The sequence below is a fragment of the Cellulomonas sp. P2_F12 genome (assembly GCF_056403775.1).
On record NZ_JBFUEV010000007.1, the window covers coordinates 114998 to 171275 of the forward strand.

Consider the following 56278-nt stretch of genomic DNA (forward strand, 5'->3'; position numbering starts at 1 on the left):
CTGGTCATGCCGCCAAACCTAGTGCGCGGGTCAGAGGTTGGCACGGGAGGGTTCGGGTGGGAATGGCTCGGGGCCCCGTGCCGTTGTGCCCACCATGAGCTGCGCCACCGAGACGCGACCCACGACGTCGACCACGACCGGCTGGGCGATCGGTGTCCCCGTAGACACCATTCCGACCCAGCGTGCCGCGCGGATGCAGGACGCCGGGGTGAATGTGGCGTCCCCCACGCCGGTCGGTGGGGCACAGCCTGCGGGGCTAGGCTCGACCGCGATGAGCGAGGACACGAACCGCGCGCCCGAGTCCGAGGACGACGCGGCACGGACCGAGAGGTTCGAGGCCGAGGCACTGGTCTACCTGGACCAGCTGTACGGCGCTGCCCTGCGGATGACGCGCAACCCGGCCGACGCCGAGGACCTGGTGCAGGAGACGTTCGCCAAGGCGTTCGCCGCGTTCCACCAGTACCGCCCGGGCACCAACCTCAAGGCGTGGCTTTACCGCATCCTCACCAACACGTACATCAACTCGTACCGCAAGAAGCAGCGCGAGCCCCAGCAGTCCCGGTCCGAGGAGATCGAGGACTGGCAGCTGGCCCGCGCCGAGTCGCACACGTCGAGGGGTCTGCGGTCCGCCGAGGCCGAGGCGCTCGACCACCTCCCGGACTCCGACATCAAGGACGCGCTCCAGCGCCTGCCGGAGGAGTTCCGGATCGCGGTGTACCTCGCCGACGTCGAGGGCTTCGCGTACAAGGAGATCGCCGAGATCATGGGGACACCGATCGGGACGGTGATGTCCCGGTTGCACCGCGGTCGCGCGCAGCTGCGCGAGATGCTGTCGGACTACGCGCGGGGGCGTGGTCTGGTCGCGGTGGCCCCGACCGCACCGGAGGGCGAACGATGAGCGAGTGGCAGGACGAGGCAGCGCTGGCGGCGACGCTGTCGGCAGGCACGTGCGGGAACAACTGTGCGGACGCGCTGGACCGGCTGTGGGAGTACCTGGACGCGGAGCTCGGGGCACCCGACGCCGAGACGGTCAGGGCCCACCTCGCCGAGTGCCAGGGGTGCCTCGAGGAGTACGACGTCGACGTCGTCGTGAAGACTCTGGTCAAGCGCGGCTGCCAGGAGGCGGCGCCGGACAGCCTGCGCATCCGTATCCACGAGCAGCTCACCGTGATGCGCGTGACGCTCGACTGACACCGACCCCGGAGACGACGGAAGGCCCGGTGCAGCAGCTGCTGCACTGGGCCTTCTCGCGTATTTGGCTACTGTCCGACGCTCAGGCGTTGGGACGGTTGCCGTGGTTCGCGGCGCTGCCCTTGCGGGAACGGCGCTTGCGGCCTCGCTTGCTCATGGGATCTTCCTTCGTCGACGTACGGGGGTCGGCGCCCGTGCTGCGCGCCGGACTCGTCCCATGGTCCCACATCTCGCGGGCGCTCAAGTCACGGGGCCTGCTGTCCGATGACTACGGGGTGAGCCAGCCGACACAGTCCGTGATCCCGTTCCTGCACGCCCTCGCGAGCACGGGCGGCTCCGACCTGCACTGCAAGGTCGGGTCCGCGCCCCGCGTGCGCGTCGATGGCCGGCTGCGCAAGCTCCAGGTGCCCGACCTCACGCCGGCAGACACCGAGCGGATGCTCGAGGAGGTCCTCCCCGACGACCTGGTGGACAAGTTCCGCGAGAACCACGAGGCCGACTTCGCGTACTCCGTGTCGGGCGTCGGTCGGTTCCGCGTCAACGCCTACCAGGCCCGCGGCACCTACGGCATGGTCTTCCGCCGCGTCTCCGTCGGCGCCCAGGCGCTCGCCGAGCTGGCGCTGCCCGAGGTCATCGGCGAGCTCGCCCTCGAGCCCCGCGGCCTCGTGCTGGTCACCGGCCCGACCGGCTCGGGCAAGACGACGACGCTGGCGTCGATGGTCGACCTGATCAACACGCTGCGCGAGGTCAACATCGTCACGATCGAGGACCCGATCGAGATCCTGCACCAGGACAAGAAGTCGATCGTGTCCCAGCGCGAGGTGCGCCAGGACACCGCGGACTTCACGGTCGCCCTGCGTGCCGCCATGCGGCAGGACCCCGACGTGATCCTCGTCGGTGAGATGCGTGACGTCGAGACGGTCCGCGCGGCGCTGTCCGCGGCCGAGACCGGTCACCTCGTCCTGTCGACGCTGCACACCATCGACGCCGCCGAGACCATCAACCGCATCATCGACTTCTTCCCGCCGCACGAGCAGAAGCAGGTCCGCATCGCGCTGGCCCAGGCCCTGCGCGGCATCGTGTCGCAGCGCCTCGTCCGGCTGGCCAACGGCACCGGTCGTCGCCCGGCCATCGAGGTCATGGTCAACACCGGCCGCACGCGCGACGCGATCCTGGACCCCGAGGACGCCCCGCCCCTGATCGACCTGATCAAGGAGGGCGACTTCTACAAGATGCAGACGTTCGACCAGCACCTGTTCCAGCTGGTCCGCGACGACATCATCACGTACGAGGAGGCACTGTCCGCCTCGACCAGCCCGCACGACCTCACGGTCGAGCTGCGGCAGGCCGGTCTCGTGTCCTGACGACCCTCCAGGTGGAGAGCCCGTGACCCTCGGTCGCGGGCTCTTCGCTTGCCCTGTGTCGTGCGCCGGCACGCGATATGACGCGTTGGGCTTGCCTCCTCGCGTAACGCGATATAACGTGTCTGACGGAACGAGATATATCGCGAATGGAGAGCGTCATGGCAAGCGAGTCCTGGGTCGTCGCCGGCCCGCAGATCATCGAGATCGAGAAGATCACCAGCCTGCGCGTCCAGCTGGTCGCGGGCCGGGTCGACGTCGTCGCGCACGACGGCGCGGGCGCCCGCATCGAGGTGCACGACGTCGACGGCCGCCCGCTGGAGGTCAGCCTGTCCGACGGGGAGCTCCGCGTGGGCTACCAGTTCACGCTGGGCGGCTGGGACGGGTTCCTCGAGAAGTTCCGGAACTTCCGCGGCAAGGACCGCGCCGACGTGCACATCGCGGTGCCGCGCGACGTCCTGGCGAAGGTGGGCACGGTGACGGCCGACGGGCTGCTGGCGGGGATCCAGGAGGACGCCTCGGTGTCCACGGTCTCCGGCACGCTGATCACCGACGGCACCCGCGGCCGCCTCGGGGCCAAGACGGTCTCCGGCGAGATCGTCGTGCGCGACCACCACGGCGACCTGCAGCTCCACTCCGTCTCGGGCGAGCTGGCGGCCTCGGGCGAGCTGAGCCTGGTGCAGGCCAACTCCGTCTCGGGCTCGGTGACGCTCGACGTGACCTCCGGGACCTCCAGCGTCACGGCGACGACCGTGTCGGGCGACGTGACCGTGCGCCTGCCCGCCGGCAAGGGTGTCCAGGTCAAGGGCCAGTCGGTCTCCGGCCGCCTGGTCGTCGACGGCGAGGAGTACAAGGGGAGCTCGCCGGGCCACCGCAAGGTCGACCTGCGCACCGGGGACGGCGCCTGCTTCGTCTCCGCGAACACCGTGTCGGGGCACCTCACCGTGCTGCGCGGCACGGGGACCGGGGTCGCGTGATGATGGCGCCCGTCTTCGCGCACGGTCAGCTGCGCCTGTACCTGCTGTCGCTGCTCGAGAGCGGCCCGAAGCACGGCTACGAGCTGATCACCGCGCTGTCCGACCGGTTCGGCGGGACCTACCGCCCGAGCCCCGGGACCGTGTACCCGCGGCTGGCCCGCCTCGAGGAGGAGGGCCTGGTCATGCGCGTCGACGAGGAGCGCAAGAGCACCTACGCGCTGACCGAGGCCGGCTACGCCGAGCTCGAGGCGCGGCGGGGGGACCTCGCCCACCTCGAGGAGGGCATCGCCGAGTCCGTCCGCGAGCGGGCCGCGCAGGTCCGCGACGACGTCAGCGGCTCGATGCGCGGTCTGCGCGCCGACCTGGCGGCCGCGGCCCAGCAGGCACGCGCGTCCGCGGTGCCGCACACGGCGGGGGTCTCGGACGACCCCCGGGTGACGTCGCACGTGCGGTACATGGACGCGGAGGCGATGGTCCACCGGTTCCGCGACGAGATCCGCACCGAGCTGCGCAAGGCCGACGCGCGCGGCAGCGTCGAGCAGCTCACGCTCGACACGTTGCGGACGGTGCTCGACTCGGCGCTGACCGCCGTGCGGGGCACCCTGCGATGACCCTCTGGGTCCGGTGGCTGTCAGGCGGAGTCGTCGGGCAGCCCGAGCCAGGCGTGCCAGCCGGTGTGCAGCACCAGCCACGCCATCAGGCCGTACCCGGCCTGGCCTGGCAGGATCCCGTCGCCGGCGGCGAGGTCGCCCAGCCACTGGTCGTGGGCGGCCAGCGGCGTGTAGGTGTCGACGAACGGCACCCGGCGCCGGGTGGCCACGTCCGCGAACGCTGCTGACAGGTCCGCCAGCTTCTCGCTGTCGGCCGTCTCCCCGGGTGGGGGGCCGACGACGAACGCGGGGATGCGACGCTGCTCGGCGACGTCGAGGATGTTCGCCAGGTTGAGCCGGCTGCGCGCGAGCGACAGGCCGGCGGCGACGTCGGCACGGCCCAGCGCGACCACGAGGCGGTTGTCGGCCTCGGGGGAGAAGCGGCGGCTGACCTCCTCGTCCCAGCGGGCGCCGAGCGCCGTGCTGGTCTCGCCGGGCACCGCCAGCGTGAGCACGGTCAGCGGGTCCGGTGTGGGCGTGCGGGCCGTCACGCGTCCCACCCAGCCCAGACCCTTCGGGTCACCCGCGCCGGCCACCAGCTCGTCGCCGACCACCGCCAGCCTCAGCGGCAGCTCACCCACGTGCCTCACCTCTCGCCGTGCGACCCGTCCCGCGGACGGCCGTCGCCGCACAGTCTCTCAGTGTGCGGCGACGGGGGCCCGTTCATCGGCGGGCCTGTCGCGAGCGGCTCGCGGCGGTGGCGGGCCGGTCAGCCGGCGGTGCGGAACGGGTGGCTCGGCAGGTCGGACGTGGCGTCCGACCAGTCCGAGTGGGAGGCGGGCGGCTGGGCGGAGCCGAGGCCGTCGCGGCGCAGCGTGACGACCAGACGGGCGACCAGCCAGGCCGCTCCGGCGAGTGCGAGGACGATCCAGAAGGTGGTCATGGCAGAAAGTCTGCGCCCGTGGATAACGCGCCACGAGTGGCAGAACTGACGCCTACCGTTGACATTCCGCCACGCCGTGCCGATGCTGGGCGCATGCTCCGTTCCGTCGCCGCCATCGCCCTGCCGAACGTCGCGCCCTTCGAGCTGGGGGTCGCCTGCGAGGTCTTCGGCATCGATCGCCGGGACACCGGCGGCCCGTCCTTCGACTTCACGCTGTGCGGGATCGAGCCGGGCGTGGTGCCGACGAAGGGGGCGGGCTACTCGATCATCGTCGAGCACGGCCTGGAGGCCACCAAGGACGTCGACCTGGTCATCGTGCCCGCCTACGGCGACACCGGCGACGTGCCCGAGGTCGTGCTCGACGCGCTGCGGGACGCCCACGCGCGCGGCGCCTGGGTGCTCAGCATCTGCAGCGGCTCGTTCGCCCTCGGGCAGGCGGGGCTGCTGGACGGCCGCGAGTGCACCACCCACTGGATGTACACCGACGAGATGGCGCGGCAGTTCCCGGCCGCCCGGCTCAACCCCGCCGTCCTGTACGTCGACGACGACCACGTGATCACCAGCGCCGGCACCGCCGCCGGCATCGACGCCTGCCTGCACCTGGTCCGCCGCGAGCTCGGCGCCGCAGCGGCCTCGGCCGTCGCCCGCCGCATGGTCGTCCCGCCGCACCGGGACGGGGGACAGGCCCAGTACGTCGACACGCCGCTGCCGTGCGACGCCGACACGCTCGCCCCGCTGCTCGCCTGGATGGTGGAGAACCTCGAGGAGGAGATGAGCGTCCCCGACCTCGCCGCCCGGGCGTTCGTGTCCGAGCGGACGTTCGCCCGCCGGTTCCGCGCCGAGACCGGGACCACGCCGGCCGCCTGGGTTACCCGGCAGCGCGTGGTCCGCGCCCAGGAGATGCTCGAGCGGTCCGACGCGAGCATCGAGGAGATCGCCCGGCTCTGCGGGTTCGGCACCGCGGCCGTGCTCCGGCACCACTTCGCGCGGACGCTCGGCACCAGCCCGCAGGCGTACCGCCGGACGTTCGCGCCGGTCGCCGTCGGCTGACACACGAGCGAGGCCCGCACCCCGAGGGGGGTGCGGGCCTCGATCAGCGGTTCGTCAGCGCTGGAAGGCGGTCTCGACGAGAGTCGCCTGCTGCGCCTGGTGCTTCTTCGCGGACCCGGCGGCCGGCGACGCCGACTCCTTGCGCGAGACCACCCGGAGCGTGCGGCCGAGCAGCTGCGGCAGGTGCATGGACAGGAACGTCCACGGCCCCTGGTTGCGCGGCTCGTCCTGCACCCACACCAGCTCGGCGCCGTCGAACGGCGCCAGCGCCGCGCGGGCGGCGTCGCCGTCGAGCGGGTAGAGCTGCTCGATCCGGACGATGGCGGTCTGCTCGTCGCCGGTCTTCACGCGGTGGGCCAGCAGGTCCCAGTAGACCTTGCCCGAGCAGAGCAGCACGCGGGTGACCTGCCCGGCCTTGGCGGCGGCGAGGTCGTCGCCGATCACCGGACGGAACGTGCCGGAGGTGAACTCGCTGACGTCCGACGACGCGGCCTTGAGGCGCAGCATCGACTTCGGCGTGAACACCACCAGCGGACGGCGCGGGCGGGCGTACGCCTGACGGCGCAGCAGGTGGAAGTGCGACGCGGGCGTCGACGGCTGCGCGATCGTCATGTTCTCCTCGGCCGCGAGCTGCAGGAACCGCTCGATGCGGGCCGACGAGTGGTCGGGCCCCTGGCCCTCGTACCCGTGCGGCAGGAGGAGCACGACGGAGGACCGCTGGGCCCACTTCTGCTCGGCGGACGAGATGAACTCGTCGATGATCGTCTGCGCGCCGTTGACGAAGTCGCCGAACTGCGCCTCCCACAGCACGAGGGCGTCCGGGCGCTCGACCGAGTACCCGTACTCGAACCCGAGGGCCGCGTACTCCGAGAGCGACGAGTCGTAGACCCAGAACTTGGCCTGGTCCTGCGACAGGTACAGCAGCGGCGTCCACTCGGCACCGGTCTCGCGGTCGTGCATGACGGCGTGGCGCTGCACGAAGGTGCCGCGGCGCGAGTCCTGCCCGGCGAGCCGGACGGGCGTGCCCTCGACCAGCAGCGACCCGAACGCCAGCAGCTCGCCGTAGCCCCAGTCGATGCCGCCCTCGCGGGTCATCGCCTCGCGCTTGGCCAGCAGCTGCGCCAGCTTTGGGTGCACCGTGAAGCCCTCGGGCGGACGCACGTGGGCGCGACCGATGCGCTCGAGCGTGCCGGCGTCGACGGCGGTCTTCCAGCCGACCATGACGCCCGCGTCCTCGAGCTGCGACTCCGGGCGCTCGAGCCCCTTGACGGCCTCCGCCTCGGGCGGGGTCGGCGCGTAGCCGTCCTCCCGCGTCTCGGCGAACACGCGCTCCAGCTGCGACTGGTAGTCCTGCAGCGCCTGCTCGGCGTCGGAGATCGTGAGGTCCCCGCGCGCCACGAGCGTCTCGGTGTAGAGCTTGCGGACCGAGCGCTTGGCCTCGATGAGGTTGTACATCAGCGGCTGCGTCATCGAGGGGTCGTCGCCCTCGTTGTGACCGCGGCGGCGGTAGCAGACCATGTCGATGATGACGTCGCGGTCGAACTGCTCGCGGTACTCGAACGCCAGCTCGGCCACCCGCACGCACGCCTCCGGGTCGTCCCCGTTGACGTGGAAGATCGGCACCTGCAGGCCCTTGGCCACGTCGGTCGCGTACTGCGACGAGCGCGACGACGAGGGGCCCGTGGTGAACCCGACCTGGTTGTTGATGATCACGTGGATGGTGCCGCCGGTGCGGTACCCGCGCAGCTGCGCCAGGTTGAGCGTCTCGAACACGACGCCCTGCCCGGCGAAGGCCGCGTCGCCGTGGATGAGGATCGGCAGGACGGAGAAGCCGTCGCCGCCCAGGTCGATGCGGTCCTGCTTGGCGCGGACGATGCCCTCGAGCACCGGGTCCACCGCCTCGAGGTGCGACGGGTTGGCCGCCAGGTACACCGCGGTCGTCGCGCCGGACTCGGCGGTGAACGTGCCCTCCGTGCCCAGGTGGTACTTGACGTCGCCCGAGCCCTGGACCGACTTCGGGTCCTGGTTGCCCTCGAACTCGCGGAAGATCTGCCCGTAGGACTTGCCCGCGATGTTGGCCAGGATGTTCAGCCGGCCACGGTGGGCCATGCCGATGCCGACCTCGTCGAGACCGTTGTTCGCCGCCTTGGACAGGATGGCGTCGAGCAGGGCGATGACCGACTCGCCGCCCTCGAGCGAGAACCGCTTCTGGCCGACGTACTTGGTCTGCAGGAAGGTCTCGAAGGCCTCCGCCGCGTTGAGGCGGCGAAGGATCCGCAGCTGGTCCTCGCGCGGCGTCTTGGCGTAGCCCGACTCGAGACGCTCCTGCAGCCAGCGGCGCTGCCGCGGGTCCTGCAGGTGCATGTACTCGCTGCCGACCGTGCGGCAGTAGGAGTCGCGCAGCAGGCCGAGCACCTCGCGGAGCTTGGCGCGGGGCTTGCCGCCGAACCCGCCGGTGGGGAACGTGCGGTCGAGGTCCCAGAGCGTCAGGCCGTGCGTCTGCACGTCCAGGTCGGGGTGCTTGCGCTGGCGGTAGGCCAGCGGGTCGGTGTCGGCCATGAGGTGGCCGCGCGACCGGTAGGAGTGGATCAGCTCGGCGATGCGGGCCGGCTTGATGGCCTCGGCGTCGGGGTCGTTGGACTCGCGGACCCAGCGCACGGGCTCGTAGGGGACCCGCAGCGCGGCGAACACGCGGTCGTAGAACCCGTCCTCGCCCAGCAGCTTGCGGCCGATGATCCGCAGGAAGTCGCCGGACTGGGCGCCCTGGATGATCCGGTGGTCGTACGTCGAGGTGAGCGTGAGCACCTTGGACACGCCCATCTTGTTGAGCGCCTCCTCGGACGTGCCCGCGAACTCCGCCGGGTAGTCCATGGCGCCGACGCCGATGATCGTGCCCTGCCCCTGCATCAGGCGCGGGACCGAGTGGACGGTGCCGATGGTGCCCGGGTTGGTCAGCGAGATCGTCGTGCCGGCGAAGTCGTCGACCGTGAGCTTGTTGCCGCGGGCGCGCCGCACCACGTCCTCGTACGCGGCCCAGAAGCCGGCGAAGTCGAGGGTCTCGGACTTCTTGATCGACGGGACCATCAGCTGACGGGTGCCGTCCGGCTTGGCCAGGTCGATCGCGATGCCGACGTTGACGTGCGCGGGCGTCAGGACGCTCGGCTTGTCCTCGGCCAGCGTGTACGACGTGTTCATCGCCGGCATCTCGGCCAGCGCCTCGACCAGCGCGAAGCCGATGAGGTGCGTGAACGAGATCTTGCCGCCGCGACCACGGGCGAGGTGGTTGTTGATGACGATGCGGTTGTCGACCATCAGCTTGGCCGGGATGGCGCGCACCGAGGTGGCCGTCGGGACCTCGAGCGAGGCCTCCATGTTGGTCACCACGCGCGCGGCCGGGCCACGCAGCTTCTGGATGTCGTCGGCCGCCTCGGCCTCGTCGGCGAGCGACGCGCGCTGGGCGACCTGCGCGTACGGGGCGGTCGCGGGCTGGGCGGTGGCGATCGGGGACGTCACGGCCGGCGGCTCGACGAACGGCGCTGCCTGGGCCGGCGGGAGTGCGGCGGGCGCGGCCGGAGGAGCCGGAGGGGCCGGGGGTGCCGCGGCGGCGGCCGGTGCCGGGACCACGGGTGTCGGCTTCGTCGTCGGGACGCCGTTGGTCGGCGCGGGCGCCGGGGTCGAGCCGTTGGTCGAGGCCTCGTCGGGCTTGTAGCCCTCGAAGAAGTCCCACCACGCCGGGTCGACGGTGTTCTTGTCCTGGAGGTACTGCTCGTACAGCTCGTCCACGAGCCACTCGTTGGCACCGAAAACGGCGCGCGTCGAGTCAGGATCCGCCATCTGGGTCACGCTGGGTCGCCCACTTCCGCTGCGGTTCGTGACCGCGTCTCTGCTAGTCGACTGCTACTTCTGTTGATGACAACACTACGGCCTGAACGCGCGCGGGCCCGCCTCTGGAGGCCCCTGCGCGACGGATCAGCAGGCGTCTTCACCTCGTCGCCACACCCGGGTCAACGGGGGGCAACGTGCCAGTTCCGCACGCCTCAAGGTGAGGTTGTCGGCACCCCTGGCAGGTCATGCTTCTGCACATCCGTCCAGCACGGGTGCGCGGGCTCAGGTGATGTCCCGCCGGAAGGTCGTCACGCGCCCGATCGCGGCCAGCCCGACGCCGTACGCGACCAGCACGAGGGCGCCCTGCCACCACTCCAGCAACGTGCCGACGCCGGACTCCGAGTAGAAGCTGCCGCCCGAGATCGCCTCGCCCGCGGCGCCCGGAAGGTAGGCGGCGACGCCGTGCCCCCAGCTGGTCAGGGACAGGACGAACCGCAGGACCGGCTCGACGAACTGCGTGAACGCCAGGACGACGACGATGACCGCGACCTGGTTGGTCAGCACCGAGCCGAACCCGACGCCGACCACGGCCCACAGGGCGAGCGCCAGGGCTGACAGCGCGATGGTGCGCCACGTCGAGGCGTCGTCGAGGAACGTCGGCTTGCCCAGCAGCGTGAGGACCGTCGCGCCCGCGCCGACCGCGGCGAGCGTGCCGACCAGGCCGTAGACGAGGCCGAGCCCGGCGGCGGCGAGCAGCTTGGCGGACAGCAGCACGGTGCGGCGCGGCTCGGCGAGCAGGGTGGGGGTGATGGTCTGGTGGCGGAACTCCGCGGCGACGGCCAGCGCGCCCACCACCAGGGGGAACACGTACCCGAACGTCACGGCGATCGTGTAGACGGCCCGCACGACCGCGTCGGGGGCGGTGTCGACGACGCCGCCGGTGTCGCTCGTCGTGCCGGACAGCCCGCCGGGCTGGGAGATGCCCCAGCCGAGCACGGCGGCCAGGAACGCCATGTAGACGGCCATGGCGATCAGCAGCAGCCACCACAGTCGGGTGGTGACCAGCTTGCGGTACTCGGTGACCAGGGCGGCGCGCATCAGGCCACCTCGCCGTGGCCGACGAGCTCCAGGAACAGGCCCTCGAGCCCCGGGTCCTGGCCGGCCAGCTCGTGCAGCTCCAGGCCCGCGCCGAACGCGGCGGCGCCGACGGTCGCGGCGTCGACGTCGAGCAGCTCCGCGACCCGCTGGTCGGCCGTCGGCGTCCGGGTCCAGCCGCTCCGCTCGACCAGCGTCGCGAGCCCGGCGGCGTCGGGGGAGACGACGCGGACGCGGGTCCGGGCGATGCCGGCCAGCTCGGCCAGCGAGGACGCGTGCGCCAGCTTTCCCCGGGCGATGATCACGACGTCGTCGACCGTCTGCTCCACCTCGGACAGCACGTGGCTGGACACCAGGACGGTCCGGCCCTCGGCGGCCAGTGCGCGCAGGAAGCCCCGTAGCCAGCGGATGCCCTCCGGGTCGAGCCCGTTGGCGGGCTCGTCGAGCAGCAGCACGCGGGGGTCTCCCAGCAGGGTGGTGGCCAGCGCAAGCCGTTGCCGCATGCCGAGGGAGAAGCCGCCGACCCGCCGGTCCGCCGCCGCGGAGAGGCCGACCAGCTCGAGCACCTGGCCGGCGCGCTCGTCGGGGACGCCGACCTGCGGTGTGTAGAGGCGCAGGTGGTCCAGCGCGGTGCGGCCCGGGTGGAAGCTCGAGGCCTCCAGCGCGGCGCCGACCGTCCGCAGCGGACGCCGGATCTGCCCGTAGGTCCGGCCGCCGATCGTGGCGGCGCCCGACGTCGGGCGGACGAGCCCGAGGAGCATGCGCAGCGTGGTGGTCTTGCCCGCGCCGTTGGGTCCGAGGAACCCGGTCACCCGGCCCGGCGTCACCTCGAACGAGAGGTCGTCCACGGCGCGTACGGACCCGAACGACTTGGAGAGGTGCTCGACGAGGATCGTGCCGTCGGTCGTCATGCTCCGACCCTAGTGTTCTACCGGGAGTAGAACAATGTGTCAGGCGATGTGCGGGCTGGTCGCCGGGAGGGTCACCCGCATGGTGCAGCCGACCTCGGTGTCCGCGACCTCGATCCGACCGCCGTGCAGCTCGACCGCCCACTGGACGATCGCCAGGCCCAGCCCGGTCCCGCCGGTGGAGACCTGCCCGGTGTGCGCCGGGTTGTTGCCGCGGACGAACCGCTCGAACACGTGCGCCCGCTGGTCCTGCGCGATGCCCGGTCCGTGGTCGACCACGTCGATCCGCACGTCCGAGCCCACGCGCGACGCCTCGAGCCGGACCTCGTCGTCGTCGGGGGAGTGCCGGACCGCGTTGTGCAGCAGGTTGGCGACGACCTGGTGCAGGCGGTCCGGGTCGGCGGGGACCGTGAGGTCCGGAGGGTCGACCACCACGGGGAACCGCAGCCGCTTGGTGGCCCCGACCAGCATCGCGCCCTCGGCCGCCTCCTCGAGGAAGTCCTGCAGCCGCACGTCCGCGACCTGCAGGGGGACGTCGCCGGCCTCCAGTCGGGACAGGTCGAGCAGGTACGTCACCAGGCGGCCCAGCCGCTCGGTCTGCGCGAGGGCCGCCTGCATGGTCGCGGGGTCCGCCTCGGTCACGCCGTCGACGATGTTCTCCAGCTGGGCCTGCAGCGCGGTGACGGGGGTGCGCAGCTCGTGCGAGACGTTGGCGACGAGCTCGCGGCGGAACGTGTCGGCCTGCTCGAGGTCATCGGCCATCGTGTTGAACGCGACCGCCAGCTGGCCGACCTCGTCGAGGCTCGTCGCGCGCACGCGCCGGCTGTAGTCGCCGTTCGCCATCCGACCAGCGGCGTACGTCATCTCCCGCAGCGGCGACGTCATCCCGCGGGCGAGCAGCTGGGTCACGATGAGCGAGGCGATGATCGCGATCGGCAGCGTCCGGGACGGGCCGAGGTGGTTGTAGAGGCCGAACCAGGTGATGAACGCGGCGAGCGTGACGGTCGCGGCCACCAGCACGCCGAGCTTGATCTTGATCGAGCGGAAGCGGTCGAGCGGTCGGACGTCGGGGATCCGCGAGCGTGCGAACTCGCCGCGGACGTGCCGGGGTGCGTTCACGCGCCCTCGGGGACCGTGGCCCCGTCGCCCGTGCCGTCGTTCGGCTCGAACGCGTAGCCGACGCCGTGCACCGTGCGGATGAGGTCGGGGCCGAGCTTGCGGCGCAGCGCCTTGATGTGGGAGTCGACCGTGCGGGTGCCGCTGGCGTCGACCCAGTCCCACACCTCGGCGAGCAGGCGCTCCCGCGTGAGCACCGTGCGGGGCGTCGCGGCGAGCGCGAGCAGCAGGTCGAACTCCGTGGGCGTCAGGTGCACCTCGGTGTCGCCGCGCAGGACGCGACGCTGGGCGCGGTCCACGGTGACGTCGCCCAGGACCAGCGGCGGGTCTGGCTGCTCGGCGGCGGCCATCTCGGCCGCCCGGGTGGCGCGCTCGGTGCGGCGCAGCAGCGCCTTGGTGCGGGCGACGAGCTCGCGCATCGAGAACGGCTTCGTCATGTAGTCGTCGGCACCCACGCCGAGCCCGATGAGCATGTCGGTCTCGTCGTCCCGGGCCGTCAGCATGAGCACCGGCACCGGCCGCTCGGCCTGGATCCGCCGGCACACCTCGAGCCCGTCGATCCCCGGCAGCATCACGTCGAGCACCACGACGTCCGGTCGCAGCCGCGACGCCGCGCTGACGCCGGACAGGCCGTCGCCCGCGGACTCCACCGTCCAGCCCTCCGCCGAGAGCCGGTGCACGATCGCCTGCGCGATCGCCGGTTCGTCCTCCACCACCAGGACCGTGGTGCCGGCTGCTCCGCCGGCCGCCGTCGTCGGCCCACCGCTCACGTTCACCATGCCGCCAGCGTGGCACAGGCCCGCACCTTCGACCCCCCGATGACGCTCGGGAGTGTGGATGCGCCGGGTGGTGTCGCCCTCGCGCCCGTATGATCGGGGCCACCATGAGCAGCTCAAGTCGCTGCCGGCGTCACTCCCGGGCCGACGAGCCCGGGGGAGACCATGCCGGCCACCACTTCCTCTCTCCTCTCTACTATTCTGCCCACTCGAGCGCCGACCTCCGGGTCGGCGTTCGTCGTGCGCCCGTCGGTGCCGCGTGCTGACCGAGTGGCTCCTGGTCGGGCTGGGCGTGCTGCTCACGCTCGGCACCGCGGTGTTCGTCGCCAGCGAGTTCTCGCTGGTCACGCTCGACCCCGGCCTGGTCGAGGGGCAGGCCGCGCCTGACGACCGGCGCAGCCAGTCCGTGCTCAAGGCGCTGCGACGGCTGTCCACCGAGCTCTCCGGCGCCCAGCTGGGCATCACCCTGACCACGGTCCTGCTCGGGTACACCACGCAACCGGCCGTCGTCCGGCTGCTGCGGATCCCGCTGGAGGACTCCGCGCTGGGCCGGGCCATCGGCGGCATCGTCGCCGCGCTGCTCGCGATCATCCTGGTCAACGGCTTCTCCATGGTCGTCGGCGAGCTCATCCCGAAGAACCTGGCCATCAGCCGCCCGCTGCCCACCGCCCGCATGGTCGCCCCGCTGCAGCGCGGGTTCACCAGCGCACTGCACCCGCTGATCGTCGTGTTCAACGGCAGCGCCAACGCCCTGCTGCGCAGCGTCGGCGTGGAGCCGCGCGAGGAGCTCTCCGGCGGTCGGTCGCCGCAGGAGCTGGCCGCGCTGGTGCGTCGCTCGGCCGAGGTGGGCACGCTCGACGAGTCGACGGCCACACTGCTCACCAACTCGATCGAGTTCAGCGAGCTCACCGCCGTCGACGTGATGACGGACCGCCTCCGGCTCGTCGTGGTGCGGCGCGAGGAGTCGGCGGCCGACGTCGTCGACCTGTCCCGCCGGACCGGGCACTCCCGCTTCCCGGTGATCGGCGACTCGAGCGACGACATCGTCGGGCTGGTGCATCTGCGCCGCGCTATCGCCGTGCCGTACGAGCGGCGCGCCGAGGTCCCCGCGGCCGCCCTCATGGTCGAGGCGCCGCGCGTGCCCGAGACCGTGCACCTGGGTCCGCTGCTGGTCGAGCTGCGCGAGCAGGGCCTGCAGATGGCGGTCGTGGTCGACGAGTACGGCGGCACCTCCGGGGTCGTCACGCTCGAGGACGTCGTCGAGGAGCTGGTGGGGGACGTGGCCGACGAGCACGACCGGCGGCGCGCCTCCACCGCGCGGTCCGCCGACGGCTCGTGGCTGCTGCCCGGGGTCCTGCGGCCCGACGAGCTGGCCGAGATCACGGGTCTGCACGTCCCCGCCGACGGCCCCTACGAGACCCTGGGCGGCCTGCTCATGTTCGTGCTCGGCCGCATCCCGGCCGACGGCGACGAGATCGTCGTCGACGGGGTCCGGCTCCAGGTCGACGCGATGGCCGGTCGGCGCGTGGAGCGGGTGCGCGTGTGCGCGGTCGCCGACGACGACGACGAGGAGGCCGAGTCATGAGCTCCGGCCTCGCCCTGACCCTCGCGGCGCTGCTGCTCGCCGCCAACGCCTTCTTCGTCGGCGCGGAGTTCGCCATCATCTCGTCCCGCCGCAGCGCGATCGAGCCGCTCGCCGCGGCGGGCGACCGGCGCGCCACGACAGTCCTGTGGGCCATGGAGCACGTCTCGCTCATGCTCGCGTGCGCGCAGCTGGGCATCACCGTGTGCTCGACCAGCCTCGGTGTCGTGGCCGAGCCGGCCATCGCGCACCTGATCGCCGGTCCCCTCGACGCGCTCGGCGTCAGCGAGGACCTCACGCACCCGATCTCGTTCGTCGTCGCGCTCGCGATCGTCGTGTACCTGCACGTGGTGCTCGGCGAGATGGTGCCCAAGAACCTCGCCGTGGCCGGCCCCGACCGGGCCGTGCTGATGTTCGGCCCACCGCTCGTCTGGATCGCCCGCGTCGTCCGGCCCGTCATCACCGCGCTGAACTGGCTGGCCAACCACGCGCTGCGTCTGTTCGGCGTCGAGCCCAAGGACGAGGTCTCGTCGGCGTTCACCGCCCAGGAGGTCCAGTCGATCGTCGAGCGGTCCCAGGCGGAAGGGCTGCTCGAGGACGACCAGGGCCTGCTCGCGGGCGCGATCGAGTTCTCGGACCTCACCGCGCACGACGTGATGATCGCCTCCGCCCAGCTGGTGGCCGTCAACCCCGGCAGCACCCCCGAGGACGTCGAGCGACTGGTTGCCCGCACCGGGTTCTCCCGGTTCCCGGTGCTCGACGCGTCGGGGGCGTTCACGGGGTACCTGCACCTGAAGGACGTGCTCTACGCCGACGAGGCCACCCGGTCCGTGCCCGTGCCCGCCTGGCGCGTGCGGGCCCTGGCCGTTGTCGGGCCGCAGGACGAGATCGAGGACGCGCTCGCGGCCATGCAGCGCTCGGGGGCCCACCTCGCGCGGGTCGACGAGGGCGACGGCACCGTCGGCGTGGTCTTCCTCGAGGACATCCTCGAGGAGCTCGTCGGCGAGGTCCGCGACGCCATGCAGCGCGGGCAGATGTCCTGATCACTGGACCAGTTGTGCGGATGGCGTGCGCGGGTTCGGCGTGTCGCCCCGCGTGTCGCCCGGAATGTCCGATCCGCGGACTGGACGGTCGTCCAGGGACTTGGAAGCGTGTCCGCCAGCCGTTATGGTTTCGTGACCGCAGTCGCCGGGTAGCGCTCACCGTGCGCCCGACGACGACGTCGCGGCAGATCAGACGCGTGAACGGACAGGAGGTGTCGTGGGTTCGCACAGCGAGGAGCCCGTCACGGGCCTCCCGACACGCCGCAGCCTCCGTGAGGCCGAGCGGCGTTCCGCTGCCGAGGCCGTGCCGACGCCGGCCCCCGCGAACGCCCCGCGCACCGATCCCGACTCCCCGACGGCGCTGCACCACGTGCCGTCCTGGGCGCACCACGCACCCGCCGCGCCTGTCCGGGCCGCCGCGCCTCGTGCTGCGGCGCCGGTTCAGGCGCAGCAGCCTCGTTCCGCCTGGTCCGCTCCCGCGCAGCCCGCGGCCCCCGCCGCTCCCGTTGCCCAGCCGGTCGCAGTCGTCGCGCAGCCGACCGCTCGTGTGGTCCAGCCGGTCGCGGCCGTCGCGCAGCCGCCCGCTCCTGTTGTCGAGCCGGTCACTTCCGTCTCTGAGTTGATCGCGCCTGTCGTCGAGCCGGCCTCGGTCGCTGCGGCCGAGCGGCCGGTTCCCGACGTCGCACCCGTCGCCGACGAGGTCCCGGAGCTCGCGGCCGTCGTCCACGGCACGGTCCGTCGTCGGCGCCCCACCCGCGCGGCCGCCCGGCTCGGGGTGCTCGGCGTCCTCGCCGGCATCACGGTCGTCATCCCGGTCAGCCAGGGCATCATCCCCGGCCCGGTGGCGTTCGGCTCCGACGCCCTCGCGGACTCGACCTTGCCGACCACGGTCTCCGCACTGGCCGGCACCCCGATGTCCGCGCTGCCGCCCACGTCGCTGGTCTCGGCGGACGGCGCCTTGCAGGCCCGCAGCCTCTCGGCGTCCAGCCGCACCGAGGAGCGGTCGCTACTCCCGGGCTGCGACGGCTCCGTGCGTCCGGCCGGCGAGAACGGCCTGCTCAAGGTCGCCGACCTCTGCACCCTGTGGGACAACCACACCCAGCTGCGCGCCGACGCGGCCGTGTCGCTCGCCGAGTTCAACCAGGCCTTCGCGGCGCGGTTCGGCGGCGACCTGTGCCTGGCCTCCGGCTACCGCACGCTCGCCGAGCAGCGGGCCGTGAAGGCCCAGAAGGGCGGCCTCGCCGCCGCGCCCGGCAAGAGCAACCACGGCTGGGGCCTCGCCGTCGACCTCTGCCAGGACCAGACGTCCGGCGTGAAGTGGCGCTGGATCACCGAGAACGGCCCCACCTACGGCTGGCAGAACCCCGCCTGGGCACAGCCCGGCGGCAGCGGGCCGCACGAGAAGTGGCACTGGGAGTACGCCAAGGGCGTCCAGCAGGACGGCGAGTACTACGACGGCTGACCGCCGCCGTCCCCGCCCCTGAGCAGCGCCTCAGATCAGCGCCTCAGATCAGCGTCAGGCCCCAGGTCGTCGTGTGGCTCGCGCCAGGCGCCAGGTGCACCAGGTCGTCCCCCGTGCGGAACGCGTCCGCGATGCACGTCATCGGCTCCGCCGCGACGCCCCGACGCGCGATACCGACGACCGTGTCGCCCGTGCACACCTGCCAGGCCCGGGCCGTCCCGTCCGCCCAGAGCGCGACAGTCCGCCCGTCCGGGCAGCCCAGCCGGATCCACGACAGGCCGTCCGCGTCCCGGGCCAGGTCGGTCCAGGCGTCGTCGAGGTCGAGACCCTCGAGCCTCCGCGCGGAGCGCAGGTCGAACCCGCCCGTCACCGGCTCCAAGCCCGTCGGCAGCAGCCGATCGTCGATCGTCACGTGCTGTGCGGCGTCGACCTGCAGGGTGCAGTCGTCGACCTGGCCGTCGCCCGGCGACAGCCACGGGTGGAAGCCGATGCCGTACGGCGCGGTCGTCGTCCCCAGGTTCGTGGCCTCGGCCGTGACCCGCAGCCCCGCGTCCGTGAGCGCGTACGTGACCCGCAGCCGCACCGGCCAGGGGTAGCCATGCGTCGGGACCACGACGTGCTCGAGCGTGACGGCGGCCTGCTCGGCGACGACGGTCGCGAACGTGGTGTGGGCGACCAGCCCGTGCAGCGCGGTCCGTCGCGCGTGCTCCGTGAGCGGGACCTCGTACGACACGCCGTCGTAGCTGTAGTCGCCGTCGCGCAGCCGGTTGGGCCACGGCGCGAGGACGGCACCGGAGAACGCCGGCGCGATCTGCGACTCGTCGAACGGGAGCACGAGGTCCCGACCGTCCACCGTGTACTCGCGCAGGCTCGCACCCACCGCGGCGACGACGGCCCGTTGGTCGCCCAGCTCGAGGACATGCTGGCGGCCGGTGGGCAGGGGAGCGGTGATCGTCGTGGACACGCTCACACGCTAGCGGGCCGGACCCACGACCCGCGGGAGCGGGTCATGTGTCCGGCCTGTGACGTCAGCGATCCTGCAGCGAACTCGCGCGACGACGGGCCACGACGAGCAGGGCAGCTCCGCCGGCGATCGCCAGGGCGCCGAGGGCGCTCACGGCGGCCACGGGGACACCGGTCGAGGCGAGCTCGGCCGTGTCCGACGGCTCCGCGGCGAGCACCTCGCTGATGAGCTCGGGCTCGGTCGCGTCCGGCAGGACCGCGTCGGTCGGGTCGGTCGGCGTGATGACCGGGTCGGTCGGCGTGAGCGGGTCGGTCGGGTCGACCGGGGTGAGCGGGTCGGTCGGGTCGACCGGGGTGAGCGGGTCGGTCGGGTCGACCGGGGTGAGCGGGTCGACTGGGTCGATCGGGTCCGTGGGGTCGACCGGGTCAGTGGGCTCGGTCGGGTCGACCGGGGTCACCGGGTCGGTCGGGTCGACCGGGGTGACCGGGTCGGTCGGGTCGACCGGGGTGACCGGGTCGGTCGGGTCGGTCGGGTCGACGGGAGTGACCGGGTCGGTCGGGTCCGTCGGGTCGACCGGGGTCACCGGGTCCGTCGGGTCAGTGGGTGTCACCGGGTCCGTCGGGGTGCAGACCGGCGCCTGGCCACCCTCTCCGAAGTGCTCGTTGTACAGGCTCACCTGGACCCACGTGATGCAGTACCCGCCGGGGAACGAGGCCTTGAACAGCGGGTGGTCCGTCCACGGGTAGTAGCTCTGGCCGACGTAGCGCGCCTGGGGCCACTGGTTGTTGTGCGGGACCTCCTGGTGGACGCCGAACGACTTCTCGCCGCTGCCGTCGAGCTGGGTGACCTTGTAGTTGATGTGCCCGTTCTCCTCGAACGTCGTGCCGGCGGGCAGCTGGAGGCCAGCGGCGGTGACGGTGTACGGAGTCGGGTCGTCGGAGCCCGCGGCGTGCGCGGCGGTCGGGAGCAGGACGAGGGCGGCGGTGAGCAGGGTGGCGCCGAGCGCGCGGAAACGCATGGAGATCGATCCTTCGGGGAGTCAGGGTGCACCGGCGTCGGTGCGGGGACGGGCGTTCAGGGGCCGTCAGGCCCCGTGAGTGGGCCCGACCCGGGAGGCGCCTCGGCGCTGGAATGTCGTCACGTCGCCCGCCTCCTTCCTGCTTGGTTGAATGCTCAATTGTCTCGAGCAAGCGGCTGACGACGTGGGACCGAGGTCCCGGACGGGTCCCTCCGACGGGTGAACCGCGTCTCATCTGTGGACAGCGGGGTGTGCCACCGCCGGGCCGTCCCCTAGGGTTCCGGCCAGCGTGCAATCGGACATGACGGATGAACCGGGCACCCATGACACGACGAGGAGAGCGCCCGTGGACGGTGTGGCGATCCTCGAGACGGAGGTCCGCGAGCTCATTCGGAGGCGCGGCATCGACCCCGTCCGGGACCGGCCGAGCATCGTGTCGCTGGTCACCGACGTCATCGCGGACTACGACGAGCGTTCGGTCGTCGGCGCGGTGCCGCCGCTTGTCGACGCGGCGGCCGCGCACAAGGCGGTCGTCGACGCGGTCGCGGGGCTCGGCCCGCTGCAGAAGTACCTGGACGATCCCGAGGTCGAAGAAATATGGCTGAACTCGCCCACGCAGGTCTTCGTGGCCCGCCGCGGCGAGTCCGAGCTGACGACGACCATCCTCACCGACGGCCAGGTCCGCGACCTCGTCGAGAAGATGCTCAAGGTCTCGGGGCGTCGTCTCGACCTGTCGAGCCCGTTCGTCGACGCCAGCCTGCCGGGCGGGGAACGCCTGCACGCGGTCATTCCCGACGTCACGCGGCAGCACTGGTCGGTGAACATCCGCAAGTACGTGGTCCGCGCCACCAGCCTCGACGACGTCGTCGCGCTGGGCACCCTGACGCCGCACGCGGCCGCGTTCCTGCACGCGGCGGTCCGGGCCGGGCTCAACGTGCTCGTGTCGGGCGGTACCCAGGCCGGCAAGACCACGATGCTGAACGCCCTGGCCGGTGCGATCCCTGCCCGGGAACGCGTGATCACGTGCGAGGAGGTCTTCGAGCTGCGGCTCGTCGCACGTGACTGGGTGGCGATGCAGTGCCGCCAGCCGAGTCTCGAGGGAACCGGGGAGATCCCGCTGCGGCGCCTCGTCAAGGAGGCGTTGCGGATGCGCCCGAGCCGGCTGCTCGTCGGCGAGGTGCGCGAGGCGGAGGCCCTCGACCTGCTGATCGCCCTGAACGCGGGCGTGCCGGCGATGTGCACCATCCACGCGAACTCGGCCCGGGAGGCATTGACCAAGCTCTGCACGCTGCCTCTGCTGGCGGGCGAGAACGTGTCCGACCGGTTCGTGATCCCGACCGTGGCCTCGGCCGTGGACCTCGTGGTGCATCTCGACCTCGACGGTTCCGGGCGTCGGCTCGTGCGCGAGATCGTCGCCGTGCCCGGGCGGGTGGAGCAGGGGATCGTCGAGACCGCCGACGTCTTCCACACCCGCGGCGGGCACCTCGTGCGTGCCGACGGCTTCCCGCCGCACGCGGAGCGGTTCGCCCGCTCCGGCACCGACCTGGCCGCTCTGTTGCGCGGGCGCGGCTGATGGGCGTCGTGGTCGGGCTCCTGCTCGGCGCCGGCCTCGCGTGCATCTGGTGGTCGTTCTGGGCCGAGCCGCGCCGTGGCGGAGGCGCGAAAGCTGCCGGCTGGTACGCCCAGACGCAGGACACGCTCGTCCAGGCGGGGGCGGGCGGCGTGACGCCCGGGGGTCTCGTCGCGGCCAGCGTCGTCGTCGGGCTGGTCGTGCTGCTGGTGGGCGTCGCCGTGACGCGCATCCCGTCGATCGCGCTGTGCTTCGCGGTGTTCGCCGCGCTCGCGCCGTGGGCCGTGGTGCGCGGGCGTGCGCGACGCCGCCGGGCGCGCCTGCGGCAGCTCTGGCCGGAGGTGGTCGACCACCTGGGCTCGGGCATCCGCGCCGGGCTGGCGCTGCCCGAGGCCGTCGCGCAGATCGGTGAGCGCGGACCGGTCGAGCTGAGGCCCGCCTTCACGGCTTTCGCCGAGGACTACCGCGCGACCGGGCGGTTCGGCGAGTGCCCGGACGCCCTCAAGGCCCGGCTGGCGGACCCGGTCGCGGACCGCATCGTCGAGGCGCTGCGGCTGACCCGGGACGTCGGCGGCACCGACCTCGGACGGCTGCTGCGCACGCTGTCGACGTTCCTGCGCGAGGACGTCCGCACCCGCGGCGAGCTCGAGGCGCGGCAGAGCTGGACCGTCTACGCCGCACGGCTGGCGGTCGCGGCACCGTGGGTCGTGCTCGCGCTGCTCTCGACACGCCCCGAGGCGGCGAGCGCGTACGACACCCCGGCCGGGTTCGCGGTGCTCGTCGTCGGCGGCGCCTGCACGGCCGTCGCCTACCTGGCCATGCTCCGCATCGCGCGGCTTCCCGACGACCCTCGGGTGCTGCGATGAGCCCCGGGATGGTCGGCGCGCTGATCGGATTGCTGGGCGGGCTGGGCCTCGCGCTCGTCGTGTTCCGGCTGCGCTCCCGGCGCATCGACCTCGATCAGCGGCTCGCGCCGTACCTCCGCCCGCAGGCCACCGCGTCCGGGCTGCTGCGGGCGCCGAGCGTGCGCGGCCCGTTCGCGACGCTCGAGCGGCTCGTCGCGCCCGTGATGGGCGACGCCGTCCGCCTGGTCACGCGCCTCGGCTCACCGACCACCGAGCTGCGGCGACGACTGTCGCGCGCCGGCCGCAGCGAGACGGCGGAACAGTTCCGGGCAGGGCAGGTGGTCTGGGGCGTGCTCGGGCTTGCGGCGGGCCTCGCGCTCGCTCTGCTGCTGGCGGCGACCCGTGGGTCCGGGGTGGTGGCGCTCGTCGTGCTGGTCGCCGTCTGCGGGCTGCTGGGTGTGCTGGCCCGCGACTGGATGCTGACGCGCGAGCTGGGCGCCCGCGAGTCGCGGATGCTCGCCGAGCTGCCCACGATCGCGGAGCTGCTCGCGCTGGCCGTCGGCGCCGGCGAAGGGGCGGTCGGCGCGCTGGAGCGTGTCGTGCGCACGACGCACGGGGAGCTGACGGCGGAGCTGGCCCGGACGCTGTCCGACGCCCGGGCGGGCGCGCCGCTGACGGTCGCGCTCGACAACCTCGCCGGCCGGACCGGGCTGCCGGCGCTCGCGCGCTTCGCCGAGGGTGTCGCCGTCGCCGTCGAGCGGGGGACACCGCTGGCGGACGTGCTCCGGGCGCAGGCGCAGGACGTCCGCGAGGAGGGTCGTCGGGCGCTCATGGAGACCGGTGGCCGCAAGGAAGTGCTGATGATGGTGCCGGTCACCATCGAAAGAACGCTCTCTTCAGCGCCTTGCGCTACGCCGGAGCGTCTGCCCCCAACTCTGCTCGAACCAGGGCGGTGACCTTCTTGCTATGAACAAGCGCATTGGCGCGTTCGTCCGCCGCGACTTCGTCCACCGGCGGCAGCGGGTTTGGCGGAGTTGCCATCGCGGCGTCGATCGCGGCGTGGGTGGCGAACATTGCCTTAAAGAAGTAGTCGAGCGCTGCCTCGGCCTCGACCGCAATTTCGGTGGTGCCGATCGCACGAATCGATGCACAAAGGTTCCCGACGTCGTCGGAGGCAATATCCCAGGCCTCTGTCTGCTTTTCCGCCATTTCGAAACTCATCGGCGCGTACTCGTACGAGCCTCCGGCGTTTTTGCCGCCGTCGCGCGTGTACCATTTGAATTGGTATATTGCGGTGTCGGCGCGTTCCAACGCGTTTAGCAGGTTGAAATAGGCCGTAGACTTCGTGTCACGCCGCCATACGGTGTCGCTGTGCGCTACCGCGTGGTTGTGTCGTTCCGTCTCAGCACTGATGATGGCTCGCGCGTTTTTGTTTGCTCCGATGATTACGCCGATAACCGCAGCGGCGGCGACGACGAGCGACCCGATGAACCCCAGGAGCGTCGGACCCCATACGTCCAACCAGGTGCCCGGATCGCTGTGCAGATACACATCGATTGGCGACGGCACGGGATCAGGAGTTGCAACAAACCACATGGCCGGAGGCTACTGGCATCAGCCATCCTCGTTCGGGTGAAGTAGTCGCATCGGCACCGTTCTACGCGGGGTGACCGGGCGTGCGTCTGCTACCTCTCCCGTCCGACGCATGGACTCAACGGCTCGCATCCGCACACACGCCGAGCCGCGCGGGATGACGACGCTCGTGCCTATGCGGTTCGGCACCGTGACGGCCGAGACGTACGGCGGCCGCGTCGTGACGGTGCCTGTCGCGGTCGTCTCGCGAGCTCCCGCGCCGCCTGCAGCGGCGGCCTGGCTGTGCGTGCGACAGACCGTCGGTCCTGAGCAGAACTGGCTCGCCTGGGTGCCTGCAGACTGCGTGCGAGCGATCCAGCGGTGACGGCGCGACCCTGCGCCTGTGAATTCAGTCGACCCAACCGTGCCCGACGAGTTTCGGCGTGGGAGTTGATCTCGGCTCTACGGGCTCCCATCCTGAGCGCCGCCACCATCTGCCGCCGGAGTCGCGAAACACAACCCGTCCTAGCACGTTCGGTTCGCCCGGGTGAGCGGGATTCGAGCAGTACAACTCGACGACGCCGTGACTGCGCGGCTCCACAAACCCGAGCGGGACTCGAAAGTTCCAAGGTGCCCCGTCCCCTGGGTTGAACCCTTGCACCCACACCGGCCCGATGAGTTCGTCACTGCCGTTATGCACGGCGATGGTCACCAGGACGAATGGCGATTCAGAGAAGTGCAAAACCGTGCCGTCGACAGCCTCGACGTGGCCGAGCTTGACGTCGCCATGGCCAACCTGTGCGCCTTGATCGAGAAGTGGGAACGACTTCATAGCCTCGTATGCCGTGACCCCCAACACCTTGCAGTAGACCAATCGCGCCTGTGCCCAGTTGCGAGCCTTCACGTCACGCGCGTACGCGATCGCTGCGATGGCAAATGCAGCAGTCGTACCGATCGCGGCGAACCAGTCCGGCCATGTTCCAGGCGTGATCGCGCTGATGAACCCAGACACGTCGACGGTCACGGGACCGACCGTAGTGCGAGCGGAGCACGTCACGTGGCGACTCTCCCGGGCGCGCGGGCTGCGAATCCGCCTGCTGCCATTCTGAGCGTCCTCCAGAGCTTCCCGCGCCACTGACGTCAGGACGGCCCTGCGAGGACGGCCACGACGCGCACGCGAGGCACGGCAGGTGCGATCGTTCGGAGTAGCGTCTGGCTCGCCGCCATTCGTCGCCGAGCGACCACGAGTCGAGGGAGACCGCGTGTCTGAGCCCAGCGAAGCGCCGACGCCGGACGACGTCGCACCGCTGACGAGCTTCGCCGAGATTCTCTTGCGAGCTGCAGTCTCCGCGATCCCCGGGTTCGGCGGACCCCTAGAGATCATCCTCACGGGACTGCGCGAACGGCAGGCAGCAAACGCGACGGAGCTGATGTCTGGCGTCGTCGAGGCGATAGGACAAGAGCGACTCTTGAGTCGAGTCCACGACGATCCGTTCTTCGCCGCTCTGTTCTCCAGAGCGGTGAACGCGAGCATCCGCACGGGGATGTCGTCGAAGCGTCAGCTTCTGGTTGCGGCAGTGACACAGGTAGCGCTCGACGATGCAAAGCTCGATGAGTCACAGATGATCGTCGATGCACTCGACACACTTGACGTGCCTCAGGCGATCGCGCTTGCGCGCCTCGCAGACGAGTGGGCGGCGGTGCAGATCGTGCCGACCAACTCGTCGCAATGGGGAAGTAGTGATGTGTGGAAGTCGCTGGCGGAGCCGATCCGAGCCAGCTTGGTGCGGATGGGGGCTGCCACTCCGTCCCCCAGCACGTACACGCGGGTGCATGAGGTTCCGGCAAAACGGAGCGAAGGAATCAGCGACTGGGGGCTGACGCTGATCCAGCACCTGCGTGCGGCTGGTTTTGATGACGAGAGGCCGACCTCCGCCTGAGGACGTCTGGTATGCGACTTGCGGTCGCGAATGCGGCCCCTGCCCAGGCGTTCAGCGCCGTCGCCGCGCCTGGCCGTACCGCCTGCCAGCCCAGACGCCGAACGACGGACGCACCTCGCGAGCGACATCGCGGCACAGCTCGACGACCGGACACGAACGGCAGCGACGGCAGGCCTCGGCGATCTCGGCCGCCGTGCTGCGCGGCGAGATCCAGGCAGGATCGCCGCTCGTGCACGGCGCACCAGCTGCCAGCGCCGCCGACGTCAGGACCGCGACCGCTGACGCCGAGCCAGCACCAGGCCGCGCCGACCGAGCCGTCAGGACCGTCACGACGACCAGCGCCTCGGCACGGACCAGCCGAGCTCGTCGGCCAGGCGCGCCAGTTCGGCCGGGATCGTCTCGACGTCCGACAGCTCGACGGCGCGCCGCCAGAGGTCGGCGGCCTCGCCTGTCCGAGACTGCGCGAGCAGCGTGCGCAGCTCCCAGGACCACCAGGGTTCGCCGTCGAGCCGCGCCGGTCCGGTCGTGTGCTCGGCGGCCTGCGTAGCGGCCTGCGCAGCCTGGCGAGCACGCTCACGAGCGACCAGACGCGACCATTCCGCACGCTTGCGGCAGCGCTGCGAGCAGTAGCGCGCCTCAGGCCTGCGACCGACGAGGACGACGTCGCAGCGAGGCTCGACGCAGACACGCTCGGCCAGCTCTGGCACGAGCTGCAGACGCCGATCGAGGCGATTCGACCCCGATCCGGTCGATCGCGTCCCGATCGTCTCGATTGCGCTCGGGTCGCCGTCCTGGCCTGCGAGTGCGGCAGGCGTACCGCGGGGTGAACTGGCCGCCTCAGGAAGAAAACCCGCCCCCTCGACGTGCGATCCTTCGGACGTGGCACAGCACCTGCGTATTGAGCGCGCACTCGGGACCGGTGGAGCGGTGACTCTCTGGCTCGCCGGTCTGGTGTCGCTGTTCGGGTTCTTCAGTACCGTCGCGTTCGTCATCGGCGCAGGCATCGCGGTCATCGGTGCCCTCCTTCTTTGGTTCGAGCGCATCGTGGCGAGGCGGAACATGACGGCGCGACTCGGGTACGACTGGCACCGAGACTCAAGCGGATCTCCCGGACGCGATCGAGGGTGATCTCGCTCGCGTGCGAAGAGAACCGGGAGGTTGGCTGCGACACTTTGGTCGTGAACCGCGAGCCGAATCTCGGACGGCACGCTGCCGACAACAGCGCCGCGATGTTGCGGACCGAGGTGCGGCGAGCGTTCGTCGGATTCGTCCTCTACGGGCTGCGCAGGGTGTCGGCTGTCGCTGCGCTCCTGGCGTGCGCATCGCTTGCTGGCGGCGTCGGCTACCTGATCGCACCGCTCATCGGCCAGCCGAGGGACGCCGGATTCTGGGGCGGCGTCACGATCGTCACCGGTCTGCTCGTGGTCGCGACCGTGGTCTGTGTGATCGGCTACGAGCGCGGCTCGCGGCGATTTCGTTGGATGGAGCGCGTCTACGCGTACGTGTCCTGAGCGCATCGTGTCGACCTCGACGAGCTAACGGTGCGCTCGCATGACGGCGTCGAGCTCGGCAGCGTGCTGCTCGGCGTACAGCTCGGCGCGCTGTCGTCGAGCGAGCGCCTCGAAGTATTCGCGCCGTGCGTCGTCCTCGCGTGCCAGGTGCCAGAGCCGCTCGTCCTCGTCGTCGAGGCGTTGCTGCCAGGTCCGGCCGTCGGCGAGCTGCGGTGTCGGTGCGGGTGCTGGCTCGACGTCGTCGGCCTGGTCTAGCTGTCGCCAGCGCTGGCCTGCCTCGACGAGCTGGTCGGCCTCGTGCAGCGCCAGCGCGGCCTCGGCCTGCCGGTCGATCCGCTGGCGAGCTGCGACCCCTGTGCCTCGTGCGGCGGCCTCGGCCTCGGCCAGCGCCGACGTCGTGACCGAGCTCGGTCCTGGTCGCGGTGCTCGGATGCTGAGCACCTTCGATCCTGGGATGCCTGCCAGGTCGACGACGGACACCTCGCGCAGCTTCGCGCCGCGACGACGCACAGCGGCCAGGCCGTTCCTGCGCTGCGGCGGCGACCACTGGTCGAGCTCAGGATCGGGAACGAACCCGACGCTGACGTCGGCGGCCAGGCCTGAGGCGACGATCGCGCGCAGCTCGTCGAGCTTGGCCGCGCCGCCGACGAGCTGGCCGCTGGCGTGCAGGCCGTCAGGCGCGGACCAGAACCGGTCGAGCCAGCCGATCGGCCGCGACCGGTCGTGATAGGTCAGCAGCCGCACGCGCGTCGTCGGCGTGACGACGCTGTCGGCGTCCCAGGCCTCGCGATAGGCGACGAGCTCGCCGGTCGGGATGCGCTCGACGAACGGCGATTCGCCGTACCGGACGGCCAGTACCTCGATCGACTTACCGTCGGCGTCGACCTCGACGGGTGCCTCGGCGGTGACGGTCACGGCTCGACGTCCTCGCGCTTGGCTACCGCCTGGCCGAACCGATCGACCACGACGCGCGGTCCTGCGCTGGTGGTGAGCTGGCCGCCGTCGGCGACGCGCCGCACGCGCAGCTCTGGCTCGTCCTCGACTCTGCGCCTGGTCGCCTCGCCTGCGGCAGCTCGTCGAGCTCGCTCGCGTGCTGGTTCGAGGTCGACGTCGCCGTCGCGGACGTAGCCGCGCAGGTACGCCTCGGCCTTGGGAATCGCGATCGTGCTCGGCATGGGGGTCGCCTCTCGCTGGCGGGGTGCATGCGGTCGGTCGAAATCCCGACTGATCCAGTACAGATTACGTCGGCTCGTCGTCGGGGTCGCTGGTGATCTGCTCGACGGCGTCGGCGACGAGCGCCTCGACGGCTCGGCAGCTCTCGTCGGTGTGGTTGTACTCGCCGTCGACGAGGCGGCCTGGTCGAGTCTCGGCGCAGGACGAGGACGACGGTCGGACAGGTGCACGTCGCGAGGTTCTGGTCGACGAGGTCGCGCCAGTCCTCGAAGCTGCGGCCGTCGTCGAGGTCAGTCATCGGGGTATCGGTCCTCTCAGGGTGGGTGAAGAAAGAGAGGCGAGTGAAGTGTTCTCGGTCCTGCCGGCTGTCTTCACTTTCTTCTAAATCTTCAGGGGGTATAGACAGACTCACCGCGCGTCTGTGTGGTTCACAGGCGCGTAAACGCCTCTGTACGGCTTGACGATGCGACCGGCCTTCTCGGCGCGTTCGAGGTGCTGGTGCACGGCCTTGACCGGCAGGCCGAGCTCGTCGGCGACCGACTGCGCACGGATGCCGTCAGGGTTCGCCGCGACCAGCTCGACGACCGCTGCGCTCGTCTCGCCGAGGCCGATCGTGGCGCGGACCTTGGCTGCAGCTGCGGCGGCGTCGGCGATCGAGTCGTTCAGCAGCGACCAGCTGCCGTCGATCGTCTCGACGATGTACTCGGCCTCGATGACGTCGCGGCCGGTCACTTTGAGCAGGCCTTGCGCCTCGTTACGTGGCCTCGTGAGCAGGATGACGAAATCCGCCGCACCAGCGAGGCCGTGCGTACCGGAGATGCTCGCGACGAAATCGTCGCTGGCCGCTTTCCGGTCGTGGTGCACGACGATCAGGCAGCTGCCGGGGTGCGCGTCGGTCAGCGCTTTGAGCTGTCCGGCGATGCGGTAGTCGCGCGAGTACGTCGTCTCTCCCGCCATGGCTGGCGGCATGACCTTGCCGAGCGTGTCGAGGATGACCAGGCCGCTCGGATGCTCGGTCAGCCAGAGCGCGATCAGGATCAGCAGCATGTTCGGGTCGACGTTGCCGACGACGTAGTCGAACCTGCGCGGGATCGGCTGGCCGCACATCAGGCGGCGGCATCGTTCCTGCAGGCGTCGCTCGCCGTCCTCTAGCGCCAGGTACAGCACAGGCCTGGCCTCGCCGACGGCGATCGCGCCGAGAGCGACCCCGCCGTCGGCGCAGGCGAGCGCGATGCCGAGCATCAGGAAGCTCTTGCCTGCTTTCGGTGCTCCGGCGACGATCCCCATGCCCTCAGGGACGATGCCGGGAACGGCGAACCTCAGCGGCTCGAACGCACGCCTGTCGAGGTCGCCACCGTGCCTGACGAGGTCGAGCGGACTCGGCGGTGTCGAGACGCGACCCAGCGTCTCGGCGGTCGCTCGCGGCACACCCTGCGCGATCAGCTCGTCGACCGTGAACGGTCCGCCGCCGCTCACGCCGCGACTCCGGCGAGCGCGAGCGGACTAGGATGCAGCCGCTCGTCGAGCTCCCAGCGTTGCCAGCCCTCGTCGTCGTGCCGACGCGACCACTCGGCGCGCAGCTCCGGCAGCGTCAGGCTGTACGGCAGGCCACGCTCGAAGGTCTGCGCGGGATCGGGATACGCGCTCGACCCGTCGACCAGCTGGCGGTATGCCGTCGCGTACTGGCGGTGTCGGTCGAGGTGCTGGTGATCCGCGCGAGTGTGCAGCGGTCGATCGTCGATGGTCCGGCGCGGCGGGAACGTCGTCATGTACGCGCTCACGGCTCGACACCGTCCGTCGACACGACGCCTCGCGACGGTTCACGATGGACACGACGACGTCCTGCCTGGTCCGCAGTCGTGGTCGCTGGTGAGGTTCGCAGTAGGTCGGGTCGGTCGCCGCCGCGCGGCCGACCCGTTCTGCGTCCGGGCGGCGACGCGTCGTCCGTCGGGTCGCTGCGGCGCAGCAGTAGAGCGAGCTGGGTGCGCTGTGCCTCGGTCAGCGGCGGCGCGGCCTCGACGACGCGTCGCACGTCGTCTCGCCAGCCAGGCGCGCGCCGGTCGAGCTCGGCAGCAGCGGCGAGCCGGTCGGTGCTCACCGTGTGCCGCCGAGGATCTCGTCGACGACAGCATGAACCTGGTCGCGGTGCTCGGGACCGAGCGATCGGCGCGCGCCGAGCTCTCGGCGCAGCGCGAGGCGTAGGCCTGCGAGGTCCGACTCGATTTCGAGGCGTCGGTACTCGGCGGCCGTGATGGTGTCGCCTGCGCCTCGGCGGTTCGCACGAGCCCAGGCGAGGATGTGCGCTCGCTCGTTCTCAGAGGGTGGGGTCGTGGTGCTGGTCATGGGAGCGGCTCCCCTGCGGTGTGCAGGTGGCTACCCGAGCGCTCGGTACGAGGCCTCGACGATCGAGGTATTCCTCGCGCGCTCGTGTAGTTCGGAGCTCTACATACCCGCCGGGCCTACGCCGCCGACGCGAGCGTCCTGCTCCCCAGGACCCGCTGCGTTCTGTCCCCGCGTCCGGCGTCGAACCGGACCCGCCAGCCGTCGAACTGGTCGGGGTGGTGCTCTGATTCAGACTCTACGTCTGCGATAGGCGGCAGTCACTAGGGGAGGGGTTCTAGCTCGTCGTGCTGAGCCATTCGCGACGAACGCGTGCCGGGTCGAACGCTGTGCCAGGCCTCGTCGACTCGATGGTGACGGTCATCAGCGCGCGGATCACGGCGCGCTGAACGTCGAGGGTCGCGGCGTCCCAGTTCGCGGCGACGTCGCCGTTGACCAGCTCGCGCAGAGCAGGGTCGGCAGGCCGTGCGGCCTCGGCGGTGCGCTCGGCCTCGGCGATCTGCGGTCGCAGTCGCGCGGTGATCCTGGCGAGCTGTTCGCCGTCGATCACGCCGTCGGCGTACTGGTCGGCCGCCTGGTCGAGCCGAACGCGCAGCGCGGCCGCGCGTTCGAACGCGGCCGTCAGAGCCACCTGGTCGCCGCCGAGCAGGTCGGGACCGTCAGGCTGCGACAGCCGCTCGATGATCGTCTCGACGACCACGACGTCGACGTCGTCGAGGCGGCGGCGTACGCCGAAACACGACGCGCAGTAGTAGGACAGTGTCGGGGTGTTCCCGGTCCGGTTCACCCGCATGACGCCGCCGCAGCGACCGCAGGTCGCGACGCCGGACAGGAGGTAGCGGTTCGGCGTGCCGCGCGTTGTCACCCGCGCAGGGTCGAGCAGCAGCGCGCGCACGCGATCGTGCGTGTCGTCGTCGAGGATCGGCTGCCAGGCACCAGCGCCGACGACGACCTTGCGGTGCACGAGGCGACCCGCGTTGCGCTCGCGCAGCATGATCTGCCGCAGCATCACCGAATCCCAGGCGAGCGCGCGCGGCGATGGGATGCCGCGCTCGTTCAGGTCCTTGACGATCGACCGCATCGATTCACGAGCGAGCACGCGTGCAGCGACCTCGCGGATGATCGCCGCCTGAGCGGGGTCGACGATGTCGTTCCCGTCGACGCGGGACCAGCCATAGGCGACCTTGCCGTGCGGCTTGCCTTGCTCGGCGCGCTGGTCGAACGCGCGGCGCGTGCGCTCGCTCGTGCGCTCGGCCTCGGCACCGTCCCAGGCGGCGATCGTCAGCGCGACAGCTCGACCGTCGGCGGTCGTGAAATCGGTCGTGCCGCTGGCGACGGTGCGGATCGCGACGCCTGTCGTCTCGGCGAGCGAGATCAGGTCCACCCATTCGGCCGGTCGGCGCGACAGGCGGCTGTTCGAGTAGGCGAGGACGGTGCCGACGCCGCCTGCACGGACCTGGTCGACCATGGCCGCGTACCTCGGCCGAGGCTTGCGGCTGCGCGTGCTCGCGCCTGTGTCGTTCTCGATGTACACGGCGGCGACGGCCAGGCCGAGCCGTTCGGCGAGCTGGCGGCAGTCCTGCTCCTGCCGCTCGACGCCGAGCTCGCGACCCTCGGAGTCGTTCGAGATCCGCGCGTAGATCACGGCGGTGTCGGTCCTGGTGAGCGTCCTAGCGGTCGTCATGGTGACAACAGTACGCCTATCCGATGTTGTCCCCGGTCGTCTTCCTCATCTTGCCGGTCACCGTCGTCTTCGCCGTCTTCCCCAGCATGGTCGTCCTGCAGGTCGGCCTGTGACGGGTTTGGGTACGTGGCTCGGCACCGCAGCGGTGCCCGACGAAGGGACGAGGACCGATGACGACTGGCAGCCGCGAGAGCACGATCGGCCAGGAGCAGGGGGCGGACGACCAGCCGTCGTCTCGCACGTCTGCGCTGCTGTGGGGCTCGCTGGTGTGGGGCTCGACCGCGTGGAGCGGCGTCCGGCACCGGCTCGCGGGGCGCGACCCCGAGCGTGGCGACGTGCCTGGGTGGGTGCTCGTCACCTTGATGACCGCGGGGCTGGTGACCGCGTTGTGGATCATCGCGGGCGACGCGCTGGCGCGGGTGTTCGAGGACGCCATCGACAGCGTCAAGGCCCCCTGACCGACGAGACGGGGTCGGCGATCGTCGACTTCGCGCTCGTCGGCGGTCTGCTCACCGTGCTGTTCGTCGCGGTGCTCCAGCTGACGGTCGTGCTGCACGTGCGGAACACGCTCGTCGACTCGGCGTCCGAGGGCGCGCGCTACGGGGCGTTGGTCGGGCACGACCCGGACGACGGTGCCGACCGGTCGCGCGACCTCATCGCCCAGTCGTTGTCCATCGCGTACGCCCAGGACGTCAGCGCCGGCCGGACCACGCTCGACGGTCTGGATGTCGTCGAGGTCCAGGTGCGGGCGCCCCTGCCGCTGGTCGGACTGGTCGGCCCGGCGGGGACGCTCACTGTCCGCGGGCACGCGCTGGTCGAGGTCCCGTGACGGGGCGGTTCTTCGCCGACGACGAGGGCAGCTCGGTCGTCGAGTTCCTCGGGCTCTCGCTGGTCCTGCTGGTGCCCCTCGTCTACCTGGTGCTGGTCCTGGGCCGCGTCGAGGCCGCCACGTTCGCCGCCGAAGGTGCGGCGAGGGAGGCGGCGCGCACGTTCGTCGTCGCCGACGGTGCCGACGAGGGCGCGTCGCGGGCCATCGCCGCGGCAGGGATCGCGCTGCGCGACCAGGGGTTCGACGACGACCCGGCCGACGCGCTCACCCTCGCGTGCTCCACGACGCCGTGCCTCGCCCCCGGCAGCGACGTGTCCGCCCGCATCGACGTGCGGGTACCGCTGCCGTTCGTGCCGGGCTTCGTCCGCGACGTCGTCCCGCTGGAGCTGCCCGTCAGCGCCGAGCGTGTGGCGCCGGTCGATACGTACCGGGCGAGCCGATGAGGCACCCGCGAGCCGAGTCGGACGACGGGCAGGTCATGATCCTGACCATCGGCTTCGTCGTCGTCGCGATCCTGCTGATCACCGTCGTGGTCTCGGCCGCCGGCGTGCACCTCGAGCGCAAACGGCTGCTCGCGCTCGCGGACGTGCTGGCCCTCGAGGCCGCCGACGCCGTCGGGGACGACCGGTACTTCGCGCCCGGCGCGGGCGACGGTGACCCGGGCACCGCCGGGCTGCCGCTGACCGACACCGCCGTGCGGGCGGCCGTCGACGGGTACCTGCTGGACAACCCCGAGGCGGTCGCCGGCTGGGACCAGTTCGCCGTGCTGTCGGCCACAACCCCGGACGGGCGGTCGGCGGAGGTCCACGTCGGCGCGGTGGTCCGGCCCGTCCTGATGAGCTGGGTGCTGGCGCCGTGGTCCGACGGGATCGCGCTCGAGGCGGAGTCGACGGCCCGGGGGTCGTGACGGAACAGGCCCGCAGAGCCGACGGTCAGCCGTGTCGAGTGGGATGCGGGCGCGGGTCGGGGAACGCCGCGGAGCTCACGAGGTACCGGCGTGGCGGGTCCTGGGTCAGCTGCTCGGAACCGAGCAGGACGTGCGCCACCATCTCGGCACGGTTGGAGACGGCGAGCTTCGCGAAGATCCGGCGCATGTGTGTCGAGACGGTCCAGACGCTGATGTCGAGCGCGCTCGCCATGGCCTGGTTCGTCCGGCCGGCCGCGACCATCCGGGCGATCTGCCGCTCGCGTGGGCTCAGGCTCACCATGAGGGTCTCGGCGTGCTCGGTGAGCTGGCAGCGGACGTTGCCGATGACGACGTCGAGGAGCACACCGTCCGGCGGGTCCTGTCGAAGGACGCCGGCGCGGATGTCCGCGGCGAGCAGCTCGAGCGCCGCCGCCAGTGGCTCCCGCGAGTCCGCGTCGGACTCGGGGTCGTCGTCGTCGCGGTCCCCGGAGCTCACGGCCCGCTCGGGAGTGCCCAGAAGGTCGTCCGACACGACTGTCATGCGCCGCAACGGTTCGTCGTGCATCACCATCTCGCCTGCCCCCTGTCCTGGGACTTCGCCAGATGGCTGCGACCCCGCAGTACCCCAGGCGAGCGTCCGGTCTGTCTGCTGGTCGGATTCCCGTGTGCCGTTATGGGATGGTGCGACATGATATCGGCGGTTTGTGACTGTCGGCGAGCATCGCGAGCAGGCACACGCAGAGATCGATGCCTCGGGTCCAGTCGGCCACGTCGAGGTGCTCGTCGGGCCCGTGAGCGCCGTCGTCGACCGGGGCCAGGCCCAGGAGGATCGGGTTGTGGCCGAAGGTGGCCGCGAGGGTCGGGACCGCCGCGATGCTGCCTCCCGACACGACGGCTTCCGGGTCGACGCCGAACGCGGCATTGCTCGCGCGGCGCACGGCCAGCGCCGCGGCTCGCGTCGGAACGAGGACCGGCCCCCGGTTGCTTGCCAGCACGGTGACGTCGGTGGTGACGCGGCCGACGTCGTCCGCGCGCAGCGTTCGCCGGAGCTCGCCGAGCGCAGGTCCGGGGTCGGCGCCGGGTGGGATCCGGATGTCGAGGCGGGCCGAGGCCGTCCCTGGGATCGCCTCGCCGCCCGCGCCGGCGGTCAGGTTCGTCACGCTCAGCGAGGCGCGCCTGGTTGCCGGCCAGCCCCGAGGGGCCATCGCCGCGACCGCGCCCGACGCGCGCAGGAGCCCGCGGGCCAGCACCAGCGAGGGGTCGGTGACCAGGCCGCCGAACCGGCCGGCATGGACCGGCGCGGAGCCGTTGGACACCTGCACTCGCAGGGCCAGCGTCCCGCGCTGCGCCACGGTGATGCTCGGGACTCCCGGCCGTGCCAGCCGGGTGTCGACCACGACGATGGCGAGCACCGGTCGCGCGACCGGGACGGCCCCGCGCAGGATGTCCAGCGCGCGGGCCAGGCCGGGGCTGCCGATCTCCTCGGCGCCGTCGACGATGAGCAGGACGTCGGTCGGTGGGCCGCCGGCGGATACCCATGCCCGGAGGGCGACGACGAGCGCCATGACAGGACCCTTGTCGTCGCTCGCCCCGCGGGCGACCAGGCGACCGCCCCGCCGCGTCGGCTCGAACGGCGGGCTCGACCACCCGGGGCCGGGCTGCTTGACGTCGAGGTGGCCGTAGAGGACGACCGTGCCGGGGCGCTTGCCGAGGTGCTTGCCGGGAGCGGAGGCGAACGTCGCCGCGACGACGGGGCCGTCGGGACCGTCGATCACGCGCACACGGCCCGAGATCCGGCGGAGGCGGCTCGCGAGCCACGCGGCGGCGTCGCGCACGTGCGCGCGGTGCGCTCGGTCACCGCTGATGGAGGGGATCCGCAGCCAGCCCTCCAGCGCGACGAGCGACGACGGCACGGCCGCGGTCGCCGCCGCGCGCGCTCGGACGAGGCGATCGTCCACCGGTCCCTACCTGCCGCGCACCGGCGTGCGCTGGCCGCGCGGCCGACCTCCGCCCTGGAAAGTCCCGAGTCCCCCTCGCAGCGGGTACGGCACACCTCGACCGCGGCCCGGTCGCGGCATCGTGAGCGGGCTCCGCTCGGACGCCGCTGCGGCGATGCCGGCGCCGCCCATCTGGTCCCACGGCATGACCCGGTCGGTCCCCGTGCGTCGTGCCAGGCTCATGGCCTGTGCGGAGGTCAGCCATTCCTCGGCCGGTTCGGCGATGTTCATCAGCAGCGCCTCGAACTCGCCGCGCCCGGTCTGCAGGATGTGCGGTCCGGCGAGCCAGCGGAGCACGTCGCGACCGTTGACAGCCATGCGCTGTCGGGGCGAGGTCTGGAGGCGCTCGTCGAAGTACCGGATCAGGACCTCCTCGACCACGTCCCACGCGTTCTCGGCGCCGAACAGGTCCATGACGTCGGCGGCGCCGAGGATCGCGAAGCACTCCTCGAGCACCTGCATCAGCTCGACCCGCATGACGTTGACGTGGCCGAACGACGTGAACTTCAGGTTGTTGCGCAGGTCGAGCCCCGAACGACGAACCACCGCGATCGAGCCGAAGCTCGGGTCGTGCGCCCGCTCGCGGATGACGTCGGAGATCCTCTTGTCCCGCCAGAAGAGCGTGACCTGGTTGACGAAGTGCGCGAAGAGCATGTGGAAGTCGGTGTTCGGGCGGCTCTGCCCCGCGCCGAGCCCGCGGCCGTAGCCGAGCACGCGTCGGTACGCGTCGCGCCGGTCCTCGCGGGTGTAGCGCAGCACGTCCCGCCGGTCGAACCGGTACAGCCCGTACGCGCCGGGTCCACCGGAGAGCCGGACCGCGCCGCCCTCGAAGAGCTCCTTGAGCTTCTGGACGACCTTGAACACACCGATCTGCTCGTGCTGGTAGATGTAGTAGAGGTCGCCGACCGCGACGATGCGCTCGGAGTTGACCTGGTCGTCGTACGGCGTGACCCCCTGCGACGTCAGGGTCTGGCCGAACGCGGTCGCAGCTCCGGGACCGATGCCCACCAGCGCCGCGAGCCCGCCGTCCGGCGGTGGTGTCGCCGCCGCGTCCGCGCCGACCGCGGCGACCAGCAGCTCGTCGAGCTGACCGTTCAGCTCCTCGGCCAGCGCCGGGTTGGCGACGAGGCTCCCGGACAGCCGGGCGGCGATCTGGGCGCGCAGGGCCTGGACCCGGTCGAGCCGGTCCTGGTACTCACTCTCCGACAGCATGATGTCCTCTTTCGCTCGGCGTGGCCCGGTGGGTCATGGCTGCTGGGGTGATGTGCGGCGGGCGCGGGGCGTGCGGGCACGTGGCGCGCGCGCCGCGACGGCCGTGACGGGTTCCTGCGCCGACTCGAGCGTCGTGGCGTGCACCTCAGGGGCGGATTCGACCAGGTCCCCGGGGGCCGTCTCGGCAACCTCGATCGGCACCGACTCGTGGGACGGCTCGACCTCCGCGTACTCCGTCGCGTCCTCCGCGTACTCGGGCTCCACGTACGCGTAGTCGGGCTCCGCGGACACCACGTACTCATCGCCGGGGTCCCGCCCTGCGATGACGTCGGGCAGGTCCGCGGGCTCGACCGGTCCGGCCTCTCCGGTCTGCTCGTTGGTCGGCACCTGCGGCACCTGTGGGATCTGCACTTCCGAGCCCTTCGGCGGGCTCGTGACGTCAGCCCCGCCGGACCCGCAGTCCGGGATCGAGTCCGGCACGTGCACGAACGTGCCGGTCTCGGTGTCGACGATGGCCACCGGCACGTCGAGGATGTCGACGTCGAAGGTGTCCCAGTCGGGCTGGTCGATGTTCAGCGGCAGCTTCGACAAGGTGAACCGGCCGCTGACGTGGTCGTCGTTCGTCGACGTCGAGCCTCTGTCGGGATACGTCGTCGTCAGCCCGGAGCCCACGACGCGGGTGTTGACGGCGGGCGGCACCGCGTGGTCTCCGCAGAGGAAGACAGGGACGTAGCTCGGCAGCATGTTGAGGCCGCGGACTGACACGAGCACCGTGCCGTTCTTGCCGTCGATCCTGCGGACGTTGACGTCGAAGGGGATCGGTGGGGGATTGGCACCGATCGCGTTCGAGACCCGCACGAGCTCGAACATCACGCGGTAGAGGCTCGCGACCGCGACGCGCGTCCGGGCCGCGTACATGCCGGGTGGGTAGTTCGGGTCCGGCTGCCTCCGGATGACCAACGAGGCCGGGCTCGCGCCGAGCCTGCGGGCGAGGAGCTTTGTGCTGCTTGGGGAGAAGAGCGAGCCGAGCGACTTGTGGATGATCTGGTAGAGGACCAGCGCCGTCGGCGCAAGGGTGGAGACGATCCCGTCGCGGCCGGCCTCCTGCGCCACGTGCCGGCCCTCGTCGGCCAGGAACGAGCGGAGCCAGCCCAGCAGGCCGTCGAGCGTCAGCCCCGTGGTCTTGTCGACTCGGACGGTGCGGCGCTCGGCGGCGTTGACCCACACGGAGTCGAGCACGGACTCGAACTCGTCGACCTGCTGGGCGGCGGACTCGAGGAGGGTCGAGATCACGAGGAGGTCCGTGCCGAGGAACCCGTCGCCGGCTGTGGTGAACCGACCGTGCTGGGCCTTCCAGGCGATCTGCAGGTCGGCGATGAGGTCCGCCAAGGTCCAGAACGACGTCCGGACGGTCTCCTTGGGGACGGTCCGAGAGTAGGTCGCGGTCAGCAGGTACCGGTCGCGGAGCGCCCCGACCTGACCGCCCACGGTGTCGGGTGTCGGGCGTCGGCCGCTCGAGACGCCCAGCAGCGCCCGGAAGTACTCGTCGACGCGCTGCGTCCGCGGGCCGCCTGCCGCGCCGAGCTCGTCGACGAGCCGCTCGACCGAGTTGCGCACCAGGGAGCGGAACGCCTCCGTGTCGTCGGGGTCGGCATCGGAGCGCAGCGGGGTGATGCCGTCGAGGATGCGCAGGATCTCGGTGCGGGCGAGCGTGGCCCGCCGGTACAGCGACGCCTGGCCGCCGCTGACCGCACCGAGGTCGGTCTGCAAGGCGTAGCCCCGGGGGACGAACTCGGCGTCGACGTGCCCCTCGACGGTGCTGAGGCGGAACGACGCCTTGAGCGCGTCGACGAATGCCCGCGGGTCGGCGGCTCGCGGCTGGTACCCCAGGACGTCCCGGATCGCCGCGTTGACCGTCGGTCCGAGGTCCGTCGTCGGAGCCCCGCCGGCCGGGCTTCCGAGGGTCGTCGACGGGAAGATCAGGTCGACGTCGACCACCTGCGTTGGGTCTGGGCTCGGGTTCACGGTGTCCTCCTGAGGGTGTGGGGTCGGACGGCACCGGCCCCCGTGTCGGATGGTGTGGCTGTCGACGGGAGGTAGAACGAGAGCAGCTCGCCGATCTCCTGCCAGGCGAGCCGGACGGAGGCGGTGACCTCGGCGAGGGGTTCCTCGCACCGCTGCTGGGAGTCCTCGATCGTGCGCTGCCACTTGTGCCACTGCTCCCCGCGGCCGCGGGCGGTCCGGCGCAGCTCAGCGACCGGCGTGTAGCCGCGCAGCCCCTTCCAGTACCGCTGGTTCGCGCGGCCGATCGCGGCGTCGATGAGCGCCATCCGTGCGGGGAGCTGGCGGACGTCGCTGACCGAGCCCAGCACCTCGTTGGCCTCGACGACGTCGGCCTGCAGGTCCGCGACGAGGTCGGCGAGGTCCTCGACGATCGCCACCTCGCTCGCGTGGGGTCGGCCGTCGTGGACCATGGTCACCAGCTCATCGACGGCCTCGCGCAAGCGGCGGCCGGTCATCTGGAGCTGAGGGATGGCGGTGCTCAGAGACATGGCTCACCGCCTCGAGAGCTCTTGGTAGAAGTTGCGCATGAGCACCTCGGGCGACGCGAGCCGCCGGTCCAGCGCCGTCCGCACGGCACCGATGAGGAAGCGCTCGGGGACCACGCCGGGATCGACTCCTCTGGCGAGCCGGTCGCCGGCCTCCTCGATCATCTCCTGGTGGCGCGGCTCGAAGGTGATGACCTCCCGCAGCGACCGGTTGCCCAGAGAGGGGAACCGGGTCCAGCAGACGGCGTCGACCACGGTGGCGATGCAGTCCTTCGCCGTGCGCAGCAGGTCTGCGGGGATCTGGCCCGCCCTCGTCGACGGGTAGAGGGTGCGCCAGGCGGTCTCGTACCGGGCGGCGACGTCGGGGAACCCCATGCGCCGCAGCAGCTCGGTGGACAGGAAGGTGCGCAGGTACGGAGTCGGGTGCACGCCGTGCGGGTTGTAGGTGAGCGCCTGCGACGGAGCCCGTCCGATGACGTCCATGAGGGACGCGACGAAGGCCTCGCCACCCAGCAGGCAGCCGAGCATGTCTCCGAAGATCTCGCGGTTCCAGCGCGCCCATACCGCCGCGACCGACTCGGGCGCACCCGTCGCCCGGACGCGCTCGAGGATCACGGCGGGGACGGCCTTCTCGAGCTGCAGCTCGTTCTGCAGGTTGTGGCTGACCTCGTGGAGGATCGCGCCCATCGTCCAGGGGTTGACCATCCGGTGGTACGGGAGCTGTACCAAAGGGAACGGGTTGAGCTGACGCCCGAGCTTGCGCAGCGGGATGTTGCGGCGGTAGGTCGCGGGCGAGAACCCGGTGCGCATGTAGGCGAACGGTGGCGGGCTCGGGATGCTGATCGTCGAGCCGAGGTGCATGAAGACGTGCTGGTAGCAGTCGAGAGCGATCCGGTCGCAGGAGAAGAGCCACTCGCCGTAGCTGCTCTGGCGCTGGCCGAACAGCTCGAAGTAGAAGTCCCACACGCGTTCCGTCGCCCGCACCCAGTCGTGCGCCTTGCTCTTGCGAACCAGCAGCGTCTCCCACTCGCCCGCCGACGCACCGGGTCGCGCCGCGAGACGGGCTGCCTGCTCGACCCGACGGACGGCCTGGTCGAGCGGGCGACGCAGCTTGCCCAGCAGCGCGTTGACGGCCTGGACGTGCCCCTCGGACGGCCGGGCGATCGAGGTGCCGAACTCGAGCCGGTCGAAGTCACGCAGCGCCTCGAGGTGGCGTCGGACGTTGATGGCCTGACCGGTGGCGAACGCCGGGAGCACCTGCGTCCGTATCCCCGCCGTGCCCGACCGCGGGGGTGCGGGGTGTGTGACCTCAGCGACGGCGGACACGGCGAGAGCCTCCCCGCGGGCGCGGTGGCGCCGGACGCCGTGCCGGCCCGGCCCCCTGCCACGCCCCGTACCCGGTGCCGGCACGGCGGCGGGCCGCCCAGGCGGCTCGCCTGTTGCGACGGTTCCCGAAGACGTCGACGGCGTGCATCGCGCGTTGTGCTGCCGGTCCGCGCAGCGTCCGGCCGGTGATGGTGCCGAGCGTGTCGAGGATGGTCGACACGTCGATGTCGGTGCCGTTCGCCGACTGGTCCGCAAGGCTCTGCGCCGTGCGCTGGAGCACCACAGGGATGGCTCGGACCAGCCGACGGGTCCGCGGGTCCTGGCGCAGCGAGCGGGCGATCGTGGTAGCACCTCGAACCAGCGCAGGGCCGTTGCGCGCGATGAGGGCGGCGGCCCGGGGGATCAGCCTGGCGGCGAGGGGGACGAGGGCGCCGATGAACGCCTCGGCCTCGCCCTCGCTCTCGGTCTGCGCGGCGTGCCGCGCGAGGTGCGCCATCGTCTCCGCGTCACGGTAGATCCGCCGGATCGGGTTGGCGAAGCCCTCGGCCTCCTCCTCGGCCTCCGCCTCGAACTCGTCCTCGTGCTCTCCCTCGGACTCGACCTCGCGAGCGGCGACCTCGAACTCGAACTCGCCCTCGACCTCTCGGCTCAGCTCGTCCTCGTACTCGTACTCGCCCTGTATCGCCGGGTACCTGTGGTTCAGGGTGGACACGGTGCTCTCCTCACATGTCGACGGGGTCTGGTCGGCGCTGCGGCCTCATCGAGCGCGACGTCCGCCGATCCCGACCGGCCGGCCGGCCGGGACGGCACCGCGAGGCACCCGCACGTCGCTGACGACGCGGACGGTCCTCGCCGGCCTGCCGGCTCGGGAGGGAACCCGGACCGGCGTGACCACCCGCACGAACCCGGTCCGAGGAGCGCGGATCCGAGCACCGCTGGGCGCCACCCGCACCGAGGTGGGCTGCCGCCGGACGGTCGCCCCGCGGCGCGTCGTGACCGGTCCCGCGTACCCGCGTGAGCGGGCGTACGGGCGGTTGAGGTAGACGCCCCGGCGGGTGCGCGCCTGGGCCAGCCCGCGCGAGTGCCGACGCAGTCCGTAGCTCCGCCACCGCGGGTCGGAGAGCACGCGGCTCGCACTGCCGCCGACCACGGCGCCGACGTCCGCCGGCTGCAGCTGGCCAGACGGGTACCGGACCAGCGTGCGCGCCGCCGAGTCGACGATCCCCGGCACCAGCCGGACCGCCGGCCGCGTGTAGGGCGAGCGGTACAGGACCCGCGTGAGCACCGAGGCACCCCGGACGAGGTGCGGGAGGAGCTCCTCGAGCCGGCGCCGGTCGCGCTCGCTGAGCGTGAGCGTGACGGCGGCACCGGCGAAGGCCTCGGCCTCGGCCTCCGTCTCGGCCTCGGAGGCCGCGCCGGCCAGGTACTCGGCGAAGGCGCCCTGCGCCGATACCGGGGCGGTCGCGAGCTCCTCGAGCTCAGCCTCGAGCTCGTCCTCCAGCTCGCCCTCGAGCTGGGACGTGACCGCGCGCGCGATGGCGCCGGCGGCCGGCCCGCCGACGGCGGTCGCGACGAGCGGGCCGATCTTCTTGGCCACCCACTTGAGCTTGTCCTTGTGCTTGTTCAGGAAGCGCCCGATGTTCTTGAAGAACTCCTCCGCCTCATCCTCGAGCTCCTCCTCCCACTCGTCCTCGCCCTCGCCCGCAGCACCACCGAGGAGGGACTTGGCGATGCCCATCAGAGGGCCGAAGAACGCCTCGTCCTCGTCCTCCGTCTCGTCCTCGAAGGCCCGACCGAGCTCGTCCTCCCACTCGTCCTCGTACGCGCCCTCCATCTCGTCCTCGGCCTCGCCCTCGATCTCGCCCTCACCGAGGACCGATTGGGCCAGACCCATGAGGGGGCCGAAGAACGCCTCGTCCTCGTCCTCGCCCTCGACCTCCATCTCGTCCTCGAGCTCGGTCTCGAGCTCGTCCTCGTAGTCGTAGCGCGTCTGTGCCATGAGCCTGGACCTTTCTACCGAGGGGCCGGGTGGTCGACCCGATCGCGGGGAGACCTGCGGCGAAGTGCCGCACCCAATGAACCTCGGCTCGACAGCCGCGCGTCAGTCCTACGTGCGGGGTCGGCCGGGCGGGGGCGCGCGTGCGAGGTCGCCCGCGGGGGGTCACGGTTCGGCGGTCGCGCGGGCGCGGTCGTGGCGCTGCGGTCGCGCAGGCGAGGTCCCGGTCGCGTGGTCCCTGGCGGGCGGTCGCCCTCTTCGGGTCGCACGAACGAGTCACGCGACGCGGAGCCCGGCGCACACCCGCGGAGGATCGGGCGCGGCCGACCCGGTAGCCTGGACGGTTGTGGCCACCACTGACTTCTCGACTGCGATCCGCGATCTGCGCACCACGCTCGGCACCATCGAGGCGGTGAGCGACCCGACCGCGCTCAAGGCGAAGGTCGCGCAGCTGTCGGAGCAGGCGTCGGCCCCCGACCTGTGGGACGACCCGGACGCCGCGCAGAAGATCACCAGCGCGCTGTCGTCGACGCAGGCGGAGCTCGACCGCATGAGCAAGCTGGGCGGCCGCATCGACGACCTCGAGACGCTGGTCGAGATGGCGACCGAGGAAAGCGACGAGGACACCCTCGCCGAGGCCGAGGCCGACCTGCTCAAGATCAAGAAGGACCTGGGCGAGCTCGAGGTCCGCACCCTGCTGGCGGGGGAGTACGACCAGCGCGAGGCCGTCGTCACCATCCGCGCCGGGGCCGGCGGCGTCGACGCCGCGGACTTCGCCGAGATGCTGCTGCGCATGTACCTGCGCTGGGCCGAGCGGCACGGCTACCCGACGACCGTGCTCGACACCTCCTACGCGGAGGAGGCCGGTCTGAAGTCCGCGACGTTCGAGGTCAAGGTGCCGTACGCCTTCGGGAACCTGTCGGTCGAGGCCGGCACGCATCGCCTCGTTCGCATCTCGCCGTTCGACAACCAGGGTCGACGCCAGACCAGCTTCGCCGCCGTCGAGGTCATCCCGCTCATCGAGTCCAACGACTCCGTCGACATCCCCGAGTCGGAGATCAAGGTCGATGTCTTCCGCTCGTCGGGCCCCGGTGGTCAGTCCGTCAACACGACCGACTCCGCGGTGCGCATGACGCACATCCCGACCGGGATCGTCGTGTCGATGCAGAACGAGAAGTCCCAGATCCAGAACCGCGCCGCCGCCCTCCGCGTGCTGCAGTCCCGCTTGCTCCTGGTCCGCAAGGCCGAGGAGGACGCCAAGAAGAAGGCGCTGGCCGGCGACGTCAAGGCGAGCTGGGGCGACCAGATGCGCTCCTACGTGCTGCAGCCGTACCAGATGGTCAAGGACCTGCGCACCGAGCACGAGGTCGGCAACCCCGCGGCCGTGTTCGACGGCGACATCGACGACTTCATCGAGGCCGGCATCCGCTGGCGCCGCTCGGCCGAGTCCGCCGACGCCTGACGCCGCAGCCCGAGCAAAGACCGGCGACTCCCGCCGGAGGCCGGCGCGCCTCAGCTCGACGTCCGAGCTCATGAGGGTCAGGACCCGCTCCTGCGCGGACGTCCGGCGCGCCTCGCCGCAACGTCCGAGCAGGTAGGGGTCTGAGCCCGTACTTGCTCGGACGTCCCTTGAGTGGCTCGTCGCAGCGTCCGAGCAAGTGGTGGCTATGGGCCGCACAAGCTCGGACGTCTCCGAGCACCCCGCTGGCGTCCGCAAAGATCGGTCGCCGGGAGGCTCGAATGTGCGGACGTCCCCGAACCACTCGCCGACGTTCGCAGGATCGGTCGCCGGGGCGCGCGAAGCCTCGGACGTCCCGCAATCAGCAAGCCGACGTCCGCAGGATCGGTCGCCCCCGACGCCCGAATGCGCGGACGTCCCGGACGAGCCACCGCCGCTCAGCCGTCGCACAGGGATTGTTGTGGGCCCGAACATGATTCCCCCAGGCGAGCGAATCGAGCGCCGCGGAAAGCGCTTGTTGAGCCTGCAAGGTCACAGTTTGACCACGGAAAATGCGTCTGACCTTGTGAGAGACCCTCGCCGGTCATATGTTGTGGCCCGCAACATAGTCCTAGCGCCCGAAAGCGCCGGGTGGAGACGAGCGCAACGGGGCGTCGTCACGAGAGGGAGCACGATGCGACGAAGCATGGTTCTGGCGATGGCGGCTGTCACGGCCTCCGGCTTGCTGCTGGCAGGTTGCGGAAGCAACGACACGCCCAGCGGGAGCGACACGGCAAGCGGCGGAAGCAGCGAAGGGCCGGCGCCGAAGGTCGGCGTCATCCTTCCTGACACGAAGTCCTCGGCCCGGTGGGAGACCGCCGACGCCAAGTACTTGAAGGAGGCCTTCGAGGCCGCGGGCGTCGACTACGACATCCAGAACGCCCAGGGTGACAAGACCCAGTTCCAGACGATCGCGGACCAGATGATCACGAGCGGCGTCAACGTCCTCATGATCGTCAACCTGGACTCCGGGTCGGGCAAGGCGGTGCTGCAGAAGGCTCAGGCCCAGGGCATCGCGACGATCGACTACGACCGGCTGACGCTGGGCGGCGGCGCGGACTTCTACGTGTCGTTCGACAACACCAAGGTCGGCCAGCTCCAGGGCGAGGGCCTGCAGAAGTGCCTCGACGACGCCGGCAAGACGACGGCGAACATCGCCTTCCTCAACGGCTCGCCGACGGACAACAACGCCACGCTGTTCAAGGCCGGCGCTGTGGCTGCCCTGCAGAAGAAGACCACCAGCGGCGAGTACACCGTGGTCGCGGACCAGGCCGTTCCTGACTGGGACAACCAGCAGGCCGGCACGATCTTCGAGCAGATGTACACCGAGCAGGCCGGCAAGATCGACGGCGTGCTGGCCGCCAACGACGGTCTCGGCAACGCCGCGATCGCCATCCTGAAGAAGAACGGCGTGAACGGCACCATCCCGGTGACCGGTCAGGACGCGACGGACCAGGGCCTGCAGAACATCCTTGCGGGCGACCAGTGCATGACCGTCTACAAGGCCGTCAAGAAGGAGGCCGACGCGGCCGCCGCTCTGGCCGTGGCTGCTGCCAAGGGCCAGGACACGGCCAGCCTCGCGACCGGCACGGTCGACGACTCCGAGTCCGGCAAGACGGTCGCGGCAGTTCTCCTCGACCCCGAGGCGATCTACTTCGACAACGTCAAGGACGTCATCGCGGACGGCTACACCACCAAGGAGAACGTCTGCACCGCCGACTTCGCGGCCAAGTGCGCTGAGGCCGGCATCTCCTGACGCACGACGACGGAGCCCTCGGGCCCCGTTGACCAGGCGGGGCCGGTCCGCGCAAGCGGCCGGCCCCAGCCTGGCGTCCGGAGGCGGAACACGCCGACGGACACGAAAGCCACGCACGACGCACGACAAGGCCGCAGCGACGCGAGCCGACCCGCACAGACCCGCGACGACGCGGGGTGAACCGATCGACCAGACGAGGTGGACGATGACACAAGCAGCGTATGCCGCACCCGACCTGGCCCCTCCACCGACGCTCGAGGTCCGGGGCGGCCGCAAGAACTTCGGCGCGGTGCACGCGCTGCGCGGCGTCGACCTGGTCGCCCGGGCCGGCGAGGTGACCGCGCTGGTGGGGGACAACGGCGCCGGCAAGTCGACGATGATCAAGTGCGTCGCGGGGATCTACCCGTTCGACGCGGGCGACGTCCTGTTCCAGGGCGCCCCGGCCCACATCTCGTCGCCGGCGGACTCGAACGACCTGGGGATCGAGGTCGTCTACCAGGACCTCGCGCTGTGCGACAACCTCGACATCGTCCACAACATGTTCCTGGGCCGGGAGATCAAGAAGGGCTTCCGGCTCGACGAGTCGGCCATGGAGACCCGGGCCGCCGAGGTGCTCGCGGGCCTCTCGGTGCGGACCGTCCGGTCGATCCGCCAGCACGTGGCCAGCCTCTCCGGCGGGCAGCGGCAGACGGTCGCGATCGCGCGTGCCGTGCTGTGGAACTCCAAGCTGGTCATCCTCGACGAGCCGACGGCCGCGCTGGGCGTCGCGCAGACGGAGCAGGTGCTGCAGCTGGTGCGCCGGCTCGCCGACGCCGGCCTGGCGGTCGTCCTGGTCTCGCACAACATGAACGACGTCTTCGAGGTCGCGGACTCCATCAACGTGCTCTACCTGGGCCAGACGGCTGCTCAGGTGCGCACCAAGGACACCTCGCGCACCGACATCATCGAGCTCATCACCAGCGGTTCCGCCGGCCTCGCGCCGGGGCAGGTGGCGCCGCGGATCTCGCCCGATGCGCCGGAGCGCGCGGTGACCGCCGCACCGACGACCACCGATGCGCCGACCACGAACGGGAGCACCTCCGCATGAGCACGTCCACGGTTCCCCCGGCGCAGACGGCGCCGTCGCTGCTGGCCGGCTCGGTCGAGCAGCCCACCTTCAGCGAGTCGGTCGGCAACTACGTCAGCAAGGTGCGGGGCGGCGACATGGGGTCGCTGCCGGCCATCCTCGCGCTCGTCGTGCTCCTCGCGGTGTTCGTGATCCTCAAGCCCAACACGTTCCCGTCGATCGGGAACATCGCCAACCTGTTCCAGCAGGGCGCGGTCGTCGTGACGATCGCGATGGGCCTCGTGTTCGTCCTGCTGCTCGGCGAGATCGACCTGTCGGCGGGCTTCACGTCAGGGGTCTGCGGCGCCGTGCTGGCCACGGGCCTCACGGTGTACCACTGGTCCTGGTACGTGGCGCTGATCGCGGCCCTGCTGACCGGTCTGGTCGTCGGCACGCTCCTCGGCACGCTGGTCGCCCGGATCGGCATCCCGTCCTTCATCATCACGCTCGCCATGTTCTTGGCACTCCAGGGCGTGGTGCTGCTCATCATCGGGTCGGGCGGCAACATCTCGATCACCGACCCCGTGATCATCGCCTTGCAGAACAAGAACGTCCCGCCGCTCCTGGGCTGGGCGCTCGGGATCATCGCGGTGCTGGCCTACGCCATCTCGAGCCTGCGCACCTGGCAGCTGCGCCGCAAGCGCGGGCTGCTCGCGGCCCCGCTCGGCATGGTCGTGATCAAGATGGTCGCCCTGGGCGTCGTCGTGCTGGGCATGGTCGCGATCCTCAACCAGGAGCGCAGCCTCAACCCGCTGCGCGCGTCGATCATCGGCGTGCCGATCGTCGTCCCGCTCATCGTCCTCCTCGCGCTCGGCCTCGGCTTCGTGCTGACGCGGACGGCGTTCGGCCGGCACATCTACGCGGTCGGTGGCAATGCCGAGGCCACGCGCCGGGCCGGCATCAACGTCAAGGCCGTCCGGACCGCGTGCTTCATGATCTGCTCGACGATGGCGGCCGTGGCCGGTGTGCTGGCGGCGTCGCGCGCGACGTCGGTGGACCCGAACGCGGGCGGCTCGAACGTCCTGCTCTACGCCGTGGGCGCGGCCGTCATCGGTGGCACGTCGCTGTTCGGTGGCAAGGGCCGGATCATCGACGCGCTCATCGGTGGTGCGGTCATCGCGGTCATCGACAACGGCATGGCACTGCTCGGGTACTCGCCCGGCATCAAGTACGTTGTCACGGGCTCAGTGCTCGCCGCTGCTGCGGCCGTCGACGCGATCTCTCGTCGACGAGCCACAACCACGGGCCGCGTGTAACAACCTGAGGGAGGCTGCTGGTGCGGCTCGGCGCTGGTCCGCCGGTCCGGCGCGCCGACGCGGCTGCGCAGGACGACGTCAGAAGGGCCAACCTCTCGGCCGTCCTGCGGCTGCTGCACTTCCACGGTCCGTCGACGCGGTCGGACCTGGTGGCCACCACGGGCTTCAACCGGTCGACCGTCGGGTCGCTCACCTCCGAGCTGGTCAAGCTCGGCCTGGTGCGTGAGCGACCCGGCGTCGTCACGGGCAAGGGCCGGCCGTCCAACGTGGTGGAGCCGGTCAGCACCAGCGTGCACGTGCTCGCGTTCGACGTGACGCCGTCGAGCGTCGGGGCCGCTCGCGTCGGGCTGGGCGGCTACATGCTGCAGGTCCGTCGGCGGCTGCACAGCTCGTCGCCGCACGACGTCCCGGCCGTGGTCGAGCTCATCGCCACGCTGGCCAGGGAGATGCAGGCCAAGGCCGCGCCGGGGTCGGTGTGCCTCGGGCTGGTGGTGTCGGTGCCGGGCAGCGTGCGGCAGCCCGACGGGCTGGTGCGTCGGTCGCCCCCGCTGGGCTGGCACGAGGTGCCGTTCGCGGAGCTGCTCCGCACGGCCACGGATCACGAGTACCCGGTCGCCGTCGGCAACGACGGCGACCTCGGCGTCGTCGCGGAGTACCTGCGGGGTGCCGCGCGCGGTGCGCAGGACGTCCTGTACGTCCGCGGGGAGGTCGGCGTCGGTGGCGGGGTCGTCGTCGACGGCGAGCTGCTCAAGGGCGCCGGCGGCTACGCCGGGGAGGTCGGCCACCTCGTCGTGAAGCCCGGCGGGCGTGTCTGCTCGTGCGGGGCGCGCGGGTGCTGGGAGGCCGAGATCGGCGACGCGGCGATCATCCGCGCGGTCGGCCGGGACCCGCGGGAGTCGGACATCGAGGACGTGCTGAGCGACGTCGCCATCGGCAACCGGCGCAGCATCGCGGGCGTGCGCAAGACGGGGGAGTGGGTGGGCCTCGGGCTGGCGAGCCTGGTCAACCTGTTCAACCCGCGCGTGGTCGTGCTCGGAGGGACGCTCGGTGCGCTCTACCCGACGATGGAGCCGACCCTCGCGGCGTCGTACTCGCGGGCACTCGGGCCGATGCGGGAGCAGGCGCTCCTGGTGCGCTCCGACCTCGGGTCGGACGCGCAGCTGGTGGGTGGCGCGGAGGTCGCTTTCGCCGACGTGCTCGAGGACCCGGCGGGCACGCTGGACGCCCGGTCCGAGGAGGAGCCCCAGGCCCTGTCGGGGACCTGAAGGCCAGACATTCTGCACCAAAGCACCCACGGCAGGGTTCTCACAGGCAAGCGTCGGCGTGTCACCGTCCGGTGACCCCCTGTCCGCTGCCTACTCTCGACGAGGCCAGCGCTGTACCCCGTCCGTCCCCGAAACCTGGCCCGCGAGCATCGTGATCAGATTCGAGAACGTCACCAAGGTCTACGCGCGCGGCGCCCGACCGGCGCTGGACCGCGTGTCCCTGGATGTCGAGCGGGGCGAGTTCGTCTTCCTCGTCGGCGCCTCCGGCTCCGGCAAGTCGACCTTCCTGCGGCTCGTGCTGCGCGAGGAGCGGGCCTCGGCCGGGCGCGTCTTCGTCGCCGGCAAGGAGCTGGGCACCCTGTCGTCGTGGAAGGTGCCGACGCTGCGCCGCCACATCGGTGCGGTGTTCCAGGACTTCCGCCTGCTGCCCAACAAGACCGTGTTCGAGAACGTGGCGTTCGCGCTGCAGGTCATCGGCAAGCCGCGCCACCACATCCTCACCACCGTGCCGGACACGCTCGAGATGGTCGGCCTGGCCGGCAAGGAGAAGCGCCGCCCGCACGAGCTGTCCGGTGGCGAGCAGCAGCGCGTGGCCATCGCGCGCGCGTTCGTCAACCGCCCGAACATCCTGCTGTGCGACGAGCCCACGGGAAACCTCGACCCGACCACGTCCTTGGGGATCATGCGCCTGCTCGACCGGATCAACCGCACAGGCACCACCGTGGTCATGGCGACGCACGACGACGAGATCGTGGACCAGATGCGCAAGCGCGTCATCGAGCTGTCCATGGGTGACCTGGTGCGCGACCAGTCCCGCGGCGTCTACGGCTCGGACCGCTGATGCGCCTCCAATTCATCCTCAGCGAGATCGGGCTCGGTCTTCGGCGCAACCTGTCGATGACCATCTCGGTCATCCTCGTGACCTTCGTGTCGCTCACGTTCGTCGGCTCGGCCGCCCTGCTGCAGACACAGATCGGCAAGATGAAGGACGACTGGTACGACAAGGTCGAGGTCTCCGTCTTCCTCTGCCCGCAGAACTCGGACCAGCCGACGTGCGCGAGCGGCGAGGTCACCGACGATCAGAAGGCCGACATCCAGGCGGCGCTCGCGTCGCCCGAGGTCAAGCCGTACGTGGAGAAGATCTACACGGAGACCAAGCAGCAGGCGTACGCGGCGTTCCAGAAGCAGTTCAAGGACCAGTTCTGGGCCTCGGCGGCGACCGAGGACGACATGAACTCGTCCTACCGGATCAAGCTCACGGACCCGAAGCAGTACCAGGTCGTCGCGGACGTGGTCTCGGGCCGGCCCGGCGTCGAGGAGGTCAAGGACCAGCAGCGGCTGTTCGACAAGCTGTTCACCGTCCTCAACAACGCGACGCTGCTGGCCGGTGGCCTCGCGCTCGTGATGCTGCTGGCCGCGGTGCTGCTGATCACGACGACGATCCGCCTGTCCGCGCTGAGCCGCCGCCGCGAGACCGGGATCATGCGCCTGGTCGGGGCGTCGACCGTGTTCATCCAGCTGCCGTTCATGCTCGAGGGTGCGATCGCCGCGACGATCGGCGCGCTGCTCGCCGTCGGGGGGCTCTGGCTGGGCGTCGAGTACCTGGTCACCGACTGGCTGGGCGCGTCCGTGGGCTGGATCCCGTACGTGAGCACGGCCGACGTGCTGGCCGTGGCGCCCATCCTCATCGGGGTCGCCATCCTGCTCGCCGCGATCTCGTCGCTGGTCACCCTCAGCCGCTACACGAAGGTGTGATGATGCGCCGCCTCCGGATGCCCGCGTTCCTCGTCGTGCTCGCCCTGCTGCTCACGGCGTTCTTCGCCGCGCCCGCCAGCGCCGACAGCATCGACGACCGCCGCAAGGCCGCCGAGGCGCACAAGGCCGCCGTGGCCAAGGCGCGCGACGACACCGAGGCCGCGATGGAGGGCGTCGACGCGAGCATCCAGGCGCTCGCCCTGCAGCTGGCCGACACGCAGGCGCAGATCCCCGCCGCGCAGGCCAGCCTCGACGCGGCGAACGCGGCGCTGGAGAAGGCGCAGCGCGAGGCGGCGATCATCGCGGCGCGGCTGCAGGACGCCACGGACCAGCAGGCGACCATCTCCACGACCATCACGGCGGACGCCGACCACGCCAAGCAGATGCGCGCGGCGATCGGGCAGATGGCCCGCGAGGCGTACAAGGGCGGCGGCGGGGTCTCGGGCGTCGACGTCATCCTCGACGCGCAGAGCACCGACGACTTCGTGCAGCGCTACGGGTTGATGTCGACCGCGCTGCGCACGCAGGCGCAGATCCTCGACGACCTCAAGGCGACCGAGTCCGCGAACAAGAACGCCGAGGCCCGCCTGGGCGCGGTGAAGGACAAGATCACCGAGCTCAAGGCCGCGGCCGACCAGAAGGTGGTCGAGGCGGACGCGGCGAAGACGGCCGCCGCAGCGGCCAAGGCCGCGCTCGACAACCTGCTCGCGCAGCAGGTGAGTCAGCAGCACGCGCTCGACGCCCAGAAGGCCGCCCTCGAGGCGCAGCTGGCACAGGCCGACGCCGAGGCCGCGGCCGTGCAGGCCGAGCTCCAGGCGGCCATCGCGGCGCAGAAGGCTCGCGACGCCGCCGCCGGCAACCCCCACGGCCCGGCCGGCCCCATCGGCACCGCGCTGTTCGCCAACCCGACCAGCGTCAACCCGATCTACGTGACGTCCGAGTACGGGATGCGCATGCACCCGACGCTGCACTACGTCCGCCTGCACGCCGGCATCGACCTGCGCACCTACTGCAACACCCCGATCTACGCCGGCCGCGCCGGCACGGTGACGTGGGCCAAGCAGCGGTTCGGCTTCGGCAACCAGGTGATGATCGACAGCGGGTTCGTCAACGGCAACGCCCTGTCGGCGTCGTACAACCACCTCACCAGCTTCGCGGTCGGCGCCGGCCAGCACGTCGAGCAGGGTCAGCTGATCGGGCACTCCGGCAACACGGGGACCTCGGCGGCCTGCCACCTGCACTTCGAGGTGTACGTGAACGGCGCGACGACGAACCCGCGGCCGCTGCTGGGCCTCTGATTTCGGCTGGCGTCGGACGGGTAGTCTCGTCGAGCACCATTCACCTTTCATTGCAGGAACGGGGTTCGACGACGGTGGCCAAGGAGATCGGGCGCAAGGTCGTCGCCTCGAACCGCAAGGCCCGGCACGACTACGTCATCGAGGACGTGTTCGAGGCCGGCCTGGTGCTCAGCGGCACCGAGGTCAAGGCCCTGCGCCTGGGCCGGGCGTCGCTGGTCGACGGCTGGTGCGAGGTGACCAACCACGAGCTGTGGCTCGAGGGCGTGCACATCCCCGAGTACTCGCAGGGCACCTGGACCAATCACGCGCCCCGCCGCAAGCGCAAGCTGCTGCTGCACCGCCAGGAGATCGACCGCCTGGAGTCCCGCACGCGCGAGAAGGGGCAGACGATCATCCCGCTGTCCCTGTACTTCCTCGACGGGCGCGCCAAGGTCGAGATCGCGCTGGCCCGCGGCAAGCGCGAGTGGGACAAGCGGCAGGCGCTGCGCGAGAGGCAGGACAACCTGGAGGCCAACCGCGCGATCCGCGAGAAGCGCGACCTGTGAGGACGCTGCGGGCGTTCTTTCTCGCCCTCTTCCTCGTCGTCGTCGCTGCGGTCCCGGCCTCTGCCGCGCCCGACCAGTCGTCCGGCCGCGAGATCACGCGGTACGACGTCACAGCTGTCTTGAGTGCCGACGGCGTCATGCAGGTCGCGCTCGACTTCGACTTCGACTTCGGCGACGACCCGGGTCACGGGCCGTTCCTCACGCTGCCGACCCGCGTGTACTACGACGACTCGCAGGACCGGGCGTTCCGGTACTCCGACATCTCCGCGTCGTCGTCCACAGGGGCGCCGGCGCAGGTGAACCGCGAGGAGAACGACAACGCGCTGATCCTGCGCATCGGCGACCCCGACATCGACAACGTCTCCGGCGTGCAGACCTACCACGTCGAGTACACGGTCGACGGGCTGGTCAACCCCGCGAACGCCCAGCACTCCGGCGACGAGCTGTACTGGAACGTCATCGGCGCCGGCTGGGAGATCCCGCTGGGCGGTCTGTCGGTCCAGGTCACCGGTCCCGCCGCCGTCGAGGGTGCCGTCTGCTTCGCGGGCCCGAACGGCTCCACCGACCCGTGCACGTCGTCGGCTTTCGACGGATCGTCGTCGACCTTCACGCAGGACCTCGTCCCCGTCGGGTCGGAGTTCTCGACGGTCACGGGCTGGCCGGCCGGCACGTTCCCTGGGGTCGAGCCGATCCTCGTCGACAAGCCGGACCCGCTGGGCCCCGTGCAGCCGGTGTCGCCCCTGGGCATCGTCGCGCTGCTCGTGCTCATCGCCGGCACCATCGTCGCGATCGTGCGGGTGCGTCGCGTCGGCCGGGACCGCGCCTACCTCGGCCTGACTCCGGGCCTGCGGCCGGCCGACAACCAGCCGGGCACGATGTCGGGCTTCCGCGATCGTCGCCAGGTGGTCTCCGTGCAGTTCCAGCCGCCCGAGGGCGTGCGGCCGGGGGAGATGGGCACGCTTCTCGACGAGAGCGCCGACCCCGTCGACGTCACCGCGACCCTGGTCGACCTCGCCGTGCGCGGCTGGCTGCGCATCGAGGAGGTGCCGCGGTCCGACCCCCGCAAGAAGGCCAAGGACTGGACGCTGGTGCAGCTGAAGAACCGCGACGGCTCGCTGCTGCCGTTCGAGGACACCCTGCTGCGGGAGATCTTCTCCGGCTCGACCACCGTGAAGCTGTCGGACCTGCGAACCACGTTCGCGTCGTCGATGGCCAAGGTGCAGGACGGCCTCTACGACCACGTCACCGCCGCAGGCTGGTTCCGGTCCAACCCGAAGTCGGTGCGCTCGCTCTGGCGCGCCGCGGGGATCGTGCTGGTCGTCATCGGCGCCGGTCTCACGTTCTTCGTCTTCGCCTCCGGCGCCTCCGTCCGCGGCCTGGCGCTGGTGCCCATCGCGATCGGTCTCATCGGGCTCCTCGTGGCCGCGCTGGCCAAGGCGGCGCCCGCTCGCACCGAGAACGGGACGGCGGTGCTGGCGCAGTCCCTGGGCTTCCGGCGGTACCTGGCGACGGCCGAGGCGAACCAGCTCAAGTTCGAGGAGGGCGAGGACATCTTCAGCCGGTACCTGCCCTACGCGATCGTGTTCGGCCTGGCCGACCGGTGGGCGCGGGTGTTCGCCGAGCTCGCCGCGCAGGGCCGCGCGGTGTCGCAGCCCGGCTGGTACGTCGGCGGGTACTACCCGGGCGCCAACATCTACTGGGCGACCGCGTTCGCCTCCTCGCTGGACCGGTTCTCCTCGATCGCGACCGAGTCCCTCTCGGCGCCGACCCCCGGGACGTCCGGTGGATCCGGGTTCTCGGGCGGCTTCTCCGGCGGTGGCGTCGGAGGCGGTGGCGGCGGGGGCTGGTAAGACTTCCTGTATGACGCTGCCGGTGATGCCGCCCGTGGACCCCATGCTCGCCAAGTCGGTGCCCACGATCCCTCCAGGAAAGCTCTACGAGCCCAAGTGGGACGGCTTCCGGGCCATCGTGTTCCGCGACGGGGACTCCGTGGAGATCGGCTCCCGGAACACCAAGCCGATGCAGCGGTACTTCCCGGAGGTCGTCCAGGCTGTTCTGTCGTTCTTGCCGGAGCGTTGCGTCGTCGACGGCGAGATCATCGTGCCGTCGTCACGTCATTCCGGCCTCGACTTCGAGGCGCTGCTGCAGCGCGTGCACCCCGCGGAGTCGCGGGTGCGGTTGCTGTCGGTGGAGACGCCGGCGTTGCTGGTGCTGTTCGACGTGCTGGCGCTGGGTGACGACGACCTGACGTCGCTGCCCTTCGCTGAGCGTCGTGCGGTTCTGGAGACGCTCGTCTCCGGCTCGGGTCCCGTCTCCGTCACCGCGCAGACCTCCTCGCTCGACGTCGCGACCGACTGGTTCTCGAGGTTCGAGGGCGCGGGGCTCGACGGCATCGTCGCCAAGGACCCGGCGGGACTGTACGAGCCCGGCAAGCGGACCATGCAGAAG

The 56278-nt window shown here is 71.3% G+C and carries 58 protein-coding genes (2 of these 58 cut by a window edge); 29 read left to right on the top strand and 29 right to left on the bottom strand.

Annotated elements, in window-relative coordinates:
- Positions 1-8, bottom strand: the beginning of a protein-coding gene (locus AC1DWH_RS15180; RefSeq protein WP_456846623.1) for a ferritin. It extends 538 nt beyond the left edge of the window; the window shows 8 of its 546 coding nt (coding positions 1-8); it begins with the start codon at positions 6-8; the stop codon falls past the left edge of the window.
- 185 nt (positions 9-193) lie between these two features.
- Between AC1DWH_RS15180 and AC1DWH_RS15185 the strand changes: the two genes are divergently transcribed.
- The gene (locus AC1DWH_RS15185; protein WP_456846624.1) at positions 194-898 is read left to right on the top strand and encodes a sigma-70 family RNA polymerase sigma factor; all 705 of its coding nucleotides are present in this window, start codon (positions 194-196) and stop codon (positions 896-898) included.
- Positions 895-1191: a mycothiol system anti-sigma-R factor gene (gene rsrA / locus AC1DWH_RS15190; RefSeq protein ID WP_456846625.1), complete on the top strand. Its 297-nt coding sequence runs from the start codon at positions 895-897 to the stop codon at positions 1189-1191. The genes AC1DWH_RS15185 and rsrA overlap by 4 nt, the downstream gene beginning before the upstream one ends.
- A gap of 82 nt (positions 1192-1273) precedes the next feature.
- On the opposite strand, the gene AC1DWH_RS15195 is transcribed toward rsrA, so the two are convergent.
- Complete coding sequence (locus tag AC1DWH_RS15195; protein ID WP_155859599.1) at positions 1274-1348, bottom strand: 50S ribosomal protein bL37; 75 nt, start codon at positions 1346-1348, stop codon at positions 1274-1276.
- A 118-nt stretch (positions 1349-1466) separates the two neighbouring features.
- Between AC1DWH_RS15195 and AC1DWH_RS15200 the strand changes: the two genes are divergently transcribed.
- From AC1DWH_RS15200 to AC1DWH_RS15210, 3 genes are all read left to right on the top strand, one after another.
- A complete protein-coding gene (locus AC1DWH_RS15200; RefSeq protein ID WP_456846626.1) occupies positions 1467-2555 on the top strand; it encodes a type IV pilus twitching motility protein PilT in 1089 nt (362 codons plus the stop codon).
- A gap of 158 nt (positions 2556-2713) precedes the next feature.
- Complete coding sequence (locus AC1DWH_RS15205; protein ID WP_477094372.1) at positions 2714-3529, top strand: DUF4097 family beta strand repeat-containing protein; 816 nt, start codon at positions 2714-2716, stop codon at positions 3527-3529.
- Between the two features lie 2 nt (positions 3530-3531).
- A complete protein-coding gene (locus AC1DWH_RS15210; protein WP_456846629.1) occupies positions 3532-4140 on the top strand; it encodes a PadR family transcriptional regulator in 609 nt (202 codons plus the stop codon).
- Between the two features lie 20 nt (positions 4141-4160).
- Here the strand turns inward: AC1DWH_RS15210 and AC1DWH_RS15215 are convergent, their stop codons facing one another.
- Complete coding sequence (locus AC1DWH_RS15215) at positions 4161-4760, bottom strand: GDSL-type esterase/lipase family protein (protein ID WP_456846628.1); 600 nt, start codon at positions 4758-4760, stop codon at positions 4161-4163.
- A gap of 128 nt (positions 4761-4888) precedes the next feature.
- The gene (locus tag AC1DWH_RS15220) at positions 4889-5062 is read right to left on the bottom strand and encodes a hypothetical protein (protein WP_477094373.1); all 174 of its coding nucleotides are present in this window, start codon (positions 5060-5062) and stop codon (positions 4889-4891) included.
- 93 nt (positions 5063-5155) lie between these two features.
- Here AC1DWH_RS15220 and AC1DWH_RS15225 point away from each other — a divergent pair, with 93 nt between their 5' ends.
- Positions 5156-6112, top strand: coding sequence for a GlxA family transcriptional regulator (locus tag AC1DWH_RS15225; protein WP_477094374.1), 957 nt, complete (start codon positions 5156-5158; stop codon positions 6110-6112).
- A 54-nt stretch (positions 6113-6166) separates the two neighbouring features.
- Here the strand turns inward: AC1DWH_RS15225 and AC1DWH_RS15230 are convergent, their stop codons facing one another.
- The 5 genes from AC1DWH_RS15230 to AC1DWH_RS15250 all read right to left on the bottom strand — a co-directional run bounded on the left by AC1DWH_RS15230 (position 6167) and on the right by AC1DWH_RS15250 (position 13835).
- Positions 6167-9946 carry a multifunctional oxoglutarate decarboxylase/oxoglutarate dehydrogenase thiamine pyrophosphate-binding subunit/dihydrolipoyllysine-residue succinyltransferase subunit gene (locus AC1DWH_RS15230; RefSeq protein ID WP_477094375.1) on the bottom strand — a complete coding sequence of 1260 codons (3780 nt, stop codon included), beginning with the start codon at positions 9944-9946 and terminating at the stop codon, positions 6167-6169.
- Between the two features lie 273 nt (positions 9947-10219).
- Positions 10220-11035: an ABC transporter permease gene (locus AC1DWH_RS15235; RefSeq protein ID WP_477094376.1), complete on the bottom strand. Its 816-nt coding sequence runs from the start codon at positions 11033-11035 to the stop codon at positions 10220-10222.
- Positions 11035-11943 (bottom strand): ABC transporter ATP-binding protein, encoded by a 909-nt coding sequence (locus AC1DWH_RS15240; protein ID WP_477094377.1) that lies wholly within the window; start codon positions 11941-11943, stop codon positions 11035-11037. Before AC1DWH_RS15240 ends, AC1DWH_RS15235 begins: the two co-directional genes overlap by 1 nt.
- Before the next feature lie 39 nt (positions 11944-11982).
- Entirely contained in the window at positions 11983-13059 is a 1077-nt protein-coding gene (locus tag AC1DWH_RS15245) for a sensor histidine kinase (protein WP_477094378.1), read from the bottom strand.
- Positions 13056-13835, bottom strand: a complete 780-nt coding sequence (locus tag AC1DWH_RS15250) for a response regulator transcription factor (RefSeq protein ID WP_456847275.1) — start codon at positions 13833-13835, stop codon at positions 13056-13058. Before AC1DWH_RS15250 ends, AC1DWH_RS15245 begins: the two co-directional genes overlap by 4 nt.
- Before the next feature lie 256 nt (positions 13836-14091).
- On the opposite strand from AC1DWH_RS15250, the gene AC1DWH_RS15255 reads away from it, so the two are divergent.
- The 3 genes from AC1DWH_RS15255 (at position 14092) to AC1DWH_RS15265 (ending at position 17919) form a co-directional block, all read left to right on the top strand.
- On the top strand, positions 14092-15417 hold the full coding sequence (locus AC1DWH_RS15255) for a hemolysin family protein (protein ID WP_477094379.1): 1326 nt from the start codon (positions 14092-14094) through the stop codon (positions 15415-15417).
- On the top strand, positions 15414-16457 hold the full coding sequence (locus tag AC1DWH_RS15260; protein ID WP_477094380.1) for a hemolysin family protein: 1044 nt from the start codon (positions 15414-15416) through the stop codon (positions 16455-16457). Before AC1DWH_RS15255 ends, AC1DWH_RS15260 begins: the two co-directional genes overlap by 4 nt.
- A 619-nt stretch (positions 16458-17076) precedes the next feature.
- Positions 17077-17919 (top strand): M15 family metallopeptidase, encoded by an 843-nt coding sequence (locus AC1DWH_RS15265; protein WP_477094381.1) that lies wholly within the window; start codon positions 17077-17079, stop codon positions 17917-17919.
- A 43-nt stretch (positions 17920-17962) separates the two neighbouring features.
- Here the strand turns inward: AC1DWH_RS15265 and AC1DWH_RS15270 are convergent, their stop codons facing one another.
- Both AC1DWH_RS15270 and AC1DWH_RS15275 read right to left on the bottom strand, forming a co-directional pair.
- Complete coding sequence (locus AC1DWH_RS15270; protein ID WP_477094382.1) at positions 17963-18883, bottom strand: aldose 1-epimerase family protein; 921 nt, start codon at positions 18881-18883, stop codon at positions 17963-17965.
- Positions 18884-18947: 64 nt separating this feature from the next.
- Positions 18948-19901 carry a hypothetical protein gene (locus tag AC1DWH_RS15275; RefSeq protein WP_477094383.1) on the bottom strand — a complete coding sequence of 318 codons (954 nt, stop codon included), beginning with the start codon at positions 19899-19901 and terminating at the stop codon, positions 18948-18950.
- Between the two features lie 346 nt (positions 19902-20247).
- Between AC1DWH_RS15275 and AC1DWH_RS15280 the strand changes: the two genes are divergently transcribed.
- From AC1DWH_RS15280 to AC1DWH_RS15290, 3 genes are read left to right on the top strand one after another with little or no spacing between them, the layout of a single operon-like run.
- A complete protein-coding gene (locus AC1DWH_RS15280; protein ID WP_477094384.1) occupies positions 20248-21474 on the top strand; it encodes a CpaF family protein in 1227 nt (408 codons plus the stop codon).
- Positions 21474-22337, top strand: a complete 864-nt coding sequence (locus AC1DWH_RS15285; protein WP_477094385.1) for a type II secretion system F family protein — start codon at positions 21474-21476, stop codon at positions 22335-22337. The genes AC1DWH_RS15280 and AC1DWH_RS15285 overlap by 1 nt, the downstream gene beginning before the upstream one ends.
- A complete protein-coding gene (locus tag AC1DWH_RS15290; RefSeq protein ID WP_477094386.1) occupies positions 22334-23272 on the top strand; it encodes a type II secretion system F family protein in 939 nt (312 codons plus the stop codon). The genes AC1DWH_RS15285 and AC1DWH_RS15290 overlap by 4 nt, the downstream gene beginning before the upstream one ends.
- On the opposite strand, the gene AC1DWH_RS15295 is transcribed toward AC1DWH_RS15290, so the two are convergent.
- Positions 23226-23912: a hypothetical protein gene (locus AC1DWH_RS15295; RefSeq protein ID WP_477094387.1), complete on the bottom strand. Its 687-nt coding sequence runs from the start codon at positions 23910-23912 to the stop codon at positions 23226-23228. The genes AC1DWH_RS15290 and AC1DWH_RS15295 overlap by 47 nt on opposite strands.
- A 385-nt stretch (positions 23913-24297) precedes the next feature.
- Positions 24298-24912, bottom strand: a complete 615-nt coding sequence (locus AC1DWH_RS15300) for a hypothetical protein (RefSeq protein ID WP_477094388.1) — start codon at positions 24910-24912, stop codon at positions 24298-24300.
- Positions 24913-25150: 238 nt separating this feature from the next.
- On the opposite strand from AC1DWH_RS15300, the gene AC1DWH_RS15305 reads away from it, so the two are divergent.
- On the top strand, positions 25151-25828 hold the full coding sequence (locus AC1DWH_RS15305; RefSeq protein ID WP_477094389.1) for a hypothetical protein: 678 nt from the start codon (positions 25151-25153) through the stop codon (positions 25826-25828).
- 51 nt (positions 25829-25879) lie between these two features.
- On the opposite strand, the gene AC1DWH_RS15310 is transcribed toward AC1DWH_RS15305, so the two are convergent.
- Together AC1DWH_RS15310 and AC1DWH_RS15315 are read right to left on the bottom strand one after the other, a co-directional pair.
- A complete protein-coding gene (locus AC1DWH_RS15310; RefSeq protein WP_477094390.1) occupies positions 25880-26158 on the bottom strand; it encodes a WhiB family transcriptional regulator in 279 nt (92 codons plus the stop codon).
- Positions 26155-26841, bottom strand: coding sequence for a hypothetical protein (locus AC1DWH_RS15315; RefSeq protein ID WP_477094391.1), 687 nt, complete (start codon positions 26839-26841; stop codon positions 26155-26157). The genes AC1DWH_RS15310 and AC1DWH_RS15315 overlap by 4 nt, the downstream gene beginning before the upstream one ends.
- A 111-nt stretch (positions 26842-26952) precedes the next feature.
- Here AC1DWH_RS15315 and AC1DWH_RS15320 point away from each other — a divergent pair, with 111 nt between their 5' ends.
- Positions 26953-27339 carry a hypothetical protein gene (locus tag AC1DWH_RS15320; protein WP_477094392.1) on the top strand — a complete coding sequence of 129 codons (387 nt, stop codon included), beginning with the start codon at positions 26953-26955 and terminating at the stop codon, positions 27337-27339.
- 24 nt (positions 27340-27363) lie between these two features.
- On the opposite strand, the gene AC1DWH_RS15325 is transcribed toward AC1DWH_RS15320, so the two are convergent.
- From AC1DWH_RS15325 to AC1DWH_RS15350, 6 genes are all read right to left on the bottom strand, one after another.
- Complete coding sequence (locus AC1DWH_RS15325) at positions 27364-28254, bottom strand: HK97 family phage prohead protease (protein WP_477094393.1); 891 nt, start codon at positions 28252-28254, stop codon at positions 27364-27366.
- Positions 28251-28514 (bottom strand): hypothetical protein, encoded by a 264-nt coding sequence (locus tag AC1DWH_RS15330; protein ID WP_477094394.1) that lies wholly within the window; start codon positions 28512-28514, stop codon positions 28251-28253. The genes AC1DWH_RS15325 and AC1DWH_RS15330 overlap by 4 nt, the downstream gene beginning before the upstream one ends.
- Positions 28515-28920: 406 nt before the next feature.
- Positions 28921-29988, bottom strand: a complete 1068-nt coding sequence (locus tag AC1DWH_RS15335; RefSeq protein WP_477094395.1) for an AAA family ATPase — start codon at positions 29986-29988, stop codon at positions 28921-28923.
- Entirely contained in the window at positions 29985-30293 is a 309-nt protein-coding gene (locus AC1DWH_RS15340; protein ID WP_477094396.1) for a hypothetical protein, read from the bottom strand. Before AC1DWH_RS15340 ends, AC1DWH_RS15335 begins: the two co-directional genes overlap by 4 nt.
- A gap of 313 nt (positions 30294-30606) precedes the next feature.
- Positions 30607-30855: a hypothetical protein gene (locus tag AC1DWH_RS15345; protein WP_477094397.1), complete on the bottom strand. Its 249-nt coding sequence runs from the start codon at positions 30853-30855 to the stop codon at positions 30607-30609.
- Positions 30856-31129: 274 nt separating this feature from the next.
- The gene (locus AC1DWH_RS15350; protein ID WP_477094398.1) at positions 31130-32536 is read right to left on the bottom strand and encodes a recombinase family protein; all 1407 of its coding nucleotides are present in this window, start codon (positions 32534-32536) and stop codon (positions 31130-31132) included.
- Between the two features lie 263 nt (positions 32537-32799).
- Here AC1DWH_RS15350 and AC1DWH_RS15355 point away from each other — a divergent pair, with 263 nt between their 5' ends.
- From AC1DWH_RS15355 to AC1DWH_RS15370, 4 genes are read left to right on the top strand one after another with little or no spacing between them, the layout of a single operon-like run.
- Positions 32800-32994 carry a hypothetical protein gene (locus tag AC1DWH_RS15355; protein ID WP_456845335.1) on the top strand — a complete coding sequence of 65 codons (195 nt, stop codon included), beginning with the start codon at positions 32800-32802 and terminating at the stop codon, positions 32992-32994.
- A gap of 20 nt (positions 32995-33014) precedes the next feature.
- A complete protein-coding gene (locus AC1DWH_RS15360) occupies positions 33015-33365 on the top strand; it encodes a TadE family protein (RefSeq protein ID WP_477094440.1) in 351 nt (116 codons plus the stop codon).
- A complete protein-coding gene (locus AC1DWH_RS15365) occupies positions 33362-33808 on the top strand; it encodes a pilus assembly protein (protein ID WP_477094399.1) in 447 nt (148 codons plus the stop codon). Before AC1DWH_RS15360 ends, AC1DWH_RS15365 begins: the two co-directional genes overlap by 4 nt.
- Positions 33805-34272 carry a pilus assembly protein TadG-related protein gene (locus AC1DWH_RS15370; RefSeq protein ID WP_477094400.1) on the top strand — a complete coding sequence of 156 codons (468 nt, stop codon included), beginning with the start codon at positions 33805-33807 and terminating at the stop codon, positions 34270-34272. Before AC1DWH_RS15365 ends, AC1DWH_RS15370 begins: the two co-directional genes overlap by 4 nt.
- A gap of 25 nt (positions 34273-34297) precedes the next feature.
- Here AC1DWH_RS15370 and AC1DWH_RS15375 read toward each other — a convergent pair whose 3' ends face one another.
- The 8 genes from AC1DWH_RS15375 to AC1DWH_RS15410 all read right to left on the bottom strand — a co-directional run bounded on the left by AC1DWH_RS15375 (position 34298) and on the right by AC1DWH_RS15410 (position 43355).
- Complete coding sequence (locus tag AC1DWH_RS15375; protein ID WP_477094401.1) at positions 34298-34813, bottom strand: helix-turn-helix domain-containing protein; 516 nt, start codon at positions 34811-34813, stop codon at positions 34298-34300.
- Positions 34814-34943: 130 nt separating this feature from the next.
- The gene (locus AC1DWH_RS15380; RefSeq protein ID WP_477094402.1) at positions 34944-36230 is read right to left on the bottom strand and encodes a M20/M25/M40 family metallo-hydrolase; all 1287 of its coding nucleotides are present in this window, start codon (positions 36228-36230) and stop codon (positions 34944-34946) included.
- 6 nt (positions 36231-36236) lie between these two features.
- Positions 36237-37481, bottom strand: a complete 1245-nt coding sequence (locus AC1DWH_RS15385; protein ID WP_477094403.1) for a hypothetical protein — start codon at positions 37479-37481, stop codon at positions 36237-36239.
- A gap of 33 nt (positions 37482-37514) precedes the next feature.
- Positions 37515-39479, bottom strand: coding sequence for a hypothetical protein (locus AC1DWH_RS15390; RefSeq protein WP_477094404.1), 1965 nt, complete (start codon positions 39477-39479; stop codon positions 37515-37517).
- 23 nt (positions 39480-39502) lie between these two features.
- A complete protein-coding gene (locus tag AC1DWH_RS15395) occupies positions 39503-40033 on the bottom strand; it encodes a hypothetical protein (protein ID WP_477094405.1) in 531 nt (176 codons plus the stop codon).
- A gap of 3 nt (positions 40034-40036) precedes the next feature.
- Positions 40037-41356: a hypothetical protein gene (locus tag AC1DWH_RS15400; protein ID WP_477094406.1), complete on the bottom strand. Its 1320-nt coding sequence runs from the start codon at positions 41354-41356 to the stop codon at positions 40037-40039.
- On the bottom strand, positions 41340-42068 hold the full coding sequence (locus AC1DWH_RS15405; RefSeq protein ID WP_477094407.1) for a hypothetical protein: 729 nt from the start codon (positions 42066-42068) through the stop codon (positions 41340-41342). The genes AC1DWH_RS15400 and AC1DWH_RS15405 overlap by 17 nt, the downstream gene beginning before the upstream one ends.
- 45 nt (positions 42069-42113) lie before the next feature.
- Positions 42114-43355 carry a hypothetical protein gene (locus tag AC1DWH_RS15410; RefSeq protein ID WP_477094408.1) on the bottom strand — a complete coding sequence of 414 codons (1242 nt, stop codon included), beginning with the start codon at positions 43353-43355 and terminating at the stop codon, positions 42114-42116.
- Positions 43356-43698: 343 nt separating this feature from the next.
- Between AC1DWH_RS15410 and prfB the strand changes: the two genes are divergently transcribed.
- The 11 genes from prfB to AC1DWH_RS15465 all read left to right on the top strand — a co-directional run.
- The gene (gene prfB / locus AC1DWH_RS15415) at positions 43699-44814 is read left to right on the top strand and encodes a peptide chain release factor 2 (RefSeq protein WP_456845325.1); all 1116 of its coding nucleotides are present in this window, start codon (positions 43699-43701) and stop codon (positions 44812-44814) included.
- Positions 44815-45508: 694 nt separating this feature from the next.
- Complete coding sequence (locus AC1DWH_RS15420) at positions 45509-46606, top strand: sugar ABC transporter substrate-binding protein (RefSeq protein ID WP_477094409.1); 1098 nt, start codon at positions 45509-45511, stop codon at positions 46604-46606.
- A gap of 205 nt (positions 46607-46811) precedes the next feature.
- The gene (locus AC1DWH_RS15425) at positions 46812-47693 is read left to right on the top strand and encodes an ATP-binding cassette domain-containing protein (RefSeq protein WP_456845323.1); all 882 of its coding nucleotides are present in this window, start codon (positions 46812-46814) and stop codon (positions 47691-47693) included.
- Positions 47690-48967: a sugar ABC transporter permease gene (locus AC1DWH_RS15430; RefSeq protein WP_456845322.1), complete on the top strand. Its 1278-nt coding sequence runs from the start codon at positions 47690-47692 to the stop codon at positions 48965-48967. The genes AC1DWH_RS15425 and AC1DWH_RS15430 overlap by 4 nt, the downstream gene beginning before the upstream one ends.
- A gap of 20 nt (positions 48968-48987) precedes the next feature.
- A complete protein-coding gene (locus tag AC1DWH_RS15435; RefSeq protein ID WP_456845321.1) occupies positions 48988-50232 on the top strand; it encodes an ROK family protein in 1245 nt (414 codons plus the stop codon).
- A gap of 151 nt (positions 50233-50383) precedes the next feature.
- A complete protein-coding gene (gene ftsE / locus AC1DWH_RS15440) occupies positions 50384-51073 on the top strand; it encodes a cell division ATP-binding protein FtsE (RefSeq protein WP_456845320.1) in 690 nt (229 codons plus the stop codon).
- Positions 51073-51987, top strand: coding sequence for a permease-like cell division protein FtsX (ftsX, locus tag AC1DWH_RS15445; RefSeq protein WP_477094410.1), 915 nt, complete (start codon positions 51073-51075; stop codon positions 51985-51987). Before ftsE ends, ftsX begins: the two co-directional genes overlap by 1 nt.
- A 2-nt stretch (positions 51988-51989) precedes the next feature.
- The gene (locus AC1DWH_RS15450; RefSeq protein ID WP_477094411.1) at positions 51990-53285 is read left to right on the top strand and encodes a peptidoglycan DD-metalloendopeptidase family protein; all 1296 of its coding nucleotides are present in this window, start codon (positions 51990-51992) and stop codon (positions 53283-53285) included.
- Between the two features lie 74 nt (positions 53286-53359).
- Complete coding sequence (smpB, locus tag AC1DWH_RS15455; RefSeq protein WP_456845317.1) at positions 53360-53830, top strand: SsrA-binding protein SmpB; 471 nt, start codon at positions 53360-53362, stop codon at positions 53828-53830.
- A complete protein-coding gene (locus AC1DWH_RS15460; RefSeq protein ID WP_477094412.1) occupies positions 53827-55680 on the top strand; it encodes a DUF2207 domain-containing protein in 1854 nt (617 codons plus the stop codon). The genes smpB and AC1DWH_RS15460 overlap by 4 nt, the downstream gene beginning before the upstream one ends.
- 10 nt (positions 55681-55690) lie before the next feature.
- Positions 55691-56278, top strand: the 5' portion of a protein-coding gene (locus AC1DWH_RS15465; RefSeq protein WP_477094413.1) for an ATP-dependent DNA ligase. It continues 468 nt past the right edge of the window; the window shows 588 of its 1056 coding nt (coding positions 1-588); the start codon lies at positions 55691-55693; its stop codon lies off the right edge, out of view.

Coding starts and splice junctions, on each gene's coding strand:
- AC1DWH_RS15425 (WP_456845323.1), top strand. CDS start 46,812: ATGACACAAGCAGCGTATGCCGCACCCGACCTGGCCCCTCCACCGACG.
- rsrA (WP_456846625.1), top strand. CDS start 895: ATGAGCGAGTGGCAGGACGAGGCAGCGCTGGCGGCGACGCTGTCGGCA.
- AC1DWH_RS15430 (WP_456845322.1), top strand. CDS start 47,690: ATGAGCACGTCCACGGTTCCCCCGGCGCAGACGGCGCCGTCGCTGCTG.
- AC1DWH_RS15345 (WP_477094397.1), bottom strand. CDS start 30,855: ATGACCAGCACCACGACCCCACCCTCTGAGAACGAGCGAGCGCACATC.
- AC1DWH_RS15275 (WP_477094383.1), bottom strand. CDS start 19,901: ATGCGTTTCCGCGCGCTCGGCGCCACCCTGCTCACCGCCGCCCTCGTC.
- AC1DWH_RS15185 (WP_456846624.1), top strand. CDS start 194: ATGCAGGACGCCGGGGTGAATGTGGCGTCCCCCACGCCGGTCGGTGGG.
- AC1DWH_RS15450 (WP_477094411.1), top strand. CDS start 51,990: ATGCGCCGCCTCCGGATGCCCGCGTTCCTCGTCGTGCTCGCCCTGCTG.
- ftsX (WP_477094410.1), top strand. CDS start 51,073: ATGCGCCTCCAATTCATCCTCAGCGAGATCGGGCTCGGTCTTCGGCGC.
- AC1DWH_RS15420 (WP_477094409.1), top strand. CDS start 45,509: ATGGCGGCTGTCACGGCCTCCGGCTTGCTGCTGGCAGGTTGCGGAAGC.
- AC1DWH_RS15330 (WP_477094394.1), bottom strand. CDS start 28,514: ATGCCGAGCACGATCGCGATTCCCAAGGCCGAGGCGTACCTGCGCGGC.
- AC1DWH_RS15285 (WP_477094385.1), top strand. CDS start 21,474: ATGGGCGTCGTGGTCGGGCTCCTGCTCGGCGCCGGCCTCGCGTGCATC.
- AC1DWH_RS15350 (WP_477094398.1), bottom strand. CDS start 32,536: ATGACGACCGCTAGGACGCTCACCAGGACCGACACCGCCGTGATCTAC.
- AC1DWH_RS15295 (WP_477094387.1), bottom strand. CDS start 23,912: ATGTGGTTTGTTGCAACTCCTGATCCCGTGCCGTCGCCAATCGATGTG.
- AC1DWH_RS15260 (WP_477094380.1), top strand. CDS start 15,414: ATGAGCTCCGGCCTCGCCCTGACCCTCGCGGCGCTGCTGCTCGCCGCC.
- AC1DWH_RS15225 (WP_477094374.1), top strand. CDS start 5,156: ATGCTCCGTTCCGTCGCCGCCATCGCCCTGCCGAACGTCGCGCCCTTC.
- AC1DWH_RS15250 (WP_456847275.1), bottom strand. CDS start 13,835: ATGGTGAACGTGAGCGGTGGGCCGACGACGGCGGCCGGCGGAGCAGCC.
- AC1DWH_RS15395 (WP_477094405.1), bottom strand. CDS start 40,033: ATGTCTCTGAGCACCGCCATCCCTCAGCTCCAGATGACCGGCCGCCGC.
- AC1DWH_RS15410 (WP_477094408.1), bottom strand. CDS start 43,355: ATGGCACAGACGCGCTACGACTACGAGGACGAGCTCGAGACCGAGCTC.
- AC1DWH_RS15370 (WP_477094400.1), top strand. CDS start 33,805: ATGAGGCACCCGCGAGCCGAGTCGGACGACGGGCAGGTCATGATCCTG.
- AC1DWH_RS15290 (WP_477094386.1), top strand. CDS start 22,334: ATGAGCCCCGGGATGGTCGGCGCGCTGATCGGATTGCTGGGCGGGCTG.
- AC1DWH_RS15220 (WP_477094373.1), bottom strand. CDS start 5,062: ATGACCACCTTCTGGATCGTCCTCGCACTCGCCGGAGCGGCCTGGCTG.
- AC1DWH_RS15210 (WP_456846629.1), top strand. CDS start 3,532: ATGGCGCCCGTCTTCGCGCACGGTCAGCTGCGCCTGTACCTGCTGTCG.
- AC1DWH_RS15205 (WP_477094372.1), top strand. CDS start 2,714: ATGGCAAGCGAGTCCTGGGTCGTCGCCGGCCCGCAGATCATCGAGATC.
- AC1DWH_RS15230 (WP_477094375.1), bottom strand. CDS start 9,946: ATGGCGGATCCTGACTCGACGCGCGCCGTTTTCGGTGCCAACGAGTGG.
- AC1DWH_RS15240 (WP_477094377.1), bottom strand. CDS start 11,943: ATGACGACCGACGGCACGATCCTCGTCGAGCACCTCTCCAAGTCGTTC.
- AC1DWH_RS15385 (WP_477094403.1), bottom strand. CDS start 37,481: ATGCTGTCGGAGAGTGAGTACCAGGACCGGCTCGACCGGGTCCAGGCC.
- AC1DWH_RS15315 (WP_477094391.1), bottom strand. CDS start 26,841: ATGACCGCGATGCCTGCGCCGATGACGAACGCGACGGTACTGAAGAAC.
- AC1DWH_RS15235 (WP_477094376.1), bottom strand. CDS start 11,035: ATGCGCGCCGCCCTGGTCACCGAGTACCGCAAGCTGGTCACCACCCGA.
- AC1DWH_RS15375 (WP_477094401.1), bottom strand. CDS start 34,813: ATGACAGTCGTGTCGGACGACCTTCTGGGCACTCCCGAGCGGGCCGTG.